This window comes from Nonomuraea sp. NPDC050451, assembly GCF_044458585.1.
The window spans coordinates 1-54,641 of sequence record NZ_JBITHZ010000051.1; the positions used below are offsets into that span (position 1 = coordinate 1).

General features: G+C 69.3%; 59 protein-coding genes and 1 tRNA gene (1 of these 60 running past the window's edge). 13 read left to right on the top strand and 47 right to left on the bottom strand.

Annotated elements, in window-relative coordinates; genetic code table 11:
• From ACIBI9_RS61320 to ACIBI9_RS61340, 5 genes are all read right to left on the bottom strand, one after another.
• Positions 1–182, bottom strand: a 182-nt coding sequence (locus ACIBI9_RS61320; RefSeq protein ID WP_397237304.1) for a hypothetical protein, incomplete at its 3' end; no start/stop codon positions are given.
• 436 nt (positions 183–618) lie between these two features.
• The gene (locus tag ACIBI9_RS61325) at positions 619–1,116 is read right to left on the bottom strand and encodes a hypothetical protein (protein ID WP_397237306.1); all 498 of its coding nucleotides are present in this window, start codon (positions 1,114–1,116) and stop codon (positions 619–621) included.
• 34 nt (positions 1,117–1,150) lie between these two features.
• Positions 1,151–1,651, bottom strand: coding sequence for a hypothetical protein (locus tag ACIBI9_RS61330; RefSeq protein ID WP_397237308.1), 501 nt, complete (start codon positions 1,649–1,651; stop codon positions 1,151–1,153).
• Between the two features lie 207 nt (positions 1,652–1,858).
• Positions 1,859–2,860 (bottom strand): ABC transporter ATP-binding protein, encoded by a 1,002-nt coding sequence (locus ACIBI9_RS61335; RefSeq protein WP_397237310.1) that lies wholly within the window; start codon positions 2,858–2,860, stop codon positions 1,859–1,861.
• Positions 2,861–2,957: 97 nt separating this feature from the next.
• Positions 2,958–3,524: a TetR family transcriptional regulator gene (locus ACIBI9_RS61340; protein WP_397237312.1), complete on the bottom strand. Its 567-nt coding sequence runs from the start codon at positions 3,522–3,524 to the stop codon at positions 2,958–2,960.
• 88 nt (positions 3,525–3,612) lie between these two features.
• On the opposite strand from ACIBI9_RS61340, the gene ACIBI9_RS61345 reads away from it, so the two are divergent.
• Positions 3,613–4,014 (top strand): nuclear transport factor 2 family protein, encoded by a 402-nt coding sequence (locus ACIBI9_RS61345; RefSeq protein WP_397237314.1) that lies wholly within the window; start codon positions 3,613–3,615, stop codon positions 4,012–4,014.
• On the opposite strand, the gene ACIBI9_RS61350 is transcribed toward ACIBI9_RS61345, so the two are convergent.
• The 9 genes from ACIBI9_RS61350 to ACIBI9_RS61390 all read right to left on the bottom strand — a co-directional run bounded on the left by ACIBI9_RS61350 (position 4,007) and on the right by ACIBI9_RS61390 (position 11,130).
• On the bottom strand, positions 4,007–5,914 hold the full coding sequence (locus ACIBI9_RS61350) for an ArnT family glycosyltransferase (protein ID WP_397237316.1): 1,908 nt from the start codon (positions 5,912–5,914) through the stop codon (positions 4,007–4,009). The two genes, ACIBI9_RS61345 and ACIBI9_RS61350, sit on opposite strands and share 8 nt — an antisense overlap.
• A gap of 145 nt (positions 5,915–6,059) precedes the next feature.
• Positions 6,060–6,449 (bottom strand): 50S ribosomal protein L7/L12, encoded by a 390-nt coding sequence (gene rplL, locus ACIBI9_RS61355; RefSeq protein WP_350733420.1) that lies wholly within the window; start codon positions 6,447–6,449, stop codon positions 6,060–6,062.
• A 72-nt stretch (positions 6,450–6,521) separates the two neighbouring features.
• On the bottom strand, positions 6,522–7,046 hold the full coding sequence (rplJ, locus tag ACIBI9_RS61360) for a 50S ribosomal protein L10 (RefSeq protein WP_350733418.1): 525 nt from the start codon (positions 7,044–7,046) through the stop codon (positions 6,522–6,524).
• 239 nt (positions 7,047–7,285) lie between these two features.
• Positions 7,286–8,107, bottom strand: coding sequence for an LppX_LprAFG lipoprotein (locus ACIBI9_RS61365; protein ID WP_397237319.1), 822 nt, complete (start codon positions 8,105–8,107; stop codon positions 7,286–7,288).
• 374 nt (positions 8,108–8,481) lie between these two features.
• The gene (gene rplA / locus ACIBI9_RS61370) at positions 8,482–9,201 is read right to left on the bottom strand and encodes a 50S ribosomal protein L1 (RefSeq protein WP_394502859.1); all 720 of its coding nucleotides are present in this window, start codon (positions 9,199–9,201) and stop codon (positions 8,482–8,484) included.
• Between the two features lie 60 nt (positions 9,202–9,261).
• Positions 9,262–9,693 (bottom strand): 50S ribosomal protein L11, encoded by a 432-nt coding sequence (gene rplK, locus ACIBI9_RS61375; protein WP_127939574.1) that lies wholly within the window; start codon positions 9,691–9,693, stop codon positions 9,262–9,264.
• A gap of 209 nt (positions 9,694–9,902) precedes the next feature.
• Positions 9,903–10,664, bottom strand: coding sequence for a transcription termination/antitermination protein NusG (gene nusG / locus ACIBI9_RS61380; protein ID WP_397237321.1), 762 nt, complete (start codon positions 10,662–10,664; stop codon positions 9,903–9,905).
• 68 nt (positions 10,665–10,732) lie between these two features.
• On the bottom strand, positions 10,733–10,978 hold the full coding sequence (gene secE, locus ACIBI9_RS61385; RefSeq protein WP_397237323.1) for a preprotein translocase subunit SecE: 246 nt from the start codon (positions 10,976–10,978) through the stop codon (positions 10,733–10,735).
• A gap of 79 nt (positions 10,979–11,057) precedes the next feature.
• Positions 11,058–11,130, bottom strand: a tRNA-Trp gene (locus ACIBI9_RS61390).
• 161 nt (positions 11,131–11,291) lie between these two features.
• On the opposite strand from ACIBI9_RS61390, the gene ACIBI9_RS61395 reads away from it, so the two are divergent.
• The gene (locus tag ACIBI9_RS61395; RefSeq protein ID WP_397237325.1) at positions 11,292–12,500 is read left to right on the top strand and encodes a pyridoxal phosphate-dependent aminotransferase; all 1,209 of its coding nucleotides are present in this window, start codon (positions 11,292–11,294) and stop codon (positions 12,498–12,500) included.
• Between the two features lie 4 nt (positions 12,501–12,504).
• On the opposite strand, the gene ACIBI9_RS61400 is transcribed toward ACIBI9_RS61395, so the two are convergent.
• The 4 genes from ACIBI9_RS61400 to ACIBI9_RS61415 are packed head-to-tail and all read right to left on the bottom strand — an operon-like array spanning position 12,505 to position 15,008.
• Entirely contained in the window at positions 12,505–13,008 is a 504-nt protein-coding gene (locus tag ACIBI9_RS61400; protein ID WP_397237327.1) for a hypothetical protein, read from the bottom strand.
• Between the two features lie 31 nt (positions 13,009–13,039).
• Positions 13,040–13,579 (bottom strand): hypothetical protein, encoded by a 540-nt coding sequence (locus ACIBI9_RS61405; RefSeq protein ID WP_397237329.1) that lies wholly within the window; start codon positions 13,577–13,579, stop codon positions 13,040–13,042.
• A gap of 41 nt (positions 13,580–13,620) precedes the next feature.
• Complete coding sequence (locus ACIBI9_RS61410) at positions 13,621–14,511, bottom strand: PASTA domain-containing protein (RefSeq protein ID WP_397237331.1); 891 nt, start codon at positions 14,509–14,511, stop codon at positions 13,621–13,623.
• On the bottom strand, positions 14,508–15,008 hold the full coding sequence (locus ACIBI9_RS61415) for a SigE family RNA polymerase sigma factor (RefSeq protein WP_394502851.1): 501 nt from the start codon (positions 15,006–15,008) through the stop codon (positions 14,508–14,510). The genes ACIBI9_RS61410 and ACIBI9_RS61415 overlap by 4 nt, the downstream gene beginning before the upstream one ends.
• Before the next feature lie 69 nt (positions 15,009–15,077).
• Between ACIBI9_RS61415 and ACIBI9_RS61420 the strand changes: the two genes are divergently transcribed.
• Complete coding sequence (locus ACIBI9_RS61420) at positions 15,078–16,100, top strand: adenosine deaminase (protein WP_397237333.1); 1,023 nt, start codon at positions 15,078–15,080, stop codon at positions 16,098–16,100.
• Here the strand turns inward: ACIBI9_RS61420 and ACIBI9_RS61425 are convergent.
• Positions 16,089–16,871, bottom strand: coding sequence for a hypothetical protein (locus ACIBI9_RS61425; RefSeq protein WP_397237335.1), 783 nt, complete (start codon positions 16,869–16,871; stop codon positions 16,089–16,091). The genes ACIBI9_RS61420 and ACIBI9_RS61425 overlap by 12 nt on opposite strands.
• Complete coding sequence (locus ACIBI9_RS61430; RefSeq protein ID WP_397237337.1) at positions 16,858–17,397, bottom strand: RNA polymerase sigma factor; 540 nt, start codon at positions 17,395–17,397, stop codon at positions 16,858–16,860. Before ACIBI9_RS61430 ends, ACIBI9_RS61425 begins: the two co-directional genes overlap by 14 nt.
• A 126-nt stretch (positions 17,398–17,523) precedes the next feature.
• On the opposite strand from ACIBI9_RS61430, the gene ACIBI9_RS61435 reads away from it, so the two are divergent.
• Positions 17,524–18,267 (top strand): class I SAM-dependent methyltransferase, encoded by a 744-nt coding sequence (locus ACIBI9_RS61435; RefSeq protein WP_397237339.1) that lies wholly within the window; start codon positions 17,524–17,526, stop codon positions 18,265–18,267.
• Between the two features lie 3 nt (positions 18,268–18,270).
• Here ACIBI9_RS61435 and ACIBI9_RS61440 read toward each other — a convergent pair whose 3' ends face one another.
• The 5 genes from ACIBI9_RS61440 to ACIBI9_RS61460 form a co-directional block, all read right to left on the bottom strand.
• On the bottom strand, positions 18,271–19,155 hold the full coding sequence (locus tag ACIBI9_RS61440; protein ID WP_397237341.1) for a carbohydrate ABC transporter permease: 885 nt from the start codon (positions 19,153–19,155) through the stop codon (positions 18,271–18,273).
• Complete coding sequence (locus ACIBI9_RS61445; RefSeq protein ID WP_397237343.1) at positions 19,155–20,039, bottom strand: carbohydrate ABC transporter permease; 885 nt, start codon at positions 20,037–20,039, stop codon at positions 19,155–19,157. Before ACIBI9_RS61445 ends, ACIBI9_RS61440 begins: the two co-directional genes overlap by 1 nt.
• Before the next feature lie 66 nt (positions 20,040–20,105).
• On the bottom strand, positions 20,106–21,374 hold the full coding sequence (locus ACIBI9_RS61450) for an extracellular solute-binding protein (protein ID WP_397237345.1): 1,269 nt from the start codon (positions 21,372–21,374) through the stop codon (positions 20,106–20,108).
• Positions 21,375–21,580: 206 nt separating this feature from the next.
• Positions 21,581–23,452, bottom strand: coding sequence for an acyl-CoA dehydrogenase family protein (locus ACIBI9_RS61455; RefSeq protein ID WP_397237347.1), 1,872 nt, complete (start codon positions 23,450–23,452; stop codon positions 21,581–21,583).
• Between the two features lie 66 nt (positions 23,453–23,518).
• Positions 23,519–24,748, bottom strand: a complete 1,230-nt coding sequence (locus ACIBI9_RS61460; protein ID WP_397237349.1) for an APC family permease — start codon at positions 24,746–24,748, stop codon at positions 23,519–23,521.
• Between the two features lie 81 nt (positions 24,749–24,829).
• On the opposite strand from ACIBI9_RS61460, the gene ACIBI9_RS61465 reads away from it, so the two are divergent.
• Together ACIBI9_RS61465 and ACIBI9_RS61470 are read left to right on the top strand one after the other, a co-directional pair.
• Positions 24,830–25,285, top strand: coding sequence for an Lrp/AsnC family transcriptional regulator (locus ACIBI9_RS61465; protein ID WP_364855241.1), 456 nt, complete (start codon positions 24,830–24,832; stop codon positions 25,283–25,285).
• Between the two features lie 70 nt (positions 25,286–25,355).
• Positions 25,356–26,750 carry a serine hydrolase domain-containing protein gene (locus ACIBI9_RS61470; protein ID WP_397237351.1) on the top strand — a complete coding sequence of 465 codons (1,395 nt, stop codon included), beginning with the start codon at positions 25,356–25,358 and terminating at the stop codon, positions 26,748–26,750.
• A gap of 371 nt (positions 26,751–27,121) precedes the next feature.
• Here ACIBI9_RS61470 and ACIBI9_RS61475 read toward each other — a convergent pair whose 3' ends face one another.
• The 6 genes from ACIBI9_RS61475 to ACIBI9_RS61500 all read right to left on the bottom strand — a co-directional run bounded on the left by ACIBI9_RS61475 (position 27,122) and on the right by ACIBI9_RS61500 (position 33,368).
• Positions 27,122–28,267, bottom strand: coding sequence for an acetyl-CoA C-acetyltransferase (locus ACIBI9_RS61475; RefSeq protein ID WP_397237353.1), 1,146 nt, complete (start codon positions 28,265–28,267; stop codon positions 27,122–27,124).
• Between the two features lie 62 nt (positions 28,268–28,329).
• Entirely contained in the window at positions 28,330–28,989 is a 660-nt protein-coding gene (locus tag ACIBI9_RS61480) for a hypothetical protein (RefSeq protein WP_397237355.1), read from the bottom strand.
• Between the two features lie 27 nt (positions 28,990–29,016).
• Complete coding sequence (locus ACIBI9_RS61485) at positions 29,017–29,784, bottom strand: class F sortase (RefSeq protein ID WP_397237357.1); 768 nt, start codon at positions 29,782–29,784, stop codon at positions 29,017–29,019.
• Between the two features lie 5 nt (positions 29,785–29,789).
• Positions 29,790–31,034, bottom strand: coding sequence for a hypothetical protein (locus ACIBI9_RS61490; protein WP_397237359.1), 1,245 nt, complete (start codon positions 31,032–31,034; stop codon positions 29,790–29,792).
• Between the two features lie 166 nt (positions 31,035–31,200).
• Complete coding sequence (locus ACIBI9_RS61495; protein WP_397237360.1) at positions 31,201–31,974, bottom strand: class F sortase; 774 nt, start codon at positions 31,972–31,974, stop codon at positions 31,201–31,203.
• Positions 31,974–33,368, bottom strand: a complete 1,395-nt coding sequence (locus tag ACIBI9_RS61500; RefSeq protein ID WP_397237362.1) for a hypothetical protein — start codon at positions 33,366–33,368, stop codon at positions 31,974–31,976. Before ACIBI9_RS61500 ends, ACIBI9_RS61495 begins: the two co-directional genes overlap by 1 nt.
• A gap of 178 nt (positions 33,369–33,546) precedes the next feature.
• On the opposite strand from ACIBI9_RS61500, the gene ACIBI9_RS61505 reads away from it, so the two are divergent.
• Both ACIBI9_RS61505 and ACIBI9_RS61510 read left to right on the top strand, forming a co-directional pair.
• Positions 33,547–34,692, top strand: a complete 1,146-nt coding sequence (locus ACIBI9_RS61505) for an acyl-CoA dehydrogenase family protein (RefSeq protein ID WP_397237364.1) — start codon at positions 33,547–33,549, stop codon at positions 34,690–34,692.
• Positions 34,693–34,749: 57 nt separating this feature from the next.
• Entirely contained in the window at positions 34,750–34,911 is a 162-nt protein-coding gene (locus tag ACIBI9_RS61510; protein WP_397237366.1) for a hypothetical protein, read from the top strand.
• Here ACIBI9_RS61510 and ACIBI9_RS61515 read toward each other — a convergent pair.
• The gene (locus tag ACIBI9_RS61515; RefSeq protein WP_397237368.1) at positions 34,908–35,336 is read right to left on the bottom strand and encodes a MarR family winged helix-turn-helix transcriptional regulator; all 429 of its coding nucleotides are present in this window, start codon (positions 35,334–35,336) and stop codon (positions 34,908–34,910) included. The genes ACIBI9_RS61510 and ACIBI9_RS61515 overlap by 4 nt on opposite strands.
• Positions 35,337–35,356: 20 nt before the next feature.
• Here ACIBI9_RS61515 and ACIBI9_RS61520 point away from each other — a divergent pair, with 20 nt between their 5' ends.
• The gene (locus tag ACIBI9_RS61520; RefSeq protein WP_397237370.1) at positions 35,357–35,707 is read left to right on the top strand and encodes a MarR family winged helix-turn-helix transcriptional regulator; all 351 of its coding nucleotides are present in this window, start codon (positions 35,357–35,359) and stop codon (positions 35,705–35,707) included.
• On the opposite strand, the gene ACIBI9_RS61525 is transcribed toward ACIBI9_RS61520, so the two are convergent.
• From ACIBI9_RS61525 to ACIBI9_RS61535, 3 genes are all read right to left on the bottom strand, one after another.
• Positions 35,697–36,476, bottom strand: coding sequence for an alpha/beta fold hydrolase (locus ACIBI9_RS61525; protein ID WP_397237372.1), 780 nt, complete (start codon positions 36,474–36,476; stop codon positions 35,697–35,699). The genes ACIBI9_RS61520 and ACIBI9_RS61525 overlap by 11 nt on opposite strands.
• Positions 36,477–36,492: 16 nt before the next feature.
• On the bottom strand, positions 36,493–38,715 hold the full coding sequence (locus tag ACIBI9_RS61530) for a SpoIIE family protein phosphatase (RefSeq protein WP_397237374.1): 2,223 nt from the start codon (positions 38,713–38,715) through the stop codon (positions 36,493–36,495).
• A 123-nt stretch (positions 38,716–38,838) separates the two neighbouring features.
• The gene (locus ACIBI9_RS61535) at positions 38,839–39,543 is read right to left on the bottom strand and encodes a metal-dependent transcriptional regulator (RefSeq protein WP_394502808.1); all 705 of its coding nucleotides are present in this window, start codon (positions 39,541–39,543) and stop codon (positions 38,839–38,841) included.
• Positions 39,544–39,645: 102 nt separating this feature from the next.
• Between ACIBI9_RS61535 and ACIBI9_RS61540 the strand changes: the two genes are divergently transcribed.
• Positions 39,646–40,263, top strand: a complete 618-nt coding sequence (locus ACIBI9_RS61540; RefSeq protein ID WP_397237376.1) for a UdgX family uracil-DNA binding protein — start codon at positions 39,646–39,648, stop codon at positions 40,261–40,263.
• Positions 40,264–40,273: 10 nt separating this feature from the next.
• Here ACIBI9_RS61540 and ACIBI9_RS61545 read toward each other — a convergent pair whose 3' ends face one another.
• Together ACIBI9_RS61545 and pdxH are read right to left on the bottom strand one after the other, a co-directional pair.
• On the bottom strand, positions 40,274–41,509 hold the full coding sequence (locus tag ACIBI9_RS61545; RefSeq protein ID WP_397237378.1) for an MFS transporter: 1,236 nt from the start codon (positions 41,507–41,509) through the stop codon (positions 40,274–40,276).
• A 10-nt stretch (positions 41,510–41,519) separates the two neighbouring features.
• Complete coding sequence (gene pdxH / locus ACIBI9_RS61550) at positions 41,520–42,173, bottom strand: pyridoxamine 5'-phosphate oxidase (RefSeq protein ID WP_397237380.1); 654 nt, start codon at positions 42,171–42,173, stop codon at positions 41,520–41,522.
• Between the two features lie 179 nt (positions 42,174–42,352).
• Between pdxH and ACIBI9_RS61555 the strand changes: the two genes are divergently transcribed.
• Positions 42,353–43,459: a citrate synthase 2 gene (locus ACIBI9_RS61555; protein WP_397237382.1), complete on the top strand. Its 1,107-nt coding sequence runs from the start codon at positions 42,353–42,355 to the stop codon at positions 43,457–43,459.
• Between the two features lie 19 nt (positions 43,460–43,478).
• Here ACIBI9_RS61555 and ACIBI9_RS61560 read toward each other — a convergent pair whose 3' ends face one another.
• Positions 43,479–46,061: a hypothetical protein gene (locus ACIBI9_RS61560; protein ID WP_397237384.1), complete on the bottom strand. Its 2,583-nt coding sequence runs from the start codon at positions 46,059–46,061 to the stop codon at positions 43,479–43,481.
• Positions 46,062–46,206: 145 nt separating this feature from the next.
• Between ACIBI9_RS61560 and serC the strand changes: the two genes are divergently transcribed.
• Positions 46,207–47,316 carry a phosphoserine transaminase gene (gene serC, locus ACIBI9_RS61565; RefSeq protein WP_397237386.1) on the top strand — a complete coding sequence of 370 codons (1,110 nt, stop codon included), beginning with the start codon at positions 46,207–46,209 and terminating at the stop codon, positions 47,314–47,316.
• Here serC and ACIBI9_RS61570 read toward each other — a convergent pair.
• Positions 47,295–47,663, bottom strand: a complete 369-nt coding sequence (locus tag ACIBI9_RS61570) for a BlaI/MecI/CopY family transcriptional regulator (RefSeq protein ID WP_397237388.1) — start codon at positions 47,661–47,663, stop codon at positions 47,295–47,297. The genes serC and ACIBI9_RS61570 overlap by 22 nt on opposite strands.
• Before the next feature lie 37 nt (positions 47,664–47,700).
• Between ACIBI9_RS61570 and ACIBI9_RS61575 the strand changes: the two genes are divergently transcribed.
• Positions 47,701–48,285 (top strand): TIGR00645 family protein, encoded by a 585-nt coding sequence (locus tag ACIBI9_RS61575; RefSeq protein WP_397237390.1) that lies wholly within the window; start codon positions 47,701–47,703, stop codon positions 48,283–48,285.
• A gap of 3 nt (positions 48,286–48,288) precedes the next feature.
• On the opposite strand, the gene ACIBI9_RS61580 is transcribed toward ACIBI9_RS61575, so the two are convergent.
• The 8 genes from ACIBI9_RS61580 to ACIBI9_RS61615 form a co-directional block, all read right to left on the bottom strand.
• Positions 48,289–48,909 carry a rhomboid family intramembrane serine protease gene (locus ACIBI9_RS61580; protein ID WP_397237392.1) on the bottom strand — a complete coding sequence of 207 codons (621 nt, stop codon included), beginning with the start codon at positions 48,907–48,909 and terminating at the stop codon, positions 48,289–48,291.
• 372 nt (positions 48,910–49,281) lie between these two features.
• The gene (locus ACIBI9_RS61585) at positions 49,282–50,046 is read right to left on the bottom strand and encodes a crotonase/enoyl-CoA hydratase family protein (protein ID WP_397237394.1); all 765 of its coding nucleotides are present in this window, start codon (positions 50,044–50,046) and stop codon (positions 49,282–49,284) included.
• A gap of 7 nt (positions 50,047–50,053) precedes the next feature.
• A complete protein-coding gene (locus tag ACIBI9_RS61590; RefSeq protein ID WP_397237396.1) occupies positions 50,054–50,827 on the bottom strand; it encodes an SDR family NAD(P)-dependent oxidoreductase in 774 nt (257 codons plus the stop codon).
• Positions 50,828–50,875: 48 nt separating this feature from the next.
• The gene (locus ACIBI9_RS61595; protein ID WP_101785558.1) at positions 50,876–51,214 is read right to left on the bottom strand and encodes an STAS domain-containing protein; all 339 of its coding nucleotides are present in this window, start codon (positions 51,212–51,214) and stop codon (positions 50,876–50,878) included.
• 95 nt (positions 51,215–51,309) lie between these two features.
• Positions 51,310–52,047, bottom strand: coding sequence for an energy-coupling factor ABC transporter ATP-binding protein (locus tag ACIBI9_RS61600; RefSeq protein ID WP_397237398.1), 738 nt, complete (start codon positions 52,045–52,047; stop codon positions 51,310–51,312).
• Positions 52,041–52,796 carry a cobalt ECF transporter T component CbiQ gene (cbiQ, locus tag ACIBI9_RS61605; RefSeq protein ID WP_397237400.1) on the bottom strand — a complete coding sequence of 252 codons (756 nt, stop codon included), beginning with the start codon at positions 52,794–52,796 and terminating at the stop codon, positions 52,041–52,043. The genes ACIBI9_RS61600 and cbiQ overlap by 7 nt, the downstream gene beginning before the upstream one ends.
• Before the next feature lie 3 nt (positions 52,797–52,799).
• Positions 52,800–53,798, bottom strand: a complete 999-nt coding sequence (locus ACIBI9_RS61610; protein WP_397237402.1) for an energy-coupling factor ABC transporter permease — start codon at positions 53,796–53,798, stop codon at positions 52,800–52,802.
• 68 nt (positions 53,799–53,866) lie between these two features.
• Positions 53,867–54,641, bottom strand: the 3' portion of a protein-coding gene (locus tag ACIBI9_RS61615; protein ID WP_397237404.1) for a glycosyltransferase family 2 protein. It continues 1,040 nt past the right edge of the window; only the last 775 of its 1,815 coding nucleotides appear in the window; its start codon lies beyond the right edge, outside the window; the stop codon is at positions 53,867–53,869.

Below are 54,641 nucleotides of genomic sequence, written 5' to 3' on the forward strand. Positions count from 1 at the left end.
TTGCGCCCGGCCTGGCGAGCCGCCTCTACCCGGGCCTTCCACTTCTCGTTTCCGAGCAACCAGTCGAACGACTCGGTCTGCAGAGCGAGAAGGTCAGGAACTTCGAGGGGCTCCTGGATGCGCGCGAATGACACGCGACGGGGACCAGCGGGTACGGCGGAGGCGTTGCGCGAGGCTGCCAACAGATGTCCTTCCGAGGGCTCGCGGCGGACTGACTACACGCACGCCAGACAACCTCGCAACGTGAGCAAGCGGAGCGGGTCGTCAAAGGGCAGCGCAAAGGGGCAGTGTAGCCGAACGGCACACGCCTGTCCACTTCGCTCTCGCTTCATGCTCCACGTTGGTCGCAGCATCGCCCGTTCAGGCGGAAACGTCAAGCCCACAAGCCCGACTTTTAGCCGACTAGGGGCCCGGACGCTGGGTTTTCTCCCCTGTGTGACCGGGCGCCTACCGCCAGGCCCAAGACGATACCCGCGAACGGGGGCGGTTAACGCTCCGTCACACCGGGGGCCGAACCCATGCCGACAACCGGTGTAGCTGTGACTGAGGTACCCGCTCCATTGGCTTCGCTAAACCTGATTTTTGGTAACAATTGAACGAAGCGGCGCGCCGAGGGCGTCAGGCGGTCCCCAGCAGGGTGGACAGGTCGGCCACCAGCCAGCGAGATCCTTGCCGGACCATGACGAACCTGGCCCGGTTCTGAGTGAACTGTTGCTGTGGCGCGGTCTCGCCCGGAACGTTCTTGACCATACCCGTGTTCACGAACAGCAGAACCTCTACGCGATCGGGCTCCGCCCGCTCGACCGCCGCCCCCGCCACGGCCACGGTCTGCACGATCTTCTGCGCCTTGGCCCTGGACACCAGGGACGTGGTCAGCTCCTTGTAGTGCTTGGTCAGCTCCCCGGTCGTGTGCGTCCCCGCCCGGGCCAGATCCTCCTCCACCGTCCGGTAGTCGTAGGAGAGCAAATCGGGCGCCACCTCCTTGGCCGCCGCCATGGCCTGCGCCCCGGCCGCGTCGGCCGCCCGCAGGTCGCGCAGGTTGAACCACATCGTGGGCACCAGCACCCCGCCCACCACCACGAGGATCCCCAGCAGCACGATCGTGACCGTCCTCACCTGGACCCCCACCACCTTCGACCACAGCGGTACCTCACGCCACCTGCACCGCCTTGGACACCAGCCAGGCGCCGCCGACCTTGGTCAGCTCCATCGACCACCGGTAGTACCGCTCCTGCGGCGGGCTCTTGGAGCCGTCCCAGCGGATCTCCACGTCGGCCACGACCAGTACCTTGGCCGTGGTGCCGGCCATGGAGGCCAGCCCGGTAGCGCGCAGCACGCCGTGCTGGACCACCTTGTTCTCGACCGTGGTGGACTTGAGCTTGGCCGCGTTGGCCTCGTACTCCGCCCTGGCCGCCCCGGTCGAGGTGTCCAGGATGCGCCTGATGTCGACGTCGACGGTCTTGTAGTCGAGCGAGACCAGATTCTTCGCGTGGGTCCCCGCCGCCAGGAGCGCCGCCTGCTTGTGGCCTGCCCTGGCCTGCTCCTCGCGCGCCTGCGCGGCGATCCACACGCCCGTACCGACCAGCACCGCGAGCACTCCGCTGAGCGCGGCGATCAGGATGCGTGCGGGCCGGGCGGCAAGTCCTGCCACGTCACTCACCCCTTCCCCAGCCGGTCGCCGGATCATAACCCCCGGCTCCGTCCTGGAGCCCCCGAACCAACCGAGACGGTAGAGGACGTGACAGAAATCGGGCAACGAGCCCGGATCTCCCCGATATGCCCTACGCGGCCCTCAGCTGCCCGCTGAGCGCCTGACGCCGCCCGACCGACTGGAAGCACCCCATAGGGCATTCAGGGGTCACTGGACGCCGTGGAGGTAGGCGTTCACGAGGCGGGGGTACTCCTCCAGCCAGTTACGCCCGCGTTCGTCCACGAACGACCCCTGCGGCGGGATCACACCGTTGGCCGCCAGCCACGTCCCCGGTGGCTGCTGCGAACGACGGATCCTGTTGCCGGTCGGCATGAGCTGTGGGGGGATCGGCGGCAGCAGGCCGGGATCGAGCCCCATCTGGGCCTCGGCCTCCAGCTCGGAGAGGTCCTTCTCCTCCGACATGCCGATCGGGCCGTGCCTCCTGGCGTTGAGGAACTGCCGCACCACCGGCTCGTCGCTCGACAGCAGCATCTCGCGCGGGCCGAACATGACCAGCTCGCGCCTGAACAGCATCCCGATGCTGTCGGGGACCGTACGGGCGGTGTTGATGTCGTGCGTGACGATCAGGAACGTCGCCTCGATCTCGGCGTTGAGGTCGACGATGGTCTGGTTGAGCAGCGCGGTCCGTACCGGGTCGAGGCCGGAGTCGGGCTCGTCAAAAAGGATGATCTCCGGATCCAGCACCAGCGCCCTGGCCAGCCCCGCGCGCTTGCGCATGCCGCCGGAGATCTCCCCGGGCAGCTTGGACTCCGCGCCGACCAGGCCGACCAGCTCCACCTTCTCCATCACGATCTGGCGGATCTGCGACTCGGTCTTCTTGGTGTGCTCGCGCAGCGGGAAGGCGATGTTGTCGTAGAGGTTGAGCGAGCCGAACAGCGCCCCGTCCTGGAAGAGCACGCCGAACAGCCGGCGCAGCTCGTAGAGCTTGTTCTCGTTGCAGTTGGCCAGGTCGTAGCCGTCGATCCAGATGTGGCCGCGATCGGGCCGCAGCAGGCCCACCAGCGTCTTGAGGAAGACCGACTTCCCGGTGCCCGAGGGGCCGAGCAGGACGGAGATCTCGCCCGCGGGGAGCGTGAGCGAGACGTCCTCCCAGATGACCTGCCGGCCGAACGACTTGGTCAGCCCGTCGACCACGACTTCGACTCCCACTGGACACCTTCCGATCGCAGGCAGTACTCAGGGGCCTCTCAACCGTAACGGCGGCCGACCGAATTGGAACCCGTTCCAATAACTTGTTACGGCGCGGTTATGAGCCCTCCGGAGCGGCGAGCGCCTGCAGGCCGGGGCGCAGCAGCCGCGCGATCTCCTCCTGCGGCACCCCGCGCAGCTCGTCGAGGTCGAGCAGCTGATGCCCGACGGTCACGCCGAGCATGATCATCATCATCAGCGCCACCCGCAGCCTCGCGTTCTCCCCCGGTACGACCTGGGCCAGCCGGTCGATCTGCTCGCCCAGCACCTTGCGCGCCGAGACGGCCGCCTCAGGGTGCGTGAGCATCGACCGCATCATGGCCAGCGAGCTCTGCGGCAGCTCGCCCAGCTTCAGGCCGAGCGTGCCGAGCACCTGCTCGACCACCTCGTCGGCGCTCAGCTCGCCGTGCGCGACCGGCGCCGCCTGCACGGCCCGCTGGAAGAGCTCCTGCTTGCTGCCGAAGTACTGCATCACGAGGGCGGGATCGACCTCGGCCCGCTTGGCGATGGCCCTGATGGTGGCCCGCTCGAACCCGACCTCGGCGAACAGCGCCCTGGCGGACCCCAGGATCCTCTCCTCGCTCCTGCGCCGCCGCTCGGCCCGCGGAAGCCCCTTCTCGCCCACGCCCCGACTCTACATGCGTTGACCGATCCCGCCTCTTCGCTCTACGCTCGTTGAGTCAACGCCTGTTGAGCGAACTAAGGGGTTCCCCATGTCCGTCGAAGAGATCGTCACCGCCTACCACGCGGCCATGCTCCACAAGTCCGCCGACGAACTGGCCGATCTCTACGCCGAGGACGCGCTGCACGAGTTCCCGTTCGGGGGACTGGCGCCGTTCAAGGGGAGGGAGGAGATCCGCGCCGGGTACCGGGCGATGTGGGGCGCGCTCCCGTTCAAGCCCGACGAGGTACGGCGCGTCTCGCTCCACCGGGCGACCGACCCGGAGGTCGTGCTGGTGGAGCAGGACACGTTCATCACGGTCGCCGGCCAGTCGATCACCGTCCCGGGCCTGCTCGTGCTCAGGATCAGGGACGGCCGGATCATCCACACCAGGGACTACATGGACACCGGCGCCGTCACCCAGGTCCGCACCGCCGCCGCCTCGCTCAAGTGAGGTCGAAGACCGTCGTCCCCCCGACGGTGGTGGCGGTGAAGGTCTCCTGCACCCACGCCGCGATCCGGGCCGCGTCGTCGCTGCCGCCCGTGCTGCGACCGCCCATTCCCATGCCCATCCCCGTGCCGATGAAGTAATGGATCTTCTTCTCGGCGACGTACTGCTTGAACTGCTCGAGCGTCGGCGCGGGGTCGGTGCCGTTGAAGCCGCCCACCGCCATCACCGGCCGGCCGCTGGCGAGCTGGTAGCCGGCCGCGTTGTTGGAGCCCACCGTCGCCGCCACCCACGTGTACGCGGAGGCGTCCGTCTTCAGCAGCGCGGTCAGCTCGGCGGCCGGGGTGCCCGCGTTGAGCAGGCCGCCCATGCCGCCGCGCCCCATCCCCCGGCCACCGGGCGCCTGGAACGCCTGACTGCCGGCCGACCAGCCGTTCCCGGGCATCCGGCGGAACTGCTGGCCGCCGCCCCCAGGCCCGCCTGCGCCGAACCCGCCTCCGCCGGGCCCGCCGAAGCCCCTTCCGAAGCCACCGGTGGAGGGCCCCGCCGTCGGGATGGCCCCGGTGTGCGCCGACGAGGCCGTGTCCACCGCGTACGCGGCCGGCCCCGCCAAGGACGCCAGGCACGCCACCACCGCGACGGCCACCACGACCAGGGCACGGCGCGCGAACAACATCGCCAGGGCCGCCCCCAGCCCCGCCGCCAGCACGACCACGCCCAGCCAGGAGTTCCACTCCGCGCTGCGCGACAGCAGCACGTACGACCACACGGCCGTCCCCGCCGTGATCACCGCCAGCAGCCGGTACGCCCGCCGCTCCCACAGGACGGCCGCCCCCATGCCCACGAGCACCGCGATCGCCGGAGCCAGGGCCACGGTGTAGTACGCGTGGAAAATGCCCTGCATCAGGCTGAAGACCAGCCCGGTCACGATCAGCCAGCTCCCCCAGACCCAGAGGGCGGCACGGACCGGATCGACCCGCGGCGCCCGCCGGGTGAACCACGGGACGGCGGCCAGCAGCACCAGCGCCGCCGGGAGCAGCCAGGCGATCTGCCCGCCCGCCTCGGTGTCGAACAGCCGCAGCCACCCGGCCTGCTGGTTCAGATTGCCCAGCCCGCCGTAGTCACCGCCGTTGAGCCGCCCGATCCCGTTGTAGCCGAGCGCCAGCTCCAGCACGCTGTTGGTCTGCGAACCCCCGATGTACGGCCGCGCGGAGGCCGGCACCAGCGCTACCGCCAGCAGCCACCACCCGGCCGAGACCACCATGGCCACACCCGCGAGCGACAACTGCCGCATCCGCCGCCAGAACGGCACCGGCGCCGTGACGAGATAAACCAGTGCGAACCCCGGCAACACCAGGAACGCCTGCAACATCTTCGCGAGGAACGCGAACCCGATCGCGGCCCCCGCCAGCACCAGCCACCGCGTGGCCCCGCGTTCCTGCGCCCGCACCACGAAGTACCCGGCGGCCGTCAGCAGCAGCACCAGCATCGCATCGGGGTTGTTGAACCTGAACATCAACACGGCCACCGGCGTCAGCGCCATCACGGCCCCGGCCAGCAGCCCGGCCCAGACGTTGGTCAACCTGCGCACGGACGCGTACACCAGCGCCACCGTGCCCACGCCCATGAGCGCCTGAGGAATGAGAATGGCCCAGGAATTGAGCCCGAACAACCGCACGCTGAGCGCCATCGGCCACAAGGAGGCGGGCGTCTTGTCGACGGTTATCGCGTTCGCGGCGTCGGAGGACCCGAAGAAGAACGCCGTCCAGCTCTGACTTCCCGCCTGAACGGCCGCCGAATAGAACGAATTTGCCCATCCGGAGGCGCCGAGGCCCCAGATGTAGAGCACTCCGGTGCCTATGAGCAGGGCGGTCAGCGCCCAACGGGACTTAGCTTCGGTAACCACAGCTCGCACGCTAGGCAAGCCGCTTCGCGAGGCGATGAGACGGACATGAGAATCTCCTGAGCGACGCCGCTCAGGGCACGAAAAAGGGGCGGCGGACATCCGGCACCAGGATGTCCCCGCCCCTTCTCAGCGAACAGAAACCGTCTTACTTGACGGTGACGGTGGCGCCGGCGCCCTCGAGGGCAGCCTTGGCCTTCTCCGCCTGCTCCTTGTTGACCTTGCCGTCGAAGACGGCCTTGGGAGCGCCGTCCACCAGGTCCTTGGCCTCCTTGAGGCCCAGGGACGTGAGGGCGCGGATCTCCTTGATGACCTGGATCTTCTTGTCGCCGGCAGCCTCGAGGATGACGTCGAACTCGTCCTGCTCCTCAACGGCCGGGGCCTCGGCGCCACCAGCGGGGGCGGCGGCGGCAACCGCGACGGGGGCGGCGGCCTTGACGTCGAAGACCTCTTCGAACTGCTTCACGAACTCGGACAGCTCGAGGAGGGTCATCTCCTTGAACGCGTCGAGCAGCTCGTCGGTGCTGAGCTTCGCCATGATGCTTTTTCCTTACGTTCGGGACTTGCTGAAACTAGAAACGGGACCGCGGGTGTTGCGGCAACCCCCGTGCTACTCGCCCGCCTCGTCGCGCTTCGCGCGCAGGGCGTCGGCCAGCTGAGCCATCTGCGTGGGCAGCGCGGCGAACACAGCAGCGGCAGCGCTCTGCTTCGCCTTGAGCGCGCCAGCAAGCTTCGCGAGGAGGACCTCGCGGGACTCGAGGTCGGCGAGCTTGGTGATCTCGGTGGCGTCGAGAGTCTTGCCCTCGAGGACACCGCCCTTGATCACCAGAAGGGGATTGGCCTTGGCGAAGTCACGCAGACCCTTGGCGGCCTCGACAACGTCGCCGTTGACGAAGGCGATCGCGGTCGGACCGGCGAGCAGGTCATCGAGACCCGAGAATCCGGCCTGGTTGGCCGCAATCTTGGTCAGGGTGTTCTTCGCCACGGCGAACTTCGCATTCTCACCGAGAGACTTACGCAGCTCCTTGAGCTGCGCGACGGTGAGACCGCGGTACTCGGTCAGAACGGCGGCGGCGCTGCCTTCGAACTCACTCTTGAGCTCGGCAACCGCTGTCGCCTTATCCGCCCTCGCCATGGGCCTCCTTCCAGATGTGCCGCCGGCGAAGGCCCGAAAATGAGAACAGCCCCGGGCGCAGGGCGCACACGGGGCTCACGCACATGGGTCACACCATGTGGGAAACTCGCATCACACCTGCGCGGGCCGTCCACATGATGTGGATCCTTCGGTCGCCAGGCATTGAGGCACCTGACGACGACCGGCGGTCTTCGGCAACGACCAGAGTACGTGCTGGCCGCCGAGTTTCCAAATCGTTCTCAGTTGGTCGTGCCCTTGGGGATCTCTCCGACCTGGTCAGCGGGCGGGGCCTCGATGGTGACCGGCTCGTTGAAGCCCTTGAAGAGCAGGGTGGCGTCGAGCGTGGCGCCCTCCTTGGAGCCGTTCAGCGCGAGCTTGCGCGGCAGGCCGTCGGAGGCCACCCAGATGTCGAACTTGACGTCCTTGAGCTCCGCCAGGTTCGTACGCGCCTGCTCCTGCTGGTCGGCGGGCAGCAGCTGCACTGCCGCGTCCACCGGGAACGTGCCGCTGTAGTGCGTGGTGTCCGTGCCGTTGACGCTCTCGTTGCCGGCCGACTTCACGTCCTGCGAAGCCGTGACGAGCTTGGTCACGTTGCCCAGGTCGAACTGCTGGATCTTGCTCAGGTAGTCGTTCACCTGCGAGGAGTCGCCCATCTCGCTGAGCGGGACCTTGATCCAAGGCTTGGTCGCGCCGACGAGGTCCTTGAGCGCCTCGACCTTGACGTAGACGGTGTCGCCCTGCAGCACGGCGCGCACGCCGCCCGGCAGGCTCTTCCCGCCCATGTCGACGGTGTCCAGGGTGAGGTCGACGGCGAGCTGGGGCTTGCTCTGGTAGAGCATGCGCCCCTGCACCTTGCCTGAGCCCTCCTGCGGGTGCGTGACGTTCACCACGGCGTCGACCGTGTAGCTGGTGACCTCCGCGGTCTTCTGCGCGGCCTGCGCGAGCACCTCTGAGGCGGCCAGGTTGACCTGGATGGGCTGGGCGTTCGATCCACAACCGGCGACCGCCGCCACAACGAGCGCGGCACCGGCCGCGGTGAGTCCTATCGTGCGCTTCAGCATGTCTTGACCCTACGTTTAAGTGGCATCGCCGTAGCGACTTCCCCTCACAAATAAGGGAAAACCCAGGGTTATCCCCCACACCCCTCACACGTTCCCCACACAACTCATCTCAGCCCCGCCCACCCACCACGCCCCTACGACCGCCGCCGCCGCCCGCACCCACCACGAGTCCTCGACCGAGCCACATCAGGGTGCCCAGCCCAGCGTGAGGCCGTGCATCGACAACCCCAGGCGCGGGTGGCCGTGGTGGGGAGCCGACGATGCACAGGGCTCACGATGAGGCCGCTTCCCCGTACGGTGAGCGGCGGCCACCGCCCGCCGTAGAAAAAGAAAGAGCCCCGCCCGAACCGGGCGAGGCTCAATCAGAAAAGCGGTTACGCGTCGAGCTCGGCGGTGAGGCCGCGCGTGACGTTCGGGTCGACCGGGACGCCGGGGCCCATGGTCGTCGAGAACGTGACCTTCTTCAGGTAACGCCCCTTGGCCGCGGACGGCTTGAGACGCAGCACCTCGTCAAGGGCGGCGGCGTAGTTCTCGATGAGCTGGCGCTCGCCGAACGACGTCTTGCCGATGATGAAGTGGAGGTTGGCCTGGCGGTCGGTGCGGAACTCGATCTTGCCGCCCTTGATCTCCGTGACGGCCTTGGCGACGTCGGGCGTCACCGTGCCGGTCTTGGGGTTGGGCATGAGACCGCGCGGACCGAGCACGCGGCCCAGGCGACCCACCTTGCCCATCAGGTCGGGCGTGGCCACCACGGCGTCGAACTCGTTGAGCCGGTTGCCCTTGGAGATGTCGTCGATCAGCTCGTCGGCGCCGACGATGTCGGCGCCCGCCTCGCGGGCCGCCTCGGCACGCTCACCGGTCGCGAAGACCAGGACCCGGGCGGTCTTGCCGGTGCCGTGCGGGAGGTTGACCGTGCCGCGCACGATCTGGTCGGCCTTACGAGGGTCGACGCCCAGCCGCAGCGCGACCTCGACGGTGGCGTCGAACTTAGTGGTCGACGTCTCCTTGGCCAGCTTCGCTGCCTCGACGGGCGTGTAGAGCTTGTCGCGGTCGACCTTGCCGGCCGCGTCTTTGTGCGCCTTGCTGCGCTTCATTGCTTAACTCCTAGTGGTACGCGGGCCCGAGGGCCCTCCCACGACGTCTGGGAAAGGGTGTTACTCGGCGACGGTGATGCCCATCGACCGGGCGGTGCCGGCGATGATCTTCTCGGCCGCCTCGATGTCGTTGGCGTTGAGGTCGGGCATCTTCGTCTCGGCGATGCTGCGCAGCTGCTCGCGGCTGAGCTTGCCCACCTTGTCGCGGTGCGGGACCGCGCTGCCCTTGTCGAGACCGAGGGCCTTCTTGATCAGCTCGGGCGCCGGCGGCGTCTTCGTGATGAAGGTGAAGCTGCGGTCTTCGAAAATGGTGATCTCAACGGGGATGATGTTGCCCCGCTGGGCCTCCGTCGCAGCGTTGTACTGCTTGACGAAGTCCATGATGTTGACGCCGTGGGGACCGAGCGCGGTACCCACCGGCGGCGCCGGGGTGGCCTGTCCAGCGGGGAGCTGGACCTTCACCAGAGCGGCGATTTTCTTCTTCGGAGGCATTTGTCCTTCTCCGGGTCCTGATTGCGATGCCTGTCAGGGCCAACGGATTGCGGCCCTGACACGTCGGATGCCGCCCCGCCGACAAGAAACCTGCTCACTGGGCTGCCGCCCCAGGGCCGCACGTTGTGCGTCCGTAGCGGCAGTCCGCGCAGGTTTCTTGTCGGTCGCGATCAGGCGGCCGACCGAACGTCTCAGTGTAGGTGATTGTCCTAGATCTTCGAGACCTGGTTGAACGAGAGCTCAACCGGGGTCTCGCGGCCGAAGATCGAGACGAGCACCTTGAGCTTCTGCGACTCGGGGCTGATCTCGCTCACCGAGGCGGGCAGCGTGGCGAACGGGCCGTCCATGACCGTGACGGACTCGCCGATCTCGAACTCGACCGCGGGGCCGGCGCTCGTCTTGGCCGCGGCCTTCTTGGTCTCTTCGGTCGGCTCGGGCGCCAGCAGCTTGGCGACCTCGTCGAGGCTGAGCGGGCTCGGCTTGTTGGACAGGCCGACGAAGCCGGTCACGCCGGGCGTGTTGCGCACGGCGGCCCAGGACTCGTCGGTCAGCTCCATGCGCACCAGCACATAGCCGGGCAGCACGCGCTCCTTGACCGGAACCTTCTTGCCGCTCTTGAACTCCTGGACGGTGTGCGTCGGCACCTCGACCTGGTAGATGTAGTCCTCCATGTTGAGCGACACGTTGCGGCTCTCGATGTTGGACTTCACACGGTTCTCGTAACCGGCGTAGGAGTGGATGACGTACCACTCACCGGGCAGGCCGCGCAGCGAGCTCTTGAACTCTTCGACGGGATCGACGTCGGGAAGAACCGTCTCGTCCTCGACGTCGGAAGCCTCGGCTGCCTCGTCGCTCTCCGCGACCTCGGCCTCCTCCTGGAGCGCCTCCTCGGCGGACTCCTCAGTGGCCTCTTCCAGCTCGTCGTCCCACTCCTCGCGAGACTCGCCGGCCGGAACTGAAGACTCGGACACGGTGACTCTTCCTCTTTCGTCGTATCGAACTGGCGACTCCGTCAGCTGTCACCCGGCGGGCGGCTGGATCAGCTGCCGCCGAAGACCTTGAGGACTGCCCAACCCAGGGCACTGTCGAGCCCGTACACGATCGCCACCATGATCAGAACGAATATCAGAACGACCGTGGTGTAGGTGATGAGATCCTTGCGTGTCGGCCAGATGACCTTGCGGAGCTCGTTGACGACCTGCCGATAGAAAAGGGCAGGCGAAGTGCGCGTCTTCTTCTCGCCACTCGGCTTGTCTGCGGTCTCGCCGCGCGTGTCGATCGCCACAGTCCTCACCTGAAATCTGTCGTATCCAACGCAGTTTTGCGGCGCGCTTACACGCCCATTATTGCGCGGACCGCACTCGCAGGGCACGAGGGACTCGAACCCCCAACCGCCGGTTTTGGAGACCGGTGCGCTACCAATTGCGCCAGTGCCCTATGTCGCTAGACCAGACTACCCTGATCGACCCACTGCCTGGACCGAACCGCTCGCCGACATGCTGTGCGGAAGGACCGATCGAAAGCATACGGGGGATTGCCGGGTACGTCGAACCGAATCCCGATCGCCCAGGTCACCGAGCACATGGGACCATGGACCCATGTCCACCCGACCCCGCGTCTCCGCGAGAATCTCCGCTATTTCCGAGTCCGCCACGCTCGCCGTGGACGCCAAGGCCAAGGCGATGAAGGCGGCAGGGCGGCCCGTCATCGGCTTCGGCGCGGGCGAGCCCGACTTCCCGACGCCCGAGTACATCGTCGAGGCGGCGGTCCAGGCCGCCCGCGAGCCGCGCTTCCACAAGTACACGCCGGCGGGCGGCCTGCCCGAGCTCAAGCAGGCCATCGCCGACAAGACCCGGCGCGACTCCGGCTACGCGGTCGAGGCGTCGCAGGTGCTGGTCACCAACGGCGGCAAGCAGGCGGTCTACGAGGCGTTCGCGACGCTGCTCGACCCGGGCGACGAGGTCCTGGTCGTGGCGCCCTACTGGACCACCTATCCCGAGGCGATCAAGCTGGCCGGCGGCGTGCAGGTCGACGTGGTGACCGACGAGTCCACCGGCTACCTGGCGAGCGTCGAGCAACTGGAGGCCGCGCGCACCGAGCGGACGAAGGTCCTGCTGTTCGTCTCGCCGTGCAACCCGACGGGCTCCGTCTACTCCCGCGAGCAGACGGAGGCGATCGGCCGCTGGGCGGCCGAGCACGGCCTGTGGGTCGTCACGGACGAGATCTACGAGCACCTCGTGTACGGCGGCGCCGAGTTCACCAGCATCGCCACGGCCGTGCCCGAGCTGGGCGACCGGGTCGTGATCCTCAACGGCGTGGCCAAGACCTACGCGATGACCGGCTGGCGCGTGGGCTGGCTGATCGGCCCCTCCGACGTCGTCAAGGCGGCCACCAACCTGCAGTCCCACGCCACCTCCAACGTCGCCAACGTGTCCCAGATGGCCGCGCTGGCCGCCGTTTCCGGCGACCTGTCGGCGGTGGCGGAGATGCGCACGGCGTTCGACCGGCGCCGCCAGACGATGGTCCGGATGCTCAACGAGATCCCGGGCGTGTTCTGCCCGGAACCGAAGGGGGCGTTCTACGCGTACCCATCGGTCAAGGAGCTGATCGGCAAGGAGCTGCGCGGCCGGCGGCCTCAGTCGTCCGGCGAGCTGGCCGAGCTGATCCTGGAGGAGGCCGAGGTGGCGGTGGTGCCGGGCGAGGCGTTCGGCACGCCGGGCTACTTCCGCCTGTCGTACGCGCTGGGCGACGACGACCTGGTCGAGGGCGTCAGCCGCGTGGCCAAGCTGCTGTCAGAGGCGCACTAGTCGTTCAGGGTGCCTGGTCCAGGGCGACGCCGGCGGCGACGTGCCTGATCTGGGCGGCCAGGCCGGGCGTCGCGGCGATGTAGACCGCGGTGCCCGGCCGCTCCAGCCACATGAAGTTGCGCACGCCGGTGCGCGTGTTCCAGCGCAGCGCCGGCATGCCCTTGTACGCCGTCAGCGACGACCTGGCGACCAGCGTGACGAACTCCTCGGCGGTCCGCGCCCCGCACACGACGCCGACGTACATCTGCTCGTCCTCGCGCCGCCAGATCAGGCCCTTGACCTCCAGCGGCCGGGTGAGCGATCCCAGGCGGCCGAACGAGCCCGCCCTGGTCAGCCCCTCGGGCATGACGGGCAGCCCCACCTTGGTCTGGCCGCAGGACAGCGAGACGCCGCTGCGCGGGACGTGCGCGGACGTCGGCGGCGAGGCGATCGCCTCGGGCGCGGGCACGTCGTCCGCGCCGCACCCGCTCAGCGCGAACATGAGGAGCACCGCTGCCAGACGCCGCATCGACCCCCCAAGAAACGCACGGAAAAGGCTCTTAGTCTCCTACAGGACCCTTGACTGAGGCAGCAATTGCCACCAGTTCGCCACCGAGGGAATCGCTGACCCGGATCCACGCCCCCGTGCCCGAGCGTTCCATCCAGATGATCATCCGGCCGCCGTCCGGATGCCTGCCGACCACCGCGGGCCTGCCGCGTACGGTGACGGGCCGGGCGTCGAGCAGGGCGGTCTTCCTGGTGTAGCTCACCCAGTCGGCGGCGGGCTCGACCTGGGCCTCCACGAACCGCTGGGCCGAGCCGAACCTGGCCCACGACCCCTTCGGCTTGACGCGTCCCCCGCCGCTGCGCTCCAGCCCCGCGGGGAGGTAGGTGAGCCAGAGATCGTCGGCGACCACCGCGAGGGTGGCCTCGGCGACGGAGGCCCCGACCATGACAGGGCTCTCCACAGGGGCCGGGCGCGGGCGCCCGAACCCCGAGGAGAAGAGCGCGTAGATGATCAGAGTTGTCATCGCGAAGGCCAGTGCCGTGAGCGCCGCGCGCCCTCCCTGCCCGATGCCGGCAGGCCCCTCAGGGATCATGCAAGGTTGATCCCCCGTCAGGCCTCGTCCGTACCGCGGGTTCAGCCGGTCGCGCGGATGCCTTCCGCGATCTTCTTGGCCTCGGCCGGGCCGTCCGCGTCCTTGACGTAGTCGGGGCTGAGGCACACCTCGACCGCGAGCCCGTCGCGCAGCTTCCAGGCGATCGTGAGCGTGCCCTCCGAGCCGTCCGACACGATCTCGCCGCCCTCGCCGAGCGTCGCCAGTCGCGCCTTCCTGCCGCCGATGTCCACGGTCTCGGCGCCGGCCTCGGGGAAGCGGGCGAGGACGCTCTGGGCGGCCTCTCCCTCGAACACGATCACCTGTACGGAGTAGTGCCCCGGCTCATTGCCCGGCTTGTCGAAGGTGGTGGTGTAGCTGTGCTTGCCGAACCCGTCCTTGCCCGACCACTTGCCCCATTCGAGCCCTTCCGGCAGGTAATCGAGGCGGATGCCGCCGAACTCCCGCCCGTCCCCCAGATCGCCCAGGTCCTGCGGCATCGTGACCGGCGGCGGCTCCAGGGTGAGCTCGACATGGCTGCCGGGCGCGACCTGCTCCCCGGCCGCGGGCTTCTGCGCGATCACCCGGTTGTTCCGCACCTCCTCCGCCGCCGGGTCGGCCAGCAGGCCGGCCGCGCGCAGGAGGGGCACCGCCTCGGCGACGGGCTTGCCCGTCACGTCCGGCACGGTCACGTCGTCGCGCACCACGGCCCGGTCCTGACCGGTCGCGGCCTGCCCGCCGGCGGGTTCCCCGGAGTTCAGCGCCACGGGCACGGCCACCGCCACGGCCGCTGTGACGAGCGCCGCGCCCGCCACGCGGAAGCGGAGCACGCGGGAGCGGTTGCGGCGCCGTACGGACCTGCCCAGGTCCGGCGGGGCCTGCACGTCGGCGACCTGTGCCGCCATGGCGTCCGCGAGGTCGTCCTCGATCCTCATCTGGTCACTTCCTTTGCGACAGTCATGTTTTCGCGGATCCTGGCGAGCCCTCGCGCCGCCTGGCTCTTCACGGTGCCGACCGAGCAGCCGAGCAGAGCCGCGGTGTTCCCTTCCGACTGGTCCTCCCAGTAGCGCAGGACGAGCACGGCCCGCATCTTGGGCGGCAGCCTGCGCAGCTCCCTGATGAGCGCGTGGCGCAGGTCGAGGTCGGGAGAGTCGGCGGCGGTCTCCGGCGGCCGGGCGAAGGTGATCTCCTGCACGATCTTGCGCCGCCGCGCCTTGCTGATCGCCGCGTTCACGACGACCTTGCGCGCGTACGCCTCCGGGTTGTCGCGCCTGATCCGCGGCCAGTGCCGGTAGACCTTCTCCAGCGCGTGCTGCACCAGGTCCTCGGCGTCGTGCTCGGTCGCTCCGCAGACCAGGATCGCGGTGCGCAGCAGCGAGGTGCTCCGTGCGGCCAGGAACTCGTCGAAGGCCGCTTCATCGTCATCTGTCATGAGCGAAGGTCCCCTTTCGCCCTCCCCAACGCGCGAAGCGGTCCCGGGGTTGAGTGGCAAGATATGCAGATGGCAAGGCCCCTGAACACGCTGCCCAAGGCACATCTACACCTGCATTTCACCGGATCGATGCGGCATTCCACGCTTATCGAGCTGGCCAGGGAGCAGGGGCTGCACCTGCCCGACGCGCTGGAGGAGGACTGGCCGCCCAAGTTGCGGGCCACCGACGAGCGCGGGTGGTTCAGGTTCCAGCGGCTGTACGACATCGCCAGGTCCGTGCTGACCCGTCCCGAGCACGTCTACCGGCTGCTGCGCGAGACGGCCGAGGACGAGGCGGCGGCCGGGTCGCGGTGGCTGGAGATCCAGGTGGACCCGTCGGGGTACGCCCAGCGGTTCGGCGGGCTGACGGCGACGCTGGAGCTGACGCTGGACGCGGCGCGCCTGGCGGCCGAGCACGCGGGGATCGGCATCGCGGTGGTCGTGGCGGCCAACAGGACCCGCCACCCGCTCGACGCGAACACGCTGGCCCGGCTCGCCACCCAGTACGCCGGCAAGGGCGTGGTGGGGTTCGGGCTGTCCAACGACGAGCGCCGGGGCGAGGCGAGGGACTTCGAGCGGGCGTTCAGGATCGCCAAGCGGGGCGGGCTGCTGTCCGTGCCGCACGGGGGCGAGCTGCTGGGCCCGCGCAGCGTGTCGCAGTGCGTGGACGACCTGGACGCGGACCGGGTCGGGCACGGGGTGCGGGCGGCGGAGGACGAGCGGCTGATGCACCGGCTGGCCGACCGGCAGATCTGCTGCGAGATCTGCCCCACCTCCAACGTGGGCTTGGGCGTGGCCGAGCGGGCCGCCGACGTGCCGCTGCGGCGGCTGTTCGACGCGGGCGTGCCGATCGCCCTGGGGTCCGACGACCCGCTGCTGTTCGGCGCGCGGCTGCTGAGGCAGTACGAGCTGGCCAGGGACGTCTACGGCTTCAGCGACGCGGAGCTGGCCGAGCTGGCCCGCCAGTCCCTGCGGTCCTCCGCGGCCCCGGAGCCGGTGCGCAAGGAGCTGCTCGCGGGCGTGGACGAGTGGCTGACGAGCTCACCCGAGTGACGCGGCGATGCGGACGGCCTCCTCCTTGGTCTTGACGCCCTCCAGGCGGTAGTTCAGCGCGTCCTGCTGCCAGATCAGGGTGGGGCCCGCCTGGCGCAGCGGGATCTCGGTGCCGTCCTGGCGGCTGAGGTAGCCGAGGGGGTGCGCCCCCGGGATCCACCAGGCCTGGTAGGGCCCGACCTTGGTGTAGTCGGGCCAGGGCGGGCCGAGCTTCTTGAAGAGCACCGGGTCCAGGCCGCCGTCGAACTGGTCGAGCCGGACGCCGCCCGGCCAGAACATCGACACGACCCGGCCCCTGTCGGACACCGTGGTGCGCTCGGGCTCCCCCAGCGCCTTCGGCGTCCTGACCTGGAACTTCACCTCGGCCTTGAGGCCGTCCTGGTCCACGGTGTGCTCGTACGGCAGGGGCGTGGCGCTGGTGACTGCCCTGGGCGGCGCGTCGCCGATCCGGAGCTCGATCCCGGCGAACCGCAGGATCCGTACCACCGCCGCCCGCCCCTGAGGGGTCGCGGCCGTGATCGCGATGACGACGAGGACAACGGCCGTGACGACCTTCCACCTCGCGCGCCGGCGGCGCGGCACCGGGGAGTGCGGCCGGACGGGGCCGCTGACGGGACCGTGCGCAGGATCGGGCACCTCACCCTGAGAAGCCTCCAGGCGGGCGCGTACGGCCGCGGCGACGTCGGAGGGCGGCGGACTGGGGACGTCGAGGAGGTCGCCGAGCGCCAGGAGTTCGGCCTCCAGGTCGTCGAAAGGCTCACGCGAGTTCATTGCCCACCTCCTCCCTCAGCCGGGCCAGCCCCCGATGCGTGCTGGACTTGACGGTGCCCACGGGCCAGTCGAGCACCTGCGCCGTCTCCGCCTCGGTCAGCTGTAAGAAGTACCGGCAGACGACGGCCTGGCGTTCCCGCTCGGGCAGCCGGCGCACCGCCTCCAGCAGGCGCGAGCGCCGGTCGCCGGCCACCGCGGTGCCCTCGGGGTCGTCGGGCGCGGCCACGGACGCCGTGGCGCTCAACCGTAAGGCCAGCTCGGAGCGGCGCCCACGCGACCGGGTCAGGTTGTGGGTCTCGTTGGCCACGATCCGCAGCAGCCACGGGCGGAACGGCGAGTCCCTGCGGAAACTCGGCAGATGCCGGAACGCCTTGACGAACGCCTCCTGCACCACGTCCTCGGCCTCGTCCCCCGCACCCAGCATGAAAGCGGTACGGTGGGCGAGCGCGCTGTAGCGGGCGACCAGCACCTCATAGGCGGCTTGGTCACCGGCGAGCGAGCGCTCGATCGCCTCGTCGTCGTCCATGGCGAGTCAGATTCCACCCCATCAGAGGTGCCCCGGGGAAGGGTCTTTCGCGTATCGGGTGAACGTCACCAGTGATCGGGGCATTAGACTCGGGCAATCCATGAGCCCCCGAGAAGGAACGGGACTATGTCTTCTGGGTATGACCGTGTAGTGCAACCGGCGGCCGGTGACGAGGCCCTGGAGAACCACCTGGGTGGGGACGAGGCCAAGAACTATCGGCAGTACGAGCTGGACATGGTCGCCCCGCATGTCGGCCGTTCGATGCTGGAGATCGGCTCTGGCCTCGGCCACTTCGCCGAGCAGTTCCTGCCGCGGCTCGACAGGCTGGTCGTGAGCGACTTCGACCCCTACTGCGTCGAGCAGCTGGAAAAGCGGTTCGCGGGCCGCGACGACATCGACGTCCTGCAGTTCGGGCTGCCGACCGACATCCCGCTCGAGGACAAGGTCGACACCGTCGTCATGATGAACGTCCTGGAGCACATCGAGGAAGACGCCGAGGCGCTGCGCTCGCTGGCCCGGGTCACGCTGCCGGGCGGGCGGATCATCATCTGGGTGCCCGGCTACATGCAGCTCTACGGAGACTTCGACCGCAAGGTCGGCCACGTCCAGCGCTACACGCCCAAGACGCTCGGCGCGACGGTCGCCAAGGCCGGCCTGGACATCGAGGTGCTCAAGCCGATCAACTTCCTGGGCGGCATCGCCTGGTGGGCCGCCGTGCGCCGGGGCGGCGTCGGCTACCCCGACCCGCGCCTGGTCAAGATCTACGACCGTACGGTGGTCCCGACGACCCGCTTCATCGAGCGGTTCATCAGGCCACCGTTCGGCCAGACGGTCTTCTGCGTGGCACGGGTGCCCCAGCCCAAGGCGTAGGCGCTACTTGATCGACCCGGCCGTGAGGCCGCCGACGACCTTACGCTCGATCAGCGCGAAGAGGACGATCACGGGGATGGTGGCGATCACCGACCCGGCGAACAGGTTCTGCCAGTCCACCTGGTACTGACCGATGAACGAGTTGAGCGCCACCGTCAGCGGCTGGTTCTCCGGCGTCGTGGTCAGGGTCAGGGCGACCACGAACTCGTTCCACGCGGCGATGAAGGTGAAGATCAGCGCCGTGATGACGCCGGGCATGGCCAGCGGCAGCGTGATCCTGAACAGCGCCCCGAAGCGCCCGTTCCCGTCGATGAACGCCGCCTCCTCCAGCTCGCGCGGGATCGAGGCGAAGTACGCGTTCAGGATCCACACCGCGAACGCCAGGTTGAACCCGCCGTTCACGAGGATCAGCGACCAGATCGAGTCCACCAGCCCGAACTGGAAGAACTCGCGGTAGATGCCGACCAGCATGGCCGTGGGCTGGAACATCTGGGTGATCAGCACGAGGATCAGGAACGCCGTGCGCCCCCTGAAGTTGTGCCGGGCCGAGTAGTACGCGGCCGGCAGCGCCACCAGGAGCACCAGCACGGTCGAGCCGCCGGCGACCTTGAGCGTCACCCACAGGTTGCCGGCCAGGCCGCTGGTCCAGAAGTTGGCGAGGTTCGACCACACCCACTCCTTCGGCCAGAACGACACCTCGCGCAGCGACTCCTGCGAGCGCAGCGAGGTGAGCAGCATCACCACGTACGGGAACAGGAAGACGAACGCGATCACGTACGCGGCGGCCGCGACGAGCACGGTCTTGAGCCTCGGCATCCTGCGCCGCGCCGCCGGCCTGACGTGGTGGCGCGGGCGGGTGGCCTGCGACGGCAGGGTCTTGATCGCCATCACGCCACCTCCTTGTTCCAGCGGGAGACCTTGAGGAAGATCGCGGTCAGGATGATCACCATGCCGAAGTTGACGACGGACATGGCCGCCGACTCGCCGATGTTCGAGCCCTTGAGGATGAACATGAGGATCGTCGAGGTGGCCGTGGAGTAGCCGGGCTGGCCATGCGTCATGGCCCAGATGATCGGGAAGCTGTTGAAGACGTTCATGACGTTGATGAGCGCCGCAACGGTGAGCGCGGGGCGCAGCAGCGGCAGCGTGATCGACCAGTACGTCCGGAACCGGGTGGCTCCGTCCATCTTGGCCGCCTCATAGACGTCAGCGGGGATCGTCGCCAGCCCGGCCAGCAGCGCGTAAGTGGTGAACGGCACCGACACGAAGACGGCCACGAACACCAGCCACGGCATCGCGGTGGAGGCGTCGCCGAGCTGGTCGGCCGAGGCCCCGCCCATCGCGTCGATCAGCCCCAGCTTCAGCCGGATCTGGTTGATCACGCCGACCTCGGGGTCGAGCATCCACTTGAAGATGATCGCCGTCATCAGCACCGACGCGGCCCACGGCGCGATCAGCGCCCACCGGGCCGCCTTGCGCAGCGGGAAGCGCTGGTTGAACAGCTGGGCGAGGGCCAGCGAGATCAGCACGGTGAGCGCGACGACCGCGACCACCCAGATCACGCTGCGGACCATGATGTCGGCGAAGTCCTTCTCGCCGAACAGCTTCTCGTAGTTCGCGAAGCCGTTGCCCCCCTGGACCACCCCGAAGCGGCTGATCTTGAGGAACGACGACCTGATCATCTCGATCACGGGCCAGAGCACGACCAGCGCGATCAGCACCACGGCGGGCCCGACCCACGCGAGGGGCTCCAGGGCGCGCAACCTTCTCATGAGCAACCTTCCAAGACGGTGCGGCCGGCACCGGTGAGAGCGCCGGCCGCACGGGCCCCCGACGTATCAGCCGGCCGCTTCGGCGGTCTTCTGCAGCTCACCGAGGACCTTGGCCGGGTCGTCCTTGACGGCCCCGCCGATGGTCTGCTTGATCGCCGGGTTCACCTCGGCCCACTTGGGGTCCTGGAAGGGGTAGAAGCTGGCGTTGGGCAGCGCGTCGAGGAACGGCTTGAGCTTCTCGTCACTCGACAGCTTCTGGATGCCGCCGTTGGTGACGGGCAGCAGCTTGTACGTGTCGGAGATCTTCTGGGCGGCGCTGCCGGTGTAGAAGAAGTCGAAGAACTTCTTGATCTCGGCGGCGTGGCCGTTCTTGTTGAACGCCATGATCCAGTCCATGACGCCGAGCGTGGTGTCGAGCGGGCCGCTCTTGCCGGGGATCGGCGCGACGCCGTAGTTCTTCAGCCCGGCCGCGTCGAAGATCGGGATGGACATGGGGCCGCCGTTCACCATGCCGACCTTGCCCGCGCCGAAGTCCTCCCAGACCGTCTTACGATCCTTGGTGCCCGGGTTGGGGGTGGTCAGACCGGCGTCGACCAGGCCCTTCATGTACGTGAACGTCTCGACGTTCTGCGGCGAGTTGATCGCCCACTTGCCGGAGGCGTCCTTGTAGCCGCCGCCGTTGCCCAGCATCCACAGGAACGACTCGCCCTGGGCCTCCTCCTGGCCGAGCGGCAGGCCGAACGGCTGCGTGACGCCGGCCTTCTTCAGCTTCTCGGCGTCGGCCTTCAGCTCGTCCCACGTCTTCGGCGGCTCTGTGATGCCGGCCTTCTGGAACAGGTCCTTGTTGTAGAACAGCGCCCGCGCGGAGGAGACGAACGGGATGCCGTACGCGGTGCCGTCGACCTTGCCGAACTCGGCGAACTTCTGCAGCATGTCGCCCGAGACGTTCGGCGACAGCACCTCGTCCACCTTGTAGAGCAGCCCGTCCTTGACGAAGCCGGAGTAGTCGCCGGTCTGCAGGATGTCGGGCACCTGGCCGTTCTGGACCATGGTGGCGACCTGCTTGTCGATGTCGTTCCAGTTGATGACCTGGACGTCGACCTTGATGTTCGGGTTGGCGGCCTGGAACTCGTCCACGACGCCCTTCCAGAACGTCTCGCCCGAGTTCGGCTTGCCGGGGCCGTCGCCGTAGTCGGCGGCGACCATCTTCAGGGTGACCTGCCCGCCGCCCGACGCCTGTGTGTTGCCTCCGCCACCGCCGGAACCGCCGGAGCCGCAGCTGGACAGGACCAGCATCGTGGCAAGGCCGAGAGCGGCGCCGCCCACAAGCTTCATGTTCACTGGAGATACCGCCTTCTCGTCGGACGGGCGCTGGTCCGTACCAGCCAACGGACCCCGTCCTGGGGGATGGGGCACGCGAGCGTACAGCTCGACGCGTTTGCGCCAGCGTAAGCCTGGATTAGCGAGCCGGTCTATACCGGCTCGTATCAGTTTGAAAACGCTGAGGCCAGGAAAACCTCACAACCGGTCTAGACCGGGCGTCAGAGGATCTTTCTCCGGACGCTCTCCCCACCCTGCGGCGTGCCGATCCACGGCCCCTCGATGGAGGGGTCGAGGATGCCTTCCTCGACGAACCCGTAGCGGCCGTCGAGCACGTAGCCGGCCAGGCGCACGTCGCCCGCGTCGCTGTTGTCCCAGAGCCGGTCGAACAGCGCGTCCACGCGGCGTCGTGCCTGGTGGCAGAAGGTGTCGGCGAGCTCGTACGGCCGGCGCCCCAGGTCCCTGGAGTCCTCCTCCGCCTTGACGCACACGGCGGTCATGGCGAACAGCTCGGCCCCGATGTCCACCAGCCTGCCGAGGAACGACTGCTTGTGCTCCAGCCGGCCCTGCCAGCGCGACATGCCGTAGAAGGTGGACCGGGCCAGCTTGCGGCTGGTCCGCTCCACGAAGCGCAGGTGCGCGGCCAGCGGGCCGAAGTCGCCGTACGACGCGGGCAGATTGCCGGTGCCGGCCACCAGCGTGGGCAGCCACCTGGCGTAGAAGCGGCTGGCCCGGCGCAGGGCCTGGGCGCGTTCCTGGCGGGAGGCCTCCGGGTTGATCAGCTCCCCGGCGGCCGACAGGTGCGCGTCCACCGCCTCCCGGGTGATCATCAGGCGCATGATCTCCGAGGAGCCCTCGAAGATGCGGTTGATGCGGGAGTCGCGCAGCATCTGCTCGGCGGGCACGCCGCGCTCGCCGCGCGCCACGAGCGACTCGGCCGTCTCGTAGCCGCGGCCGCCCCTGATCTGGACCAGTTCGTCGAGCGCCTGGTACGACAGCTCCGACGCGTACAGCTTGGCCAGGGCCGCCTCGATCCTGATGTCGTTGCGCTGGTCGTCGGCCAGGCGGCTGGTGAGCTCGCAGAGGGCTTCGAGCGCGTACGCGCTCGCCGCGATGAACGCGATCTTCGTGGCCACGGCCTCGTGCTGCCCGACCTTGTGCCCCCACTGCACGCGCTCGTTGCCCCACTCGCGGGCGATCTTGAGTGCCCATTTGGCGTTGCCCGCGCAGGTGGCCGGCAGCGACAGGCGGCCGGTGTTCAGCGTGGTCAGGGCGATCTTCAACCCCTGCCCCTCGCGCCCGATCAGGTTCTTGGCCGGCACCCTGACCTGGGAGAACTCGGTGACCCCGTTCTCGATGCCGCGCAGCCCCATGAAGCCGTTGCGCCGCTTGACCGTGATGCCGGGAGAGTCGGCCTCGACCACGAACGCGCTGATCTTCTTGCCGGTCCTGGCCATGACCACCAGGAGATCGGCGACGACGCCGTTCGTCGTCCACAGCTTGACGCCGTCGAGCACGTAGTCGTCGCCGTCGCGGACGGCGGTGGTGGACAGGCGGGCCGGGTCGGAGCCGACGTCGGGCTCGGTCAGCAGGAACGCGGAGATCTCGCCCGCCGCGCACCTCGGCAGGAACTCCCGCTTCTGCTCCTCGGTGCCGAACAGCTTGAGCGGCTGCGGCACCCCGATCGACTGGTGCGCCGACAGCAGCGTGGCCAGCGCCGGGCAGTACGAGCCGACGAGTATGAGGGTGCGGCAGTAGTACAGGTAGGGCAGCCCGAGCCCGCCGTACTCCTCGCCGATCGTGATGCCGAAGGCCCCGAGCGCCGCGAGCCCCTTGACCACCTCGTCGGGCACCTGCGCGGTCCGCTCGATGAGGGCGGGATCGACGTGGGCGTCGAGGTAGCGCCGCACCGCCCTGACGAACTCCTCACCTCGCTTGGCCGCCTCGTCGGACAGCGTCGGCACGGGGTACACGAGATCCAGCCGGTAGTCGCCGAGGAAGAGCTGCTTGGCGAAGCTGGGCCGCGTCCACTCCTTCTCGCGGGCCTGCTCGCCGACCTCTCTGGATTCCGCGTACTTGGCGTGCTCGGTCATGGCACCTCCCGACGATGCGCCGTCCTGTGCTAGGAGTACTGCCCGCCTGACGACGCCATGCGCCGTTTATAACTTGATTTTGTACGAACGGCGAGCGTTCGCTTTCAGGACCCCGATCGCCACCAGGGCGAGCACGGCGGGCACCACGAGGTAGCCGCCGCAGAACGCCAGCGCCACGAGCGACAGCCCGGCACCGACCACGGCCGTGTTCCGGTGCCGCCCGGCGGGCAGCATCCGCACGGCCGCCGCCACGCCCGCCGCCGTGACCGCGGCCAGGCAGGCCGAGGTCGCCCGCATGAGGAGGTCCAGGTCCACCGCCCACACCAGCACGGGCACGCTGAGCACGGCGAGCAGCCCCAGGCTCCGGTACGGCGTCTCGCCCGGCGCCCCGCCCTTGGCGAACCAGCCCGGCAGCGCCCCGTCCCTGGCCATGGCCGCGCCCAGCCGGGAGGCCCCGGCGAGGTAGGTGTTGACCGCGCCGAAGGTCAGCAGCACCGCCACCACCCCGGTGACCGGCCGCGCTGCCGGGCCGATGCCGGTCTCCAGCATGGCGGTGAGCGGCACGCCGGTCATGTCGGGGCCGAGCACGCCGACGGAGGTGACCGACACGCCCACGTACAGGATGCCGACCACGACGAGCGTCACCGCGGTGGCCCGGATCAGGCCGTTCCCCTTGCCGGCGAACTCGGCCGACAGGTGGCTGGCCGCCTCCCAGCCGACGAAGGCGAACAGGAGCACGCCGGCCGCGTCCGCCACGCCCGCGGCACCGTGTGGGGCGAAGGGGGCGAAGTTGCCCGGGTCGGCGTGCGGCGCGGCGGTGATCACGGCCGTGGCCAGGAGCGCCACGAGCAGGACGACGAAGCCGATCTGCAGCCGTCCCGAGGTGCGTAGCCCGGCGAGGTTGGCGGCGAAGGCGGCTCCCAGGATCAGGCAGGCGGCCAGGGTGGCGTCCATGCCCAGCGTGGCCTCGACGTACTGGCCGCCGACCAGCGCGCCGGCGACGGTGCCGATGGGGACGGCGCCGTAGAACCACCAGCCGACCACGGCGGAGGCGTGCCGGCCGAACGCGAGTCCGGCGAAGCTCGCCACTCCCCCGCCGTCGGGGTATCTGGCGCCGAGCGCGGCGAAGGTCAGCGCGACGGGGATGCTCAGCGCGAGCAGCCCGGCCCAGGCCAGCACGGACGCGGGCCCCGCGGCGGCGGCGGCGAGGTGCGGCAGCACCAGCATCCCCGGCCCCAGGACCGCCCCCACCAGCAGGGCCGTGCCGTGTCCGGCACCTATGCGATGTTCTGACATGCAGCCGAAGTTAGTGCACTCATTCGGCCATAACCTCTGCCAGCCGAACGAATGGCCGGAACTGCGTGGGACCATCCACTCATGGACGAACTTGATTCGGAAATCGTGCGGCTGCTCCAAACGGATGCGCGGCAGTCCAACCGGGAGCTGGCCCGGCAGCTCGGCGTGGCGCCCTCGACCTGTCTGGAGCGGGTCAGGTCGCTCACCCGGCGCGGCGTGATCCGCGGCTACCACGCCGACATCGACCCGGCCGCGCTCAACCGGAGCGTGCAGGCCATGGTCTCGGTCCAGGTACGGCCGCTGAGCCGGGCGGTGATCAACGCGTTCAAGTCGTCGGCGGCGGCGATGCCTGAGGTGCTCAGCGTGTTCGTGCTGGCGGGCGGGGACGACTTCCTCCTGCACGTTGCGGTGCAGGACCTGGACCACCTGCACTCGTTCCTGCTCGACCGGCTGAGCAAGCGCAAGGAGATCGTCGGCTTCCGCACGTCGGTGATCTTCCAGCAGGTGCACAACACCGTCCCGGAGCGCCTGACCTGACTTTCGTCAGGGGTGGTTCTGGACGGTCGGCCGATCCGGAGGGCGGGGGCGACTTCCTAAATTTCTCCTCGTGATTGCAGTGAAGTCCCTTCTGGTCGGCCTCTCGACGGCGCTGACCCTCGCCCCCGCCCCGCAGCCGACGCCCCAGACCATCGACGCCTACCTGCGCCAGGCCATGGAGTCCACCGGACTGCCCGGCATGTCCGTGGTCGTGACGCACGACGGCGAGGTCGTGCACGCGGCCGGCTACGGCCACGACTCCGAGGGGCGTCCCGTGACCGCGAACACCCCGATGCGCGTGGCCTCGGTCAGCAAGTCGTTCACCGCGATGGCCGTGATGACGCTCGTGGAGCGCGGCAGGATCAAGCTGGACGAGCCGGTGGCGGCGCAGCTGCCGGGGTTCAGGATGGCGGACCCGCGGGCGGCCGCCATCACCGTACGGCAGCTGCTGAACCAGACCTCCGGCCTGTCGGACACCACGGTCGACATCGCCGCGGTGGAGGGCGCCACCTCGCTCGCCGACTACACCTCCCGGCTGTCCGGCTCCGAGCTCCGCGCCGACCCCGGCACCCGGTGGGAGTACTGCAACGTCAACTACGACCTGGCCTCCCGGCTGGTCGAGGTGGCCTCCGGGCAGCCGTTCGGCGACTACCTGCGCGAGCGGGTGTTCGGCCCGCTGGGCATGAAGTCCAGCGCCGTCAGCGACCAGGTCGTCAGGCCGGCCGACGGCTACAACTCGATCTTCGGTGCCTGGCTCCCGCGTCCGGAGCTGTCCGACTTCCTCAACGACAGCGGCTCGGGCGGGGTCATCACCACGGCCGCCGACATGGGCAAGTGGCTGATCGCGCAGTCGGGCGACGGGCGCCCGCTGGTCAAGCGGGAGACCCTGGACGTCATGCACACGCCCGGCAAGATCCGCGACTACGGCATGGGCTGGGGCGTCGAGCGGGAGACCGGGCAGCTCGTGCACTCGGGCAACCTGTTCACGTACAACGCCGTCGAGGCCGTCTCCCCCAGGACCGGCTACGGCTTCGCCGTCATGGCGAACGGGGCGGCGCTGACCGACGACACCTACACCGTCATGGAGGGGCTGACCGCCCTCAGCGAGGGCCGCGCCCCCGAGGTGCCCGGAGGCGACCGGCAGCTGTTCGAGCTGGTGCTGGGCGTGCTCGCGATGGCCGCGGCGGGCCTCGGCGTCATGGGAGTGCTGCGCTCCCGGCGCTGGGCCGCCCGGCGCGCGGGCCGGCGGGCCCAGTGGTGGGCGTGGTGGCGGCTGGTGCCCGCGCTGATCCCCGTGGCCGTGCTGGCGGCGTACCCGGACCTGATCTCGTTCCTCATGAACGGGCGGGCGGTGACGTGGGCCCAGCTCACCTACTTCGCCGCGCCCCTGTCGATCATGCTGCTGGTGGCGGCGCTGTCGGGGGCGGCGGTGGCGGTGGCCCGGCTGATGGCCGCCCGGCGTTAATTCGGTTGCACGGGATTACGGCCGGCCCGTACTGTCATGGACATGCGCCTTTACCTGTGATTCACCGCTGCTCAGCAGCGAGATCGCCCGTCATCCGTTCCAGACGCGGCAGCTGAGCTTGCCGACCGGCCTCCATGAGCCGCGTCGTGAGTCTGTGTAAAGGAGCTTCCTTATGCGAGTCCGTTCATCCAGGAAAAAGAACCTTCCCGGACTGCCCGTGACGCGGCCGATGCCCAAGATGCCGCAACGGCCGATCATGCCGCCCCGGCGCATCCCGCCGAAGGGTCGCTGAGACAACTACCAGGATGGGTAGTTAGGCGAGCGCCGCCTCCACCGTACGCCAGGAGGCGGCGCTCGCGCCTTTCATGCCTTCAGAGGCGCTCGATGATGGTGACGTTGGCCTGGCCGCCGCCCTCGCACATCGTCTGCAGCCCGTACCGGCCGCCCGTGCGCTCGAGCTCGTGCAGGAGCTTGGTCATCAGGATCGCGCCCGTGCCGCCGAGCGGGTGACCGAGCGCGATGGCGCCGCCGTTCGGGTTGACCTTGGCCGGGTCGGCGCCGAGCTCGTGCGTCCAGGCCAGCGGCACCGGCGCGAACGCCTCGTTGATCTCCACCACGTCGATGTCGTCGATCGACATGCCGGCCTTCTCCAGTGCCCGCCGCGTGGCGGGGATCGGCGCGGTCAGCATGTAGACCGGGTCGTCGCCCATGAGGGCGAGCTGGTGGATGCGGGCCCGCGGCGTCAGGCCGTGGTCCCTGACCGCCTGCTCGGAGGCGATCAGGAGCGCGCCGGAGCCGTCGGAGATCTGCGAGGAGGTGGCGGCGGTGATCTGGCCGCCCTCCTTCAGCGTCTTGAGCGTGGCCATCTTCTCCAGGGTCGTGTCGGCCCGCGGCCCCTCGTCGTCCTCGACGCCGTTGACGGGCGCGATCTGCTCCTTGAAGTAGCCGTTCGCGATGGCCTTGGCGGCGCGCTGGTGGGACTCGAGCGCGAACCGCTCCAGCGTCTCCCGCGTGTAGCCCCACTTCTCGCACATCAGCTCCGCGCCGCGGAACTGCGAGATCTCCTGCTTGCCGTACCGTTCGACCCACTTCTCTCCGAACGGGAAGGGCATGCCCTTCTCCAGCGCGGCCGTGATCGACGAGCCCATCGGCACGATGCTCATCGACTCCACGCCGCCGGCCACGACCAGGTCCTGGGTGCCGGACATCACGCCCTGGGCGGCGAAGTGGATCGACTGCTGCGAGGAGCCGCACTGCCGGTCGATCGTGACGCCGGCGGTGGTCTCCGGCAGGCCTGCCGACAGCCAGGCGTTTCGCGCGATGTCCATGCTCTGGGGGCCGAACTGCATGACGCACCCCATGATGACGTCCTCGACCGCCGCGGGGTCGACGCCCGTGCGGTCGATCAGCGCCTTCAGCGTGTGCGCGGCCAGGTCAGTGGGGTGGACGGTGGAAAGGCCGCCCTTCTTCTTGCCGACGGGGGTGCGGACCGCCCCGACGATGTACGCCTCTGCCACAGTGCCTCCTGGAAACCGAGCATTATTCGGTTACTAGGGGCAGACTACAACAGAACGACGTTCTACTCACGCGTGGGCGGGACCAGGTCCTCCGCCGTGTCCACCCGGAACCGCCAGCGGTCCACGACCAGCCCGTTCAGCGCCTCGGCCAGCTCCAGGGCAAGTGCGCCGAGCTTGGCCGGCTCGTCGCCGCGCAACTCGATCGCGGTCAGCTCGACGGCGAAGGGCAGCAGCTCCTGTACGGCGGGCGGCTGCCCCTTCTGCGGGACGAGCACGGCCCGGATGTCACCGGCCGTGAACGCGAACTCGTCCTCCTCGTCCTGCTCCAGCAGCGGCGCCAGCTCCTCGGCGGTCGGCCGCGCCGGGAGGATGACGGCCGGCCCGCTCTCCTCCTCGTCGGCGGGGTCGGTCACCTCGCCCCGGCACACCGCGAGCCCCTTGAGGCGGAAGGCCAGGCCCTCGGCGAGATAGCGGTCGAAGTAGTTCAGCGGCAGCGGCCCTTCGGCGGCCACCCTGACCGCCCACACCTTCTCCAGCTCACCACCGGTCAGCTCGGGCTCGGCCTCCACGGGCGCGTGCACCCGCACGTCGGTGGCCACGATGTCGTCGCCGTCCTTCTTCGCGCCGGGGTCGGCGAGCTGCACGATGCGCAGCAGCTCGGCCGGATCCGGCTTGGCGGGCAGGGCCGCCGTCGGGCCGGTACGCAGTCTCCGCTTGGCCATCCAGCCCATAGCCCGCCTCCGCGCTTGTCAGCTTCGATAGGAGCTCGTCATCGTCGCGTAGACGATGACGTTGTCGTCGTAGTGGCCGATCGTGCGATCGTAGTTCCCACCGCAGGTGATCAGGTGAAGCTGAGCGTTCTCCTGAGGCCCGTAGACGCGCTGGGTCGGGAACGTCTTCTTGCTCGCCTGCTCGATGCCGCCCACGGTGAACACCGCGGTCGTCCTGTCCTGGCGCTGGATCTCGATGGTGTCGCCGTTCCTGAGCTCGGGGAGCCTGCTGAACACGGCGCTGCGCGTCCTGGTGTCCTTGTGCCCCAGGATCACGGCCGGCCCGGCCTCACCCGGCGTGGACATGTTCCGGTACCACCCGGCCAGGTTGGGGTTCTCGGACGGAGGCACCTCGATCGTCCCGTCCTTCTTCAGCCCGACGGACGTGATCGGCGCGTTGATCCCGAGCCTCTTGATCACGATCCGCTTGGGCGTGGACGGCAGCATGGGCGGGGCGGGGTTGATCTGCGGCAGCGGCGGCGGCACGTCGGGGGCCGCCTGGAAGAGTGCCTGCTCCGGCTGTCCGGTGGCCTTCCCGTCCGGCTGCGCCTGCAGCTTCAGGGTCTCGCGGTTGTTGCTCGCGAGGCCGTACTCCTGGGGGGAGTTCAACACGATCAGCAGCCCGGCCACGACGGTGACGACGCCGGCGATGGCCGCCCCGATGAGCACGGTCCTGAGCGCCGTGCTCCCCCTGTCCGCGGGCGGCGGCATCTGCCCGCCGCCGCCGTACGGATAGTGCCCCGACATGCCCGTCAGCCCCTGGTGGCGTTACGCCGCCGCATGACGAGCCCGCCGACGGCCGCGGCGCCCACCAGCGCGGTGCCGGTCAGGATGAACATCCGCCCGTCGGGCCCCGCCTCACCGCCACCACCGGTGTCGGCCCCAGCCTTGGGGGTCTTCGACTTCTTGGTGGAGCTGGAGGGGGTGACGGTCACCGTCGCGGTGCTGGTCTTGGTGGGCTTGGGGCTGGAGGTGGTGTTGGTCGGGGTGGAGGAGGTCGTCGGGCTGCTGGTGGAGGAGCCCACCGTGAAGGTGTACGCCTTGAGGCCGGTCGTGGGGGCCAGGCACTTGATCGTAGGCGAGGACGCCGAGGTGCCGAAGGCCAGGTCGCCGGCGGTCAGGGAGACCGTGCCCGTGGTGGTGGGCTTGATCTTGACCGTGACGCTGGTGGGGAGCGTGATGTTCTGGCCGATGGTGACGGTGCTCAGCGCCGCTTCCCCGGTGGCGGTGGAGGGGGCTCCGGCGCCGCTCGCCTTGATGGTGACGAACATCTTGGGGCTGGTGGTGGGGAAGCCGGTGGGCGCCTTCAGCGTGCCGCCGGTGGACTGGATGGTGCCGGTCCAGGTGATCGAGGCGTCGGCGTTGGCGGTGGCGCTGGTGGGCGGCGTCATGACGACCTTGATGTCGACGTCGGCCGGATAGTCGGCGTCGCCGCCACTGCTGGCGAGGTCGCAGTCATACTCGACGACGTCATCGGTCCCGCCACCGCCACCGGTCCCGATCGTGACGTCCAGGGCCTCGGTCGACGTCGTCGTGCACGTCGTCGTAGTGGTGCTGGGCGAGGCGAGACTCAGCACCAACTGGCTGGGCTTCACGCTGACCTTGCCCGTCGTGCCGGTCGGCACGGAGACCTTGTAGACCACGTCCTTGGCCGACACCGTGGTGCTGGTGGTGACATTGGCGCCGGTCTTGACGCCAGGGTCCTGGATCGAGCCGGGCGTCGGCGTCAATGTGGCGTTGACCTGCAAGGTCGTAGCCGTCGTCGGCGCGGTCGCAAGCGTCAACTCCGGGATCTTCACCGTCAGGTCGAAGGTCGTGCCTGCGGTCACCGAGTCGGGAGCGCTCAGCCCGACGCTGATGGTCCCAGAGGTGCTGCCGAGCATCGACCCCGTGCACGTGTAGCTGAACTGCTTCGTCACAGCGGCTAACGCGGCCGTCGGCGTGGAGACCACGAAGATGGAGCCGACGAAGATCGCGAGCGTCCCCGTCAATCCCAATGCGGACGTCTTATGGGCGAGGCGGTGCCACGCCTGGGACATAAGCACGGGTCCATCTCCGTTCAAGGCAAGTTTCAACAGTCGTGCCAGAATTCCAGCCGTTGGTCACGGTTAGGTTGAGATCCTACGAACTGTCCCTGTCAAGTTCCCGTAAACCGCCAAAACCCTAGCCTTTCTTCTTGGACAACGTCGCGTACACCACGATGTTGTCCGTGTAACTGTGCGCCGTCTTGTTGAAGACCCCGCCGCACGTGATGAGCCGCAACTGCGCGTTGCTCGTGTTCCCGTACACCCGGGACGTCGGGAACGTCGACTTGCTCGCCTGCTCGATCCCGCTCACCGTGAACCGCGTGACCTTGCCGTCCGCCCGGTACACGTAGATCTGGTCGCCCTTGGCCAGCTCGCGGAGGCGGTCGAAGACGGCGGGGCCCTTGCGGGTGCTCACGTGGCCGTTGATGATCGAGGGGCCGAGCTCGCCGGGGATCGGGGAGCCCTTGTACCAGCCCGTCTGGTTGGGCTTGGTCAGGGGCGGGGTGCCCAGTTTGCCCTTGCTGTCCACGGTGACGGCCCCGATGGGCGCGTTCACCTTGATCTTGGGGATCTTGATGCGGGTCGGCCTCGACTGGGTGGACTTGGCCTTGGCCGAGGGGATCGGGGACACGACCGGGACCGCCGGGAGCGGGGGCGGCGCGTCCAGGCGAGCCGGGGTCAGGGGGACGCCCTTGCCGCCGGGGCCCACGGTGGGCGGGAGGACGAACGCGCCCGCGTTCGCCACCTCCACCTGCGTCGGCGTGTCCTGCGCGGCCGCCAGCGTGCCCGAGGGGTCTTCCGTGGTGGGCCACAGCGAGAGCATGCTCACCATGACCAGGCCGACGCCGCCCAGCGAGCCGGCGATCAGCAGTCCGGGCAGCGCCCGCTGCATTGGTGTCTGCTCGCTCATCAGTGCGCTCCTCCCGCGTGCGCGGCCCTGCGCCGGCGCAGCAGCAATCCGCCGCCCGCGCCGCCGATCACCAGCGCGGCCATCAGCCCGTACGGTCTGTCCTCGCGATCCGGCGCCTCACCGCTGTCCACGCCGCCCTTGGGGGTGTTGGGGACCTGCGCCCGGTAGTACTTGGTCGCGGTCGGCCCGGTGGCCTTGGGCGTGGCCGAGCTGGTGCCGGTGGCACTGGGGACCACGATCACCCGCCCGAGGCCGATGTCGGTGGTCCGGTTGTTCGGGGTGGTGTGGGTCCCGGTGGGCGTCGGGTTGGTCGGGTTGGTCGTCGGACTGTTGGTGGGGCTGTTGGTGGGGGTGTTGGTCGGCGTCTGCGTGACGGTGGGGCCTGACTTGTCCCGTACGGTCACCACGACCGACACCGGCGAGCTGGCCAGCTGGCACTTCGCGCTGTGGTAGCCGGTGGGGATCTTGGACGTGTTGGTGGTCACGCGGAAGGCGTCCAGCCAGGCCGGCTTGTTCGCGGCGTTCACGATCTTGATCTTGTGCTCGCCGTACTTCAGCGGCGCGGACGTCCACAGCGTCTGGCCACCGTCGAGGTCGTCGTTGACCGGCACGTCGTCGTCGGAACGGGAGGGGTCGACCGTGGCCCGCTTGGTGCCGTCGATGTAGATGTCGACCGGCCCCGCGTCCTTGTCGGTCGGCCCGATGTACTCCACGCCGGTCCCGATGAAGGTCAGCTCGGCGGAGGCGTTGATCTGGTCGGTCTGGTGCAGGTCGTTGTGCACGTGGTTCTCGGAGCCGGGACGGTCGTCCAGCGAGACCCAGCCACTGCTGTAGACGATCCCCATGTCAGAGGGGTTGTCGGCGTCGTCGCCGTCGTTGACGACCACGCTGCCGTCCGGCGGGGTGAAGTCCAGCTCGATGTCCTTGGGCGTGACCGTGATGGTGCCCGGCTTGTCGGTCAGGCCGGGGTCGTTCATGGTCTCGGGGAGGGACAGGTAGCCGTCGGGGCGCAGCGGACCCTCGGGGTCGGCGCTGCCCTTGGGCTGCAGGATGCCCTGCCAGCTGCTGGTGAGCTGCACGTTGCCGGTGGCGTGCACCTGGCCGCCTTCGGGGAAGTAGCCGGGCGACTGCAGCCGGCCGTCGTTGGCGTAGTGGAGCTTCCAGGTGAAGTTGAGCGGGTCTCCCACCACCAGGTCCGTGGCGAAGGTGAGGTTGGTGGTCAGGCGGACGGGACCGTTCCTGACGATGCTGTTGGCGCCGGACGCCACGCAGTCGTACTCAACGACGAGGTCGGCCGGCGCGGCGGCGGCCGGCGTGCCCGGCAACACCACGATTCCTAAAGCCGCCACCGATCCGACCGATCCGGCGATCAACGCTTTGCGCCACCGACTCACGGGAGACTCCGATCAGTCACAAATAGACCGAGGGTAGATCTTAGAGTCGAAAACACCCGTAACACATGCCGATTGCGGCAACGTCCAGCACTTGTGATGAAGCCGTGTCCACAGGTATCCGCCGCACAGGGAAAGAGGGTATACCTGCGAGTAACAGAACTCTATTCGGGAGGACCTGATGCGGCGAGACCTCTTCGACGAGGAGCACCTGCTCTTCCGCGAGACCGTGCGCGAGTTCATGGCCCGCGAGGTCGTGCCGCACCACGCCCAGTGGGAGAAGGACGGCATCGTCCCGCGCGAGGTCTGGAAGAAAGCCGGGGAGCTCGGGATGTTCGGGTTCTCGGTGCCCGAGGAGTACGGCGGGGCGGGGGTCACGGACTTCCGCTACAACACCGTGATCGTCGAGGAGATCATCCGGATCGGCGCCTCCGGGCTCGGATTCTCTCTGCACAACGATGTCATGGCGCCGTACCTCGTGGATCTGACGGACGACGAGCAGAAGCAGCGGTGGCTGCCCGGATTCGCGAGCGGCGAGCTGATCAGCGCGATCGCGATGAGCGAGCCGGGGGCCGGCAGCGACCTGCAGGGGATCAGGACCACGGCCATCCGCGAGGGCGACCACTACCTGGTGAACGGGCAGAAGACGTTCATCACGAACGGCATCAACGCCGACCTGGTCGTCGTCGTGGCCAAGACCGACCCCGAGGCCGGCGCCAGGGGGACCACGCTGATCGTGGTCGAGCGCGGCATGGAGGGGTTCGAGCGGGGGCGCAATCTCGAGAAGATCGGGATGAAGGCCCAGGACACGGCCGAACTGTTCTTCGAGAACGTACGCGTGCCCGTCGCCAACCGCCTGGGCCCGCGCGACGGCGAGGGCTTCTTCCAGCTCATGCACAACCTCCCGCAGGAGCGCCTGTCGATCGCCGTGGGGGCCGTGGCCGCGGCGGAGGCCGTGCTGGAGGAGACCATCGAGTACTGCAAGACCCGGCAGGCCTTCGGGCGGAGCATCGGCTCGTTCCAGAACACCCGATTCGTGCTGGCGGAGCTGGCCACCGAGACCGAGATCGCCCGCCACTACGTGGACAAGTGCATCCTCGCGCTCAACGCCGGGCAGCTCGACGCGGTGGACGCGGCCAAGGCCAAGTGGTGGACCACCGAACTGCAGACCAAGGTCATCGACCGCTGCCTCCAGCTCCACGGCGGGTACGGCTACATGATGGAGTACCCGGTCGCCAAGGCGTGGCTCGACAGCCGGGTGCAGACGATCTACGGCGGCACCACCGAGATCATGAAGGAGATCATCGGCCGGTCCTTCGGATTCTGACCGCACAGACTGCACAGGACCGCGCGGGAAGGCGGTCCGCACCGCATACTGGACACCATGGACGGCGGCCTGATCCTCCTGGCTTTCCTGGCGTTGCTGTTCGCCTGGGGCCTCAACCGCGTGCGCCGGTCGATCCGCCTGGGGCCGGTGGGCTACGGCGGCGTGATGATCGTGTTCATCATCGTCATGCTGCTCCTCTGGGGCCAGACCAAGGTCTAACCGGACATTCCCTCGACGAAGCGGGTGAGCAGCCGGGCGAACTCCGCCCGGTCCTCCTCCGGCCACTCCTCCATGGCCGCCGCGAACGCCGCCTGCCTGGCCCGATGGGCCTGCTCCAGCGCCGCCTGCCCGGCCTCGGTCAGCACCAGCCACGCCTTGCGCCCGTCGGCCTGATCGGCCTCCCGCCTGACGAGGCCCGCCGTCACGGCCGCCGCCACCAGCCGGCTCGCCCTCGGCTGGTCGACGCTGAGCGCCTGCGCGACCGTGGACACGGTGACGGACCCGCCGCCGCCCTCGATCACGTCGAGCACCTCGAACTCCGGCCCTACAGCGCCCTGCTGCCGCGCGAGCACACGCCTGCTCTGCCGCCGCCTGATCGCGACCATCGCTCGCTCGATCGCGGCAATTTCATTGTTTTTGTACATATGGTTGCTATTATACATGCATGAAGAAACTTATCGGCCACTGGCTGAAGCATCTCGACAACCTGCTGGAGAACGCCCTGGAGGAGGCTCTCCAGGGCACCACCCGCCGAGAGTGGCAAGTGCTCAACGCGGCGGCCCACGACAGCACCGCCCCCATGCCGTTCACCGGAGTGGACGAGGCCGTGGAGCGGCTCATCGCCAGGGGGTGGCTGGCGGACGGCAAGCTCACCGACGAGGGCAGGGCGGCGCACGCGCGGATCGCCGAGCAAGTCGGCCGCTTCAGGCAGAAGGCGACAGAGGGCGTGAGCCCACAGGAATATCAGGTCACCATCGACGTGCTCCGCCGCATGTCCGCAAATCTCACGAAATAGCGCTGGATTCCAGGATGACGCGGGCGACGAGATCGGGGTCGTCGCTCATCGGCACGTGACCGCATCCCTTCAACAGCTTGACCCGCTGCCCCGACCAGCGGGCCGCGCGCACGGCCTGGCGGCGGAGCAGGAGCCGGTCGTGCTCGCCCCACGCGATCGTGATGGGCGACTTCGGCGGCGCGGGCGGCATCAGCCCGGCGAACGACTCCAGGGTCTCCTCGAAGCCGCTCGCCCAGGCCAGCGCCTGCGTGGCCGCGACCTGCGCGGTGACGGAGAGCCTGGAGGGGTGGGCGACCAGGATGCCGGTCGAGACGGCCCGCAGGAGCGGGTTCTCGGCCGCCTTGGCGGCGTGCCTTGAGGGGATCGACCGGGCCGAGGCCCGCAGGGCGCGCAGCATGGACTGGCAGTAGAGCAGCTCGGGCCGGGACCAGAAGCCGGCCGGCGACAGCGCGGTGGCCGTGCGTACGACGCCGCGCGAGGCCAGCTCCAGCGCGATGTAGCCGCCGAGCGAGTTGCCCGCCACGTGCGGCTCGCGCACGCCGAGCGTCGCGCAGAACGACTCGACCGCGTCGGCCAGCGACTCCGCGGTGTACGTGATGCCCTCGGGCAGCCCCGGGGATCTGCCGAAGCCGGGCAGGTCGAGTGCGATCACCGTACGGGAGGCGGCCAGGCGGTCCAGCACCGGCAGCCACCCCTGCCAGTGATGGCCGATCCCGTGGATGAGGATCAGCGGCGCGCCGGTGCCCCGTCGTTCGAAGGCCAGCTCCATACGGCCAGCTAACCACTCACCTGCCGCGAGTGGGAATCTCGAACCAGACGGCTTTGCCTTCCCTGGTAGGACGCGATCCCCAGCGTCTGGCCAGCTGGTCGACGAGGTAGAGGCCGCGCCCGCCCTCGTCGTTCTCCCCCGCGCTGCGGATGCGCGGCAGGCGCAGGTCCTGGTCGAAGACCTCGACCCAGACCGACTCCTCGCCCCTGCGCAGCCTCAGCGTGAACTCCTTGTCGCCGACCACTTCGTCCTCGAAGCCCGGCATGTCCCAGGACTCGTCGAACGGCAGCGGCGGCCCCTCCACGACCAGCTCCCTGCGGGGCACGGTGGCGGTGGCGGCGTGGAGCACGACGTTGGTCACGACCTCGGAGACGAGCAGGCAGGCCAGCTCGGCCCGCTCCTCGGGCACGTTCCAGCTCGAGAACGCCTCCGACGCCATGCGGCGCGCCTCGCCCACCATGATCGGCTGAGCGGGGAACGTACGCTCCTCGACGTCGAGGTCGACGTCGCTGGAGCGGACGACCAGGATCGCCATGTCGTCGTCGATCTCGCCGGGCACGGCCACCGTGGCGGCGTCGGCGATGCGCTCGACCTCGGCGCCGGACATCTTGGCGAGCTTTTCGCAGAGCACGCCGAGCGTCTCTTCCTCGCTCGGCACCTGGCCGTCGCGGCCCGGGCGGCGATCGACGAGACCGTCGGTGTAGAGCAGCAGCGCCGCGCCGGGCGGCAGCGTGCGCGTCTCCTCCTTGTAGACCAGGTCGGCGTGCAGGCCCTTGGCGTGGACGCCGAGCGGCTGGCCGACCTCCTCGATGTCGAGCTCCACGCACTGGCCGTCGACCAGCAGCAGCGGCGGCGCGTGGCCCGCGTTGGCGAAGGACAGCTGGCGCGACCAGGCGTCGTAGACGAGGTACTGGCAGGTCACGATGGGCGGGATGCTGACCTCGGCGCCGTTGTCGTCGTGCTCGGGGGTGGCGATGATGCGGGTCCACTCGTCGAGCCTGGCCAGGATGTCGGCCGGCGACTTGTCGTCCTGCGCGAAGGCCCGCAGCGCGGCCCTGAGCTGGCCCATGATGGCCGCCGCCTTGGCGCCCCGGCCCTCGACGTCGCCGATCACGATGCCGACCCGGCCCGCCGACAGCGGGATCACGTCGTACCAGTCGCCGCCGACCTGGGTCTGGATGCCCTGGCCGTGGGAGGCGAGCGGGGCCGCAGGGTAGTAGCGCACCGCGATCTGCAGGCCGTCGAGCTGCGGCAGCGCCCGGGGCAGCAGGTATTTCTGGAACGACTCCGCCGTGTGGCGCTCCTCCTCGAACAGCAGCGCGTTGTCGATGGCGAGCGCGACCCGGGTGGCGATGGCGCCCACGAAGTCGCGGTCGAAGGCGTCGTAGTGAGGGCTGCGCCGGTCGGTGAGGTTGGACAGGCCCAGATACATCAGCCCGAGCGTCTCGCCGCGCACCAGCAGGGGGGCGACGATGGCGGAGGTCATGCCGATCTCGCCGCACAGGCGGGCGCTGCCCTCGCTGGTGGCCGGGTAGCTGCTGGTGGCGAAGCTCTCGACCAGGATCGTCTCCTGGCGGCGCAGCGCCGTGTCGGCGTAGTGGCCGGAGGGGTAGCGGATCTCCGCGCCCACCGGCTTCCAGGTGCCCGTCGGCGGCGTCCAGCCCTGGACGTGCTGGGAGACCCGGCGGACGAGCCGGTCGCCCTCCATCAGCTCGATGAAGCAGTGGTCGGCGAACTGGGGGACCAGCATCTCGGCGACCCGCTTGAGCGTCTCCTCGACGTAGAGCGAGCCCGCCAGCCGCTCGCCGATGCGCTCCAGCAGGCCGAAGCGGTCTTTCTCCCGCTCGTTGCTGCGCAGCGCCTCGCGGGCCATGATGACGATGCCCGTCACCGAGCCCGAGGTGTGGCGCAGCGGCACGGCCTGGGCGCGTACGTAGACGATGGTCCCGTCGCCGCGCCTGACGTCGAACGTGCCCTCCCACACGCCGCCCTTGAGCACGTGCTTGGCCAGCTCGATCGCCAGCGGGTGGTCCTTCTCCATGATCCCGAGGGACAGGACGGACGCGTCGCGCGAAGGTGACTGGCCCTGACGGCCGAAGAGCTTCTCGGCGAAGGGGTTCCAATAGAGGAGATTGCTGAAACGGTCGGTGACGATCACCGCCATCTCAGCGTGATCGAGCACAGATCCGGCACCAAGGTGATCAGCCGTTTCTTGTGACAGATCCCCCCATCGATTCATCCGGAGACCACTCCTTGGGGTGGCATGCACGCAAAGCGGACCACGGGCGCTCCTGCAACAGTCTTGGCCAGGGGGGAGTGGAGGGCCTCCCAGGAGGGATTCAACCAAGCCGCTGCGCGCGCGTCAGCGCTTGGAGACAAAAACGTGCGCGGCGACATCGCGCGGAAGCTCCGCGGGAGTGTCGTTCGCGTCACCGTCACCTGTCACCCGCACACCGTCGTCGCTCGCCGCGAGCGTCACCTCGCGTCCGGGTTGTATCCCAACTTGCTTGAGTTTAAGCATCACAGCAGGATCGCTTTGCACTTGTTCGCTAATTCGACGCACGACGACAGGTGTGTCCCTCGGCCCCGCCAGGTCTGACATCGATGTCAGCACCCCGGCGCCGCCCTCGGGAGGCTCCTTGGCGCCCAGCTCAGCGAGCCCCGGGATGGGGTTTCCGTGCGGGCAGACGGTCGGGTTGTCGAGCAGCGTCACCAGGCGGGACTCCACCGACTCCGACATGACGTGCTCCCAGCGGCACGCCTCGATGTGCACCTCTTCCCAGGGAAGGCCGATCACCTGGGTGAGGAGGCACTCGGCCAGCCGGTGCTTGCGCATGACCCGCGTGGCCAGCGTGCGGCCCAGATCGGTCATGGACAGGTGGCGATCGCCCTCGACGCGGACGAGGCCGTCACGCTCCATGCGGGCGACGGTCTGGCTCACGGTGGGGCCGCTCTGCTGCAGACGCTCCGCGATGCGGGCACGAAGGGGGACGATGCCCTCCTCCTCGAGCTCGTAAATCGTGCGGAGGTACATCTCCGTGGTGTCGATCAGGCCGTGTGCGGTCAAGGCAGTCCTCCCAATCAGATATTACGCCGGTCGTGGCGGGGACTGGGCCCGTCCGCAGCGGGCACAGAAGTCACAGGAACCCTATTGGGAGAACGACCGACGATGGTTAAGGACGGAAACAAAGGAGCGGCCGAGTTCCTTCCCGACCAGCTCGATCTCGACTCGCTGCGGCGCGCGGCCGCCTGCTGTCAGGGCTGCGGGCTCTACAGGAACGCCACTCAGACCGTTTTCGGCGAGGGTCCGCAGCGGGCCCGGTTCATGCTCGTGGGAGAGGAGCCCGGCGACCAGGAGGACCGGCAGGGGCACCCGTTCGTAGGCCCGGCCGGGCGCATTCTGGACAAAGGATTGGAAGAAGCGGGGATCGAGCGGGAGGACGTTTACGTCACGAACGCTGTCAAGCATTTCTCCTTCATCCTTCGCGGCAAGCGGCGGATCCACCAGAAGCCGACGGCCGCCGAGGTCAACGCGTGCCATCCGTGGCTCGACGCGGAGCTGTCCCTCGTGCGGCCGGCGGTGATCGTGATGCTCGGGGCGACGGCGGCCAGGGCGCTGCTCGGGAGGGAGTTCCGCGTGACGCACCACCGGGGCGAGCCGGTGCCGCTCGGCGACGCGCTCGCCGTGGCCACCGTGCACCCGTCCGCCGTGCTGCGCGCGCCCGACAGGGACCAGGCGTACGCGGGCTTCCTGGCCGACCTGAAGGTGGCCGCCCAAGTCGTCTGACCTCTGACCTTTATCGAGCCCGGTAATTGCGGAAGGCGGCCACGGACAGGCCGACGACCAGCACCGTGACGGCGCAGGCGATGCCGCCACCCACCCAGGCCCCGCTCACCCCCAGCGCCGTCGCCGTCGCGCCGGCCCGCAGGTCGCCCAGTCGCGGCCCGCCCGCCACGACCACCATGAACGCCCCCTGCAGCCGCCCCCGCATCTCGTCGGGCGCGTACAGCTGCAGGATGGACTGCCGCCACACCGACGAGATCACGTCCGCCACCCCGCCCACGGCCATGAACGCCACCACCAGCCAGAGCTCGCTCGCCAGCCCGGCGGCGGCCACGGCCAGGCCCCAGACGGCGATCACGACGACGAGCGCGACCCCCTGCCGCGAGATCCGCCCCACCCAGCCGGAGAACAGCGCCCCGGCCACCGAGCCGATGGCCATGGCGGAGCTCATCCAGCCGAGCGCGATCATCGAGCCGCCGAACTTGTCGGCGGTCAGCTCCGGGAAGAGCGCGCGCGGCAGGGCGAACACCATCGCGATGATGTCCACCACGAACGACATCAGCAGCACCGGGCTCCTGACGATGAAGCTGAGCCCCTCCAGCACCGCCCGGGCACCCGGACGTCGCACTTCGCCCAACGGGGGCAGTGAGGGCAGTCTGAGGGCCGCGTAGAGGCTCGCGGTGAAGAGCAGGGCGTCCATCGCGTACGCCGCCGCGAACCCGCCGGAGCCCAGCACGACCGCGCCGATCATCGGGCCCGCGACCGCGCCCATGCTGTAGACGAGCGAGTTGAGCGCGTTCGCGGCGGGCACCAGCTCCTTGTCCAGGATCCTGGGGATGATCGCGCCCCTGGTCGGGCTGGTGATCGCGAAGCCGGTGGCGTTCAGGGCGACCGCGGCGAAGATCAGGTAGACGTTCCCCAGGCCGAGCAGCGCCTGCCCGAGGATGAGGAGCGTCGCCGTCCACGCGATGAGCGAGCCGACGATGAGCAGCTTGCGCCGGTCCACGGCGTCGGCGACCGCCCCTCCCCACAGGCCGAAGACGATCAGCGGGATCAGGTTGGCCATCCCCAGCAGGCCCACGTAGAACGAGGAGTGGGTGAGCTCCCAGACCTGCTGGCCGACGGCCACGACGGTCGCTCCGACACCGACGTGAGAGACGGCCTGGCCGAGCCAGAGCCGCCGGTACTCGGGCGCGCCGAGCGGCCGGGTGTCTACCAGATGACGCTTGACCAGCTCCGCGATCGCCACTCCATGAACACTAAGGTGCCAGTCTTTCCAGGGCCCAACCGGGTCGTGTCCGCCGATAACGGAGCCTGTCGTGCATCCGGTCGAGTTGTCCCTGCCAGAACTCCATCTCGATCGGATAGACCCGGAAACCTCCCCAGAAGTCGGGCACCGGCGGACTCTCCGGCCAGCGTTCGGCCAGCTCCGCGTAGCGCTCGTCCAGTTCCTCCCTGGACCGCACGACGGCCGACTGCCGCGACGCCCAGGCGCCGATGCGCGAGCCGTACGGGCGGGAGTTGTAGTACTCGGCCGACTCCTCCTGGGAGATCCGCGTCACAGTGCCCTCGATGCGTACCTGGCGGCGGATCGGATGCCAGGGGAACAGCAGTGACGCCCGGGGGTTCTCGGCCAGGTCGCGGCCCTTGCGCGACTCGTAGTTGGTGTAGAAGACGAAGCCGCGTTCGTCGTAGCCCTTCAGCAGGACCGTCCTGGCACTCGGGCGGCCGCCCGACGAGGCGGTGGCCAGGATCATGGCGTTGGGTTCCGGCAGGCCGGACTCGAGCGCGTCCTGGAGCCAGAAGGTGAATTGCTCCATGGGGTCGGACGCGAGGTCGGATTCGAGCAGCGGCCGGCCCTCGTACGTTCGGCGTAGCCCTGCCAGCACGGGCGGGCGCGGGGTGGCATCCACGAGACGGTATTCTTGCGCGCTTGTGTGGTAGATCCCATGCAACCCCCCTCACCAGCGGGTTTGGCCTTACGGCGGGTCCCGAGACCGAGCACGACCTGGGAAGGGGTTAAATTGACCCGCCGGTATCTCGACATCAAGGCATTGCCCAAACATGGCAAGGGAAAGGGAGGCGGCCGCGCATGTCCGACTTCAAACCCGGGCTCGAAGGCGTCGTAGCTTTCGAGACTGAGATCGCGGAACCGGACAAAGAAGGGGGCGCCCTTCGATACCGGGGCGTCGACATTGAGGAACTGGTCGGCCGTGTCCCGTTCGGGGCTGTTTGGGGCCTGCTGGTCGACAACAAGTTCCAGCCGGGCCTGCCCCCGGCGGAGCCGTACCCCATCCCTGTCCACTCCGGTGACATCCGCGTAGACGTGCAGAGCGCGCTGGCCATGCTGGCTCCGGCCTACGGCTTCAAGCCTCTGCTCGACATCAGTGACGAGGAGGCCCGCGACCAGCTCGCCCGCGCCTCCGTCATGGCTCTCTCCTTCGTCGCGCAGTCCGCGCGCGGCCTCGGCCTGCCCATGGTGCCGCAGAGCCGGGTCGACGAGGCCAAGACCATCGTCGAACGTTTCATGATCCGCTGGCGCGGTGAGCCTGATCCCAAGCACGTCAAGGCCATCGACGCTTACTGGACCTCCGCGGCCGAGCACGGCATGAACGCCTCCACGTTCACCGCCCGCGTCATCGCCTCCACCGGGGCCGACGTGGCTGCCGCGCTCTCCGGCGCCGTCGGCGCGATGTCAGGCCCGCTGCACGGTGGCGCCCCGGCCCGCGTCCTGCACATGATCGAGGGCGTCGAGCAGCTCGGCGACGCCAAGAAGTACGTCCAGAGCGAGCTCGACAAGGGCAACCGGCTCATGGGCTTCGGGCACCGCGTCTACCGCGCCGAGGACCCGCGCGCCCGCGTGCTGCGCCGTACCGCCAAGGAGCTCGACGCCCCCCGCTACGAGGTCGCCGCGGCGCTGGAGCAGGCCGCACTGGACGAGCTGCACGCCCGCAAGCCCGACCGGGTGCTGGCCACCAACGTGGAGTACTGGGCAGCCGTGGTGCTGGACTTCGCCGAGGTGCCGTCCCACATGTTCACCTCGATGTTCACCTGCGCCCGCACGGCCGGCTGGGCCGCGCACATCCTGGAGCAGAAGCTCACGGGCCGCCTCGTGCGCCCGAGCGCCAACTACGTCGGCCCCGCCTCGCGTCCCCTGAGCGACGTGCCCGGCGCCGCCGAGGTCACCGGCAAGAACTGACGGGATCGGCCCCGGCGCGTCAGCCGAACGAGCATTTCACCTCGAGTTCGGCGGTGTCCGGGGCCTTTTCGTCGACCGCGCAGCTCCCCCGCGGCACCAGGGCGTTCCCGGAGGAACCCGCGACGGGGTCCATGGAGAACAGCCAGAGCCCGCGAGGGAGCGCGGCGTGTGACTCCGCGTCCTCCGAGAAGTAGAACTTCCCGCTCGCGCCCTGGATGAGGCCGCCCACGCCGAGCCCGCGCAGGTTGTACGCGACGCTCTCGGCGATGTTGACCGACTCGTCGACGTCCGAGGCCTTGATCTTGTTGATCGCCGACGTGACGGCCAGCAGCGCGTCGTAGCCCATCCACGCGTGCACGCGCGACACGCCCGTCGCCTTGACGCTCGCGATCCAGTTCTCGATCTCCGTCTGGGTGCGGTTGCCGCCCTGCCCCTGTCGCACGTCGTTGAGCGCGACGAACGAGATCGCCGGCTTGTTGGTGAAGTCGTCCTTGACCAGGAGCTGCGCCAGTTTCTCTGTGACGTCGTCGCCCGCCAGGACCTGCACCTTGTCCGCGCACTGGTGCTCGCGCGTGTCGGCGACGGTGTTCAGGTAGGTGGCCCGGCCGGTGTAGAGCAGCACCTCCGCACCGTCCTGGCAGGCCAGGTCGACCTTGCTGGCCAGCTCGTCCTGGTTGGCGAACAGGTACTGCTTGGCCGACCCGTACGGCCCCTTGGCCAGCCCGTCCGCGAGGTCCTTGCTGTAGAGCTCGTGGTCCTCCGCGTCCCGCTCGACCAGGACGGCGACCCGCTGCGGAGCGACCGGCTTGCCTCCGGGGAGCCCGTGCGCCAGCCACAGCTCGAACGCCCGCGCCTGCGCGGAGTTGGGAGCCGCCATGCGGAAGAAGTACGGCGAGGGACGGCCGTGGTAGACCAGCGGCGTCAGGTCGGCCGAATTCGTGGTGCTGAGCATCGGGATGTGCGCGTCGCTGAGCACCCGGATGGCGTCCTGCGTCTCGGTCCTGCTCCACGCGAGCCCGATCACGCCGCCCACGTCCGGATCGCCGGCCGCGCGCTGCCTGATCATCCTGGCGGCGAACTCGGCGTGCCGGAAGTACTGCCCGCTGTTGGCCAGCTCCACCTTGATCTGCCAGCTGCCTAACCGGTTGTAGGCCCCCTGGCGGGCCGCGATGCCGGACAGTTCGCCGGCCGAGCCGCCCGTCTGGTCGTCGCCCGGGTGCGACGTGGTGAGCACGCCGAGATAGAAGACCGTGATGACCCGCTGCCTCGTGTCGATGGCCTCGTTCTGCTGCTTGATCCGCTCGAGGATGGGCACGAGGGCCGGGTCGGGGGCGATCTCGGCGAGGTCGTCGCTCAGGCCGACGCACTGTTGCTCGGCCCACATCATGCCGGGGCCGCAGCCGAACCAGTTGCTGCCGTAGACGTACAGCGGCGGGGCGAGCAGCAGCGCCAGCATCGCGAGCCAGTAGCCGACGGCACGGGCCTTGACCCCCCTCAGCCGCGGCTTGTAGGTGTCCGCCAGCACCAGCTTGTCGCCGGCGAGCCGCAGCCGCGGCTCCGGCCCGCGCAGCGCCACGCGCGAGCGCCAGTCCTCGACGTCCTCGGCGAGGGTCCGCGGATCCCGGCCGGCCGGCGGCGGCACCGGCTGGCCCGCGTCCTCGACGATCACCAGCAGCGGCGGCACGATGTCCGTCTCGTACAGGACCTCATCGAGGACCTGCAGGAACCGCGCGTGGAATGGATCACCCGCGTCGAGCACCAGCAGGGCGTACAGTCCGCGACCCCAGCTCGGCCACGGGATCCGCGGCCACTTGCGGTACGCCTGGCGCAGGTCCTCCAGCATCGCGTAGACCAGCAGCTTCTCGATCTCCGGCTCTGACGCGTTCATCAGCCGCAGCGCGTACTTGGGGCGGCTCTCGCCGGCGGTGCGCCGCAGCTTCTTGTAGTGGTGGCGGCGGAACCACCGTGAGAAGGCCGTGCCGCGGATGAAGCGCACCGCCTGTAACGCGATGGCGCCGACGCCCAGCAGCAACGCGAGCAGGCCGGGCGCCAGCGGGATCAGGTCGGTGATCCCGGCGTCCAGCCACCAGGCGACCACGGTGGCGACCGGCACGAAGAAGACCGCGGCCCGCACGAGGAAATCGCCGGCCGCCCACCGCTTGCGGCTGTCGGCCTGCAGGCTGGGACGCACCCCGAACTTGGCGGCGTACCGACGCTTGAGCTCCTTCTCCGCGGAGGGCGAGTCAGGGGGTGGCGGCCACTTGTCCTTCGGCCACTCCCCGGGCTCGTCGTGCTGGGCCCGGGTCCACAACACGAACTCCGTCAGCGGGAAGCGCGGCGCGGGCAGCAGGGTGTTGCCGACCGTGTTGCCGCCGAGGGCGCCGTTGGCCCCGGCCAGCGTGTCCACGAGCCCGACCAGCGATTTGCTCGCGCCTTTCTCCGGCCTCGCGTACGGCAGGCGTCCCTGAAAAGGCTTCGCCAGCTGCTCGGCCGCACCGGCCCGCGCTCCGGTGACGACCAGCACGGGCAGCGGGAGGTCCCGCCAGAAGGGCCGCCGCAGCAGACCCTCCACCACCTCTTGCGAATCCTGTTCAGGGGGCATGGCGCCACCGCCGCTCTCGCGTCACGAACATGGCAGGTCCCGGGTCCCCCCATTCTGCGTTATTGGCGATCTTTTGGTTGTGGGGTTCTTCTCAGATTCCCGCCCCGGCCCCTTGTCAGGCTCGCGGGATCAGTACCCTGGTCAGGTGGCTGACATTGTGATTCCCGCTGACATCAAGCCCGCCGACGGCCGATTCGGCTGCGGGCCCTCGAAGGTACGCACCGAGCAACTGGCCGCGCTCGCCGCCTCCGGCGCGAGCCTCATGGGCACCTCCCACCGCCAGAAGCCGGTCAAGAACCTGGTCGGCCGCGTACGCTCCGGGCTCGCCGACCTGTTCTCGCTGCCCGAGGGCTACCAGGTCGTGCTGGGCAACGGCGGCACCACCGCGTTCTGGGACATCGCCGCCTTCGGGCTGATCCGCGACAGGTCGCAGCACCTGTCGTTCGGCGAGTTCTCCTCGAAGTTCGCGGCGGTCACCAAGAAGGCCCCGTGGCTGGGCGAGCCGAGCGTCATCAAGTCCGAGGTCGGCACGCACCCCACGGCCGTGGCCGAGGAGGGTGTGGACGCCTACGCGCTCACCCACAACGAGACCTCGACCGGCGTCGCCATGCCCATCGAGCGCGTGGGCTCCGACGACTCGCTGGTGCTCGTGGACGCCACCTCCGGCGCCGGCGGCCTGCCCGTCGACATCGCCGAGACCGACGTCTACTACTTCGCCCCGCAGAAGAGCTTCGCCTCCGATGGCGGCCTGTGGATCGCGATCATGTCGCCGCGGGCGCTGGCCAGGGTCGAGGAGATCGCCGGGACCGGCCGTTACGTGCCGGAGTTCTTCAGCCTGCCGGTCGCGATCGACAACTCCGCGAAGGACCAGACCTACAACACGCCGGCCGTGGCCACGCTGTTCCTGCTGGCCGACCAGCTCGACTGGATGAACTCCAACGGTGGCCTGGCCTGGACCACCGCCCGCACGGGCGAGTCCAGCCAGCGCCTCTACACGTGGGCGGAGAAGTCGGCGTTCGCCACGCCGTTCGCCGCTCCGGAGTTCCGCTCGCAGGTCGTCGGCACGATCGACTTCGCCGAGTCCGTCGACGCCGCCGCCGTGGCCAAGGTGCTGCGCGCCAACGGCATCGTCGACACCGAGCCGTACCGCAAGCTGGGCCGCAACCAGCTGCGCGTCGCGATGTTCCCGGCCATCGACCCGGCCGACATCGAGGCGCTGACGGTCTGCGTCGACTACGTGGTCGAGCGCCTCTGACGGCGTGACAGCTCTTCCATGAGGGCGAGCGCGTCCTCCTCCTCGACGCTCTGCGCGAACCTGGCCAGCACCGGCAACCTGTCGTCGCTGGCCGAGAGCGCTTCGAGCATGAGGTCGGTGACGTGCTCGTCCCTCGACTTGACCGCGGCGTAGCGGAACGCGTTGCGGTACGGCGTACGTTCGAGCAGTCCCTTCTTCACCAGCCGCTCGGCCACGGTCTGAACCGTCGTGTACGCCAGTTCGCGCTCCTCGTTGAGCCTGACGAGGAGCTCCCTGACGCGCATCGATTTCCCGGCATCCCACAGGACGTCCATGATCGCGCGTTCCAGGGACCCCAGGTTCGCCAACTGACCAATCCTCCGGCTCGATTAGTAGGAAACATTGTTGCCCGAAAAAGTCAGATCCGGCCAGGGGATCTCGCGGCCGAAGAGCCTCGGTTATCTGATGTTCGCCAGCCGCTGGCTCCAGGTTCCGCTCTATCTGGGCCTCATCGTGGCCCAGGCGGTGTACGTCTGGCAGTTCGCGCTGGAGCTCTGGCACCTGATCGAGACGGTGTTCCTGCACACCGCGCCGGCCACCTCCGCGACCCCGTCGTCCGAGGTCGTGGTCATGCTCACGGTCCTGGCGCTCATCGACGTGGTGATGATCTCCAACCTGCTGATCATGGTGATCATCGGCGGCTACGAGACCTTCGTCTCGCGCATCAACCTCAACGACCATCCCGACGAGCCCGAGTGGCTCTCCCACGTCAACGCGAACGTGCTGAAGGTCAAGCTGGCCACGGCCATCATCGGCATCTCGTCGGTGCACCTGCTGCAGACGTTCATCAGGGCCCAGTCGACGCCCAACGACAAGATCATGTGGCAGACGATCATGCACCTGGCCTTCGTGGCCTCGGCCATCGGCCTCGCCTACATCGACCGCCTGCTGTCCTCCTCCCCGGCGGAGCACACGCGGTCACATCTCTGACGCTCAGTACGCCGGGATCTCGCGCTTGCGCCGCAGCACCCACCCGGCCACCACGCCGCCGATGAGCCCGAACAGGTGGCCCTGCCAGGAGATGCCCTGCTGGTTGGGCAGCAGGCCTGCCAGGATCCCCCAGTACGCGAAGCCCACGCCGATGGCGATGACGATGTCGAACAGCCTGCGGTCGAACAGGCCGCGGGCCAGGATGAAACCGAAGTAGCCGAAGATCAGGCCGCTGGCGCCGACCGTGTAGACGTTGGGGCTGGTCAGCCAGGTGCCGAGGCCGCCGATGAGGATGATCAGCACGCTGGCCCACAGGAACTTGCGCAGGTCGCGCAGGCCGGCCAGGAAGCCCAGGACCAGCAGCGGGAGCGAGTTGGCCATGAGATGGCCGAAGCCGCCGTGCAGGAACGGGGCGAACAGGATGCCGATCAGGCCGTCGGGCTCCCAGCCGATGATGCCGAACTCGCGGTCGAGCCTGCCGTTCAGCACGAAGTCGACGCCCTCGACCACCCACATCACGGCCAGCATGGCGACCACGACGGCGAGCGCGCTCAGCGCACCGGACAGGAGCGCCCCGGCGCCACGCTTGGCCGACTCGAACCTGTGACCCGAATAGTCGCTCATGCGCTCTCCCGGTACGTTGCCTTCTCTTTCTTTACCGTAGCCAGGAACACTTATGCACGCGCTAAAAGCCGCCGCTTACAGAACCCGAGAACACCGGCGAGAAGCGGGCTGAGGCCCCTCGAAGGAGTCGCGGGCAGGGCAGCGGGCGGCCGCACCCTGAGCGCCACGACGGCACGGCAGCGCCATGCACGGCGGCCTGGCCCCCGGAGGCGCCACCCCCGCAGCACCGCACGCCAAGCATCCGCGAGCTCCGGGCTGAGGACCCTCGGGGGGAAGAGGCGCGAGGCCATAGGCCGTCAGCCGGGGGCGGCTCGGGCGGGAGGGCGGTTGTGGGGGGCTCTCCCGCCCGTAAGGGGCCTGGTGCTGGACCGGTTACTCGCCCGTCCAGCGGGGGGCGCGCTTTTCGGCGAAGGCGGCCGCGCCCTCCATGGCGTCCTTCGAGCCGAACACCGGCCCGACGATCGCCCCCTGCTTGGCGAACATCTCCTCCAGCGACCAGTCCTGCGACTCGATGATCACCTTCTTGGTGGCGGCGAGCGCCAGCGGCGCGTTGGCGGCGATCTTGCGGGCCAGCTCCAGCGCCCCCTCCAACGCCTCCCCCGGCGGGGTGATCCGGTTGACGAGCCCGAGCTCGTACAGCCGCGCCGCCGGATAGTGGTCGCCGGTCAGGGCGATCTCCATGGCCACGTGGTACGGGATCCGGCGCGGCAGCCGCATGACGCCGCCCGCGCCCGCCACCAGCCCGCGCTTGGGCTCCGGCAGCCCGAACTTGGCCTCCGCCGACGCCACGATGACGTCGCACGACAGCGCCAGCTCGAACCCGCCCGCGAGCGCGTACCCCTCCACGGCGGCCACCAGCGGCTTCTTCGGCGGCGACTCGGCGAGGCCGCCGAAGCCGCGCCCCTCGACCACCGGGAAGTCGCCGGACAGGAACCCCTTGAGGTCCATGCCCGCGGAGAAGGTGCCGCCGGCACCGGTCAGGACATAGGCGGAAATGTCGGAGCGGGCGTCGAGCGCGTCCAGCGCCTCGGCGATCCCCCGCGCCACCGCCCCGTTCACGGCATTCCGCGCTTTAGGGCGATTTATCGTGATTACGGCGACGTTCTCGGATTCCTCGACGAGCACTTCGTCAGACAACGAGACCTCACTTGGGCTGGAAGCGGATGCCGCCGTCGAAGCGGATGACCTCGGCGTTCATGTAGTCGTTCTCGACCAGCGAGCGCACCAGGTGCGCGAACTCGTCGGCCCGCCCCATGCGCTTGGGGAACACCACGGGCGCCACCAGCTTGGCCTTGAACTCGTCGGAGTTGGGCGAGAAGCCGTAGATGGGCGTGTCGATGATCCCGGGGCAGATCGTGTTGACCCGCACGCCGATCGCGGCCAGGTCGCGTGCGGCGGGCACCGTCATGCCCACGATGCCGCCCTTGGAGGCCGAGTACGCCAGCTGCCCCGTCTGGCCCTCCAGCGCCGCCACGGAGGCCGTGTTGATCACCACGCCCCGCTGCCCGTCCGCGTCGGCCGGCTCCGTCTTGGCGATCGCCGCGGCGCCGATGCGCATGAGGTTGAACGTGCCGATCAGGTTGACCTCGATGACCTTGCGGTACGTGGCCGGGTTGTGCGGGCTGCCGTCACGGTTGACCGTGCGCTCGGCCCAGCCGATGCCGGCGCTGTTGACCACCACGCGCAGCGGCTTGCCGGTCGCGACGGCGGCGTCCACGGCCGCCTGCACCTGCTCGTCGTCCGACACGTCGGTCTTGACGAACACCCCGCCGATCTCGTCGGCGACGGTCTTGCCGCGCTCCTCGTTGAGGTCGGCGACGACGACCGTGGCGCCCGCGCGGGCCAGCTCGCGGGCCGTGGCCTCGCCGAGGCCGCTGGCGCCGCCGGAGATGATTGCTGCAGATCCGTTCACGTCCATATCCCGGACCCTAACCCGCCGACCGAATGAAGTTCTACTCGGGGGGCGTCAAATCTCGCCCACAGCGCTGTCGACGTCGGAATAGACCTTGATGCGCCGGTCGAGCCCCGTCGTACGGAGAATGCGCGCCACGGGCGCCTGGGGCGCCGCCAGGGACACGCCGCCGCCCTCGCCCGTCGCCAGCCGCCAGGCCTCGATCAGCACCGACAGGCCGCTGGAGTCCATGAACGACAGCTGCTGCAGGTCTAGCACCAGCCTGGCGCTGTCCTGCTTGATCGCGTCACGCACCTCGTCGCGCAGGAACGGTGCGGTGAACAGGTCGAGCTCTCCCTCAACGGCCACCACCACGGCATCGCCAAGGGCGTGTCGCGCAAGCCGCAGCTTCATTTGGCCCCTCCTCGATGAGCCACTGTACTTCGACATCCCCGGGTCCCGGGCATGCACAAACTATGAAGAGGCGGGCGCGAGGCGGATAAATGCCCTCACACCGCAGGGATCGCAAATCCGTATGGAAGCTCCAAGCGGTGCTCGGCCAGGAGTTCCGTGTCCGAGAGCAGGTCACGCGTGGGGCCGTCGGCGGCGATCACGCCGCCGGAAAGGATCAGCGAACGTTCACACAATTCCAGCGCGTACGGGAGGTCGTGCGTGACCATGAGCACCGTCACGTCGAGCGAGCGCAGGATCTCGGCCAGCTCCCTGCGGGCGGCCGGGTCGAGGTTGGACGAGGGCTCGTCGAGCACCAGGATCTCCGGCGCCATGGCCAGCACGGTCGCCACCGCCACCCGGCGCCGCTGCCCGAACGACAGGTGGTGCGGCGGCCGGTCGATGGCCTCCAGCATGCCGACCCGCTCCAGCGCGTCCTTGACCACGCGGTCGAGGTCCTCGCCCCGCAGGCCCGCGTTGGCCGGCCCGAAGGCGACGTCGTCCCTGACCGTGGGCATGAAGAGCTGGTCGTCCGGGTCCTGGAAGACCAGGCCGACGCGCTGCCTGACCTCCTTGAGCGTGTCCTTGCGCACCGGCGTGCCGGCCACGGTGACACTTCCGTGGCCCGGGGTGAGGATGCCGTTGAGATGCATGACGAGGGTGGTCTTGCCGGCGCCGTTCGGGCCGAGCAGGGCCACGCGCTCGCCGCGGCCGATCGACAGGTCCACGCCGAACAGCGCCTGCGTGCCGTCGGGATAGGCGTAGGCGAGCTGCCTGACGTCGAGAGAGTTCACCACGAGAGTCCCCATATTGCGAGGGCCACGGCCGGCAGAGCCAGAGCGATGCCCCATTGGCGTACAGATGCCGAAATATCTTGGATCATCGGCATCTGGCCGGTGTATCCCCTGCTGAGCATGGCCAGATGCACGCGCTCGCCCCGCTCGTACGAACGGATGAACAGCGCCCCGGCGGAGCGGGCGATCACCGGGATGTGCCGCAGATCACGCGCCTCGAACCCGCGCGACTCCCTGGCCACCCGCATCCGCCGCATCTCGTCCACGATCACGTCCATGTACCTCAGCATGAACATGGCGATCTGCACCAGCAGGGCCGGCAGCCGCAGCCGCTGGGCGCCGATCAGGATCACCCGCGGCTCGGTGGTGGCCGCGAGCAGGATGGAGGCGATCACGCCGAGCGTGGCCTTGGCGAGGATGTTCCAGGCGGCCCAGAGGCCGGGGACGCTCAGCGAGACCCCCAGGACCGTGGTCCGCTCCCCCAGCCCGATGACCGGGATGAGGAAGGCGAACAGCACGAAGGGCACCTCGATCACCATCCGCCGCAGCACGTGCGTCAGCGGCACCCGCGCGGCCACCGCCACAGCCCCCAGCAGCGCCGCGTAGACCGCGAACGCCCAGAACCGCTCCCTCGGCGTGGCCACCACGACGATCGCGAAGGCGAAGACGGCCAGCAGCTTGCACTGCGGCGGCAGCCGGTGCACGACCGAGTCGCCCGGCAGGTAGAGCTGGTGATGGTGCCCCGCGCCCACGCGTCACACCTTGGCCGCGTCGCGGCCGCGGGCGGCGTACGCCACGCCCCCGGCGATGAGCAGCACGAGCCCGACGCCGATGATCCCGGCCACGCCGACGGGGATGCCGCCCACCTCGCCGTAGTCGGCCAGCCCCCACGTCACCAGATGGTCGGTCGCCTGGCCGAGGAAGCCCTTGTTCTCGGCGACCGCCTCCAGCCCGTCGGGCGAGGACGAGGCGAAGAACGACACGACCCCGGCCAGGACCAGCGTCAGGCCGATCCCCCCGAGCAGGAACGGCTTGAGCCTGCCGGGGGCGGCGGCCGGCTCCTGCCCGCCCACGGTGGTGGTCGTGCCCTCGGCGCCGCGCAGGACCAGGGGCCTGGTCAGGCCGCGGGCGCCGTACACGAGGTCGGGCCGCACGGCGAGGACCGCGCTGACGGTCACGGCCGTGATCAGCGCCTCGCCGATCCCGATCAGGACGTGCACGCCTCCCATGGCCGCCGCCACCGCGCCCACCTCGATCGGCGCGGTCCCCCCGATCCAGAACAGCAGCGTGAACGCCAGCGCGGAGGCGGGCACGGACACCACCGCCGCCAGGAACGCCGCCACCGCCACACGCCCCCTGGACAGCCCCGTCACCAGCCGGAAGATCCCCCAGCCGACCACCACGGTGACGATGCCCATGATCGTGATGTTGATGCCGAGCGCGGTCAGCCCGCCGTCGGCGAAGAACACGCCCTGCACGAGGAGCACCACGGCCATGCACAGCACGCCCGTGTACGGCCCGACGAGTATCGCGGCCAGCGCACCGCCCAGCAGGTGGCCGCTGGTGCCGGCGGCGACGGGGAAGTTGAGCATCTGGACGGCGAAGATGAAGGCCGCGACGAGCCCGGCCATGGGAGCGGTCCGGTCGTCGAGCTCGCGCCGCGCCCCGCGCAGGCAGACGCTGACCCCGGCTGCCGCGACGACCCCGGCCGATATGGATGTCGCCGCATTGAAGAAGCCATCTGGTACGTGCACGGCACCCCTCCTGCAAGAGCAAACGGTCCTACTTTAGGACATCGTCTTGCACCTGCATATGGATGGCATTAGCGCATGATTCTCCGGATGATCATCCTCGCCGTGAGCCGCCGCACCACGGTGCTCAGCCGTCCCTTCCCCGACGTCGCGTACGGCCGCACGCTCCTGAGCACGGCCGCGCCCCACCACCGGCGCGGCGCCGCCACCGTCTCGGCGTCGGTCTCGATCCTGAACCGCGCGGGCGGCCCGCCCAGATCCAGCTCCAGGTACGCGTCCCAGGTGCCGGGCGGCAGCCAGCCCACCCCCAGCCTGGCCGCGAAACCGCCGCCGGGCAGCGCCACGGCGCGCTCGGCCCGCTCGCGGCCGCTGCGCCGCTCGCGCCAGACGACCCGCTTGACCGCCGAGGCCGCGGGGGCGGCGCCCGCGACGCAGACCTCGCCGTCGACGATCAGCCGGTGCCCCAGCGCCCACCTCGTCCTGATGAGCCGCACCGAGCCGGGCACCCCGACCACGTGGCCGCCGACGTCGATGCTGAGGTTGCCGTTGTCCCTGGTGAAGTACGGCAGGGCCACGACGGCGCCCATCAGCCGGGGCGGCGGGCGGTTGACGCCGCTGTCGCGTTCGGCCCCGAGCCTGCCGAGCCGCACCACGCCTTCGACCTCGACCGCCACCCGCAGGTCCCAGATCCCCGAGCCGAACGCGGACACGTCCACCCGCGCGGTGAACTCGCTCCCCTTGCGCTCGGCCGGGACGACCACCTCGGCGGCCGGGTCGTGCCGGGCGCGCAGCACCAGGGCCAGGCCGTCGTCCCCGCCGATGCCGTCGAGCCCGGCCGATCCCGTC

Excerpts from the sequence above, each read along its gene's own strand:
- ACIBI9_RS61460 (WP_397237349.1), bottom strand. The coding sequence starts at position 24,748 with ATGTCAGAACATCGCATAGGTGCCGGACACGGCACGGCCCTGCTGGTG.
- rplL (WP_350733420.1), bottom strand. The coding sequence starts at position 6,449 with ATGGCGAAGCTCAGCACCGACGAGCTGCTCGACGCGTTCAAGGAGATG.
- ACIBI9_RS61345 (WP_397237314.1), top strand. The coding sequence starts at position 3,613 with ATGTCCGTCGAAGAGATCGTCACCGCCTACCACGCGGCCATGCTCCAC.
- ACIBI9_RS61410 (WP_397237331.1), bottom strand. The coding sequence starts at position 14,511 with ATGAGGATCGAGGACGACCTCGCGGACGCCATGGCGGCACAGGTCGCC.
- ACIBI9_RS61415 (WP_394502851.1), bottom strand. The coding sequence starts at position 15,008 with ATGACAGATGACGATGAAGCGGCCTTCGACGAGTTCCTGGCCGCACGG.
- rplJ (WP_350733418.1), bottom strand. The coding sequence starts at position 7,046 with ATGGCGAGGGCGGATAAGGCGACAGCGGTTGCCGAGCTCAAGAGTGAG.
- ACIBI9_RS61425 (WP_397237335.1), bottom strand. The coding sequence starts at position 16,871 with ATGAACTCGCGTGAGCCTTTCGACGACCTGGAGGCCGAACTCCTGGCG.
- ACIBI9_RS61540 (WP_397237376.1), top strand. The coding sequence starts at position 39,646 with ATGGTTAAGGACGGAAACAAAGGAGCGGCCGAGTTCCTTCCCGACCAG.
- ACIBI9_RS61555 (WP_397237382.1), top strand. The coding sequence starts at position 42,353 with ATGTCCGACTTCAAACCCGGGCTCGAAGGCGTCGTAGCTTTCGAGACT.
- ACIBI9_RS61530 (WP_397237374.1), bottom strand. The coding sequence starts at position 38,715 with ATGAATCGATGGGGGGATCTGTCACAAGAAACGGCTGATCACCTTGGT.
- ACIBI9_RS61430 (WP_397237337.1), bottom strand. The coding sequence starts at position 17,397 with ATGGACGACGACGAGGCGATCGAGCGCTCGCTCGCCGGTGACCAAGCC.
- ACIBI9_RS61420 (WP_397237333.1), top strand. The coding sequence starts at position 15,078 with ATGGCAAGGCCCCTGAACACGCTGCCCAAGGCACATCTACACCTGCAT.
- ACIBI9_RS61435 (WP_397237339.1), top strand. The coding sequence starts at position 17,524 with ATGTCTTCTGGGTATGACCGTGTAGTGCAACCGGCGGCCGGTGACGAG.
- ACIBI9_RS61440 (WP_397237341.1), bottom strand. The coding sequence starts at position 19,155 with ATGGCGATCAAGACCCTGCCGTCGCAGGCCACCCGCCCGCGCCACCAC.
- ACIBI9_RS61595 (WP_101785558.1), bottom strand. The coding sequence starts at position 51,214 with ATGAAGCTGCGGCTTGCGCGACACGCCCTTGGCGATGCCGTGGTGGTG.
- ACIBI9_RS61445 (WP_397237343.1), bottom strand. The coding sequence starts at position 20,039 with ATGAGAAGGTTGCGCGCCCTGGAGCCCCTCGCGTGGGTCGGGCCCGCC.
- ACIBI9_RS61485 (WP_397237357.1), bottom strand. The coding sequence starts at position 29,784 with ATGTCGGGGCACTATCCGTACGGCGGCGGCGGGCAGATGCCGCCGCCC.
- ACIBI9_RS61560 (WP_397237384.1), bottom strand. The coding sequence starts at position 46,061 with ATGCCCCCTGAACAGGATTCGCAAGAGGTGGTGGAGGGTCTGCTGCGG.
- ACIBI9_RS61465 (WP_364855241.1), top strand. The coding sequence starts at position 24,830 with ATGGACGAACTTGATTCGGAAATCGTGCGGCTGCTCCAAACGGATGCG.
- ACIBI9_RS61525 (WP_397237372.1), bottom strand. The coding sequence starts at position 36,476 with ATGGAGCTGGCCTTCGAACGACGGGGCACCGGCGCGCCGCTGATCCTC.
- ACIBI9_RS61505 (WP_397237364.1), top strand. The coding sequence starts at position 33,547 with ATGCGGCGAGACCTCTTCGACGAGGAGCACCTGCTCTTCCGCGAGACC.
- ACIBI9_RS61495 (WP_397237360.1), bottom strand. The coding sequence starts at position 31,974 with ATGAGCGAGCAGACACCAATGCAGCGGGCGCTGCCCGGACTGCTGATC.
- ACIBI9_RS61510 (WP_397237366.1), top strand. The coding sequence starts at position 34,750 with ATGGACGGCGGCCTGATCCTCCTGGCTTTCCTGGCGTTGCTGTTCGCC.
- ACIBI9_RS61405 (WP_397237329.1), bottom strand. The coding sequence starts at position 13,579 with ATGATCCCTGAGGGGCCTGCCGGCATCGGGCAGGGAGGGCGCGCGGCG.
- ACIBI9_RS61455 (WP_397237347.1), bottom strand. The coding sequence starts at position 23,452 with ATGACCGAGCACGCCAAGTACGCGGAATCCAGAGAGGTCGGCGAGCAG.
- ACIBI9_RS61515 (WP_397237368.1), bottom strand. The coding sequence starts at position 35,336 with ATGTACAAAAACAATGAAATTGCCGCGATCGAGCGAGCGATGGTCGCG.
- ACIBI9_RS61400 (WP_397237327.1), bottom strand. The coding sequence starts at position 13,008 with ATGCGGCGTCTGGCAGCGGTGCTCCTCATGTTCGCGCTGAGCGGGTGC.
- ACIBI9_RS61450 (WP_397237345.1), bottom strand. The coding sequence starts at position 21,374 with ATGAAGCTTGTGGGCGGCGCCGCTCTCGGCCTTGCCACGATGCTGGTC.
- ACIBI9_RS61365 (WP_397237319.1), bottom strand. The coding sequence starts at position 8,107 with ATGCTGAAGCGCACGATAGGACTCACCGCGGCCGGTGCCGCGCTCGTT.
- ACIBI9_RS61520 (WP_397237370.1), top strand. The coding sequence starts at position 35,357 with ATGAAGAAACTTATCGGCCACTGGCTGAAGCATCTCGACAACCTGCTG.
- rplK (WP_127939574.1), bottom strand. The coding sequence starts at position 9,693 with ATGCCTCCGAAGAAGAAAATCGCCGCTCTGGTGAAGGTCCAGCTCCCC.
- ACIBI9_RS61580 (WP_397237392.1), bottom strand. The coding sequence starts at position 48,909 with ATGAGCGACTATTCGGGTCACAGGTTCGAGTCGGCCAAGCGTGGCGCC.
- ACIBI9_RS61480 (WP_397237355.1), bottom strand. The coding sequence starts at position 28,989 with ATGGCCAAGCGGAGACTGCGTACCGGCCCGACGGCGGCCCTGCCCGCC.
- ACIBI9_RS61590 (WP_397237396.1), bottom strand. The coding sequence starts at position 50,827 with ATGGACGTGAACGGATCTGCAGCAATCATCTCCGGCGGCGCCAGCGGC.
- ACIBI9_RS61395 (WP_397237325.1), top strand. The coding sequence starts at position 11,292 with ATGTCCACCCGACCCCGCGTCTCCGCGAGAATCTCCGCTATTTCCGAG.
- rplA (WP_394502859.1), bottom strand. The coding sequence starts at position 9,201 with ATGAAGCGCAGCAAGGCGCACAAAGACGCGGCCGGCAAGGTCGACCGC.